This is a genomic window from Arthrobacter sp. TJ-178 (assembly GCF_058269275.1).
Map to the genome: position 1 here is coordinate 169,718 of NZ_JBZCNK010000002.1, position 56,311 is coordinate 226,028.

At 67.1% G+C, this 56,311-nt stretch carries 51 protein-coding genes and 1 riboswitch (1 of these 52 only partly in view); of the genes, 12 read left to right on the forward strand and 39 right to left on the reverse strand.

Annotation, left to right across the window (positions count from 1 at the left end; translation table 11 throughout):
• The 3 genes from AC4D2Q_RS07145 to AC4D2Q_RS07155 form a co-directional block, all read right to left on the reverse strand.
• Positions 1 to 266, reverse strand: the 5' portion of a protein-coding gene (locus AC4D2Q_RS07145) for an SRPBCC family protein (RefSeq protein ID WP_490945823.1). The gene continues 169 nt to the left of window position 1, outside the view; only the first 266 of its 435 coding nucleotides appear in the window; the start codon lies at positions 264 to 266; its stop codon lies beyond the left edge, outside the window.
• A gap of 95 nt (positions 267 to 361) precedes the next feature.
• Positions 362 to 1,474 (reverse strand): homoserine O-acetyltransferase MetX, encoded by a 1,113-nt coding sequence (metX, locus tag AC4D2Q_RS07150; RefSeq protein WP_490945824.1) that lies wholly within the window; start codon positions 1,472 to 1,474, stop codon positions 362 to 364.
• Between the two features lie 92 nt (positions 1,475 to 1,566).
• A complete protein-coding gene (locus AC4D2Q_RS07155) occupies positions 1,567 to 2,883 on the reverse strand; it encodes a bifunctional o-acetylhomoserine/o-acetylserine sulfhydrylase (RefSeq protein ID WP_490945825.1) in 1,317 nt (438 codons plus the stop codon).
• Between the two features lie 70 nt (positions 2,884 to 2,953).
• Positions 2,954 to 3,069: riboswitch (SAM riboswitch) on the reverse strand.
• A 205-nt stretch (positions 3,070 to 3,274) separates the two neighbouring features.
• Here AC4D2Q_RS07155 and AC4D2Q_RS07160 point away from each other — a divergent pair.
• Together AC4D2Q_RS07160 and AC4D2Q_RS07165 are read left to right on the forward strand one after the other, a co-directional pair.
• Positions 3,275 to 3,925, forward strand: a complete 651-nt coding sequence (locus AC4D2Q_RS07160) for a VOC family protein (protein WP_490945826.1) — start codon at positions 3,275 to 3,277, stop codon at positions 3,923 to 3,925.
• A gap of 170 nt (positions 3,926 to 4,095) precedes the next feature.
• The gene (locus tag AC4D2Q_RS07165; RefSeq protein ID WP_490945827.1) at positions 4,096 to 5,040 is read left to right on the forward strand and encodes a hypothetical protein; all 945 of its coding nucleotides are present in this window, start codon (positions 4,096 to 4,098) and stop codon (positions 5,038 to 5,040) included.
• 89 nt (positions 5,041 to 5,129) lie between these two features.
• Here the strand turns inward: AC4D2Q_RS07165 and AC4D2Q_RS07170 are convergent, their stop codons facing one another.
• The 8 genes from AC4D2Q_RS07170 to AC4D2Q_RS07205 all read right to left on the reverse strand — a co-directional run bounded on the left by AC4D2Q_RS07170 (position 5,130) and on the right by AC4D2Q_RS07205 (position 15,864).
• Positions 5,130 to 6,953, reverse strand: a complete 1,824-nt coding sequence (locus AC4D2Q_RS07170) for a glycoside hydrolase family 2 protein (RefSeq protein ID WP_490945828.1) — start codon at positions 6,951 to 6,953, stop codon at positions 5,130 to 5,132.
• A 34-nt stretch (positions 6,954 to 6,987) separates the two neighbouring features.
• Positions 6,988 to 7,776 carry a CPBP family intramembrane glutamic endopeptidase gene (locus tag AC4D2Q_RS07175; RefSeq protein WP_490945829.1) on the reverse strand — a complete coding sequence of 263 codons (789 nt, stop codon included), beginning with the start codon at positions 7,774 to 7,776 and terminating at the stop codon, positions 6,988 to 6,990.
• 90 nt (positions 7,777 to 7,866) lie between these two features.
• Positions 7,867 to 9,162 carry an amidohydrolase family protein gene (locus tag AC4D2Q_RS07180; protein ID WP_490945830.1) on the reverse strand — a complete coding sequence of 432 codons (1,296 nt, stop codon included), beginning with the start codon at positions 9,160 to 9,162 and terminating at the stop codon, positions 7,867 to 7,869.
• Complete coding sequence (locus AC4D2Q_RS07185; RefSeq protein ID WP_490945831.1) at positions 9,159 to 10,553, reverse strand: formimidoylglutamate deiminase; 1,395 nt, start codon at positions 10,551 to 10,553, stop codon at positions 9,159 to 9,161. The genes AC4D2Q_RS07180 and AC4D2Q_RS07185 overlap by 4 nt, the downstream gene beginning before the upstream one ends.
• Positions 10,550 to 11,851 (reverse strand): allantoate amidohydrolase, encoded by a 1,302-nt coding sequence (locus AC4D2Q_RS07190; protein ID WP_490945832.1) that lies wholly within the window; start codon positions 11,849 to 11,851, stop codon positions 10,550 to 10,552. The genes AC4D2Q_RS07185 and AC4D2Q_RS07190 overlap by 4 nt, the downstream gene beginning before the upstream one ends.
• Before the next feature lie 2 nt (positions 11,852 to 11,853).
• Positions 11,854 to 13,218: a YjiH family protein gene (locus AC4D2Q_RS07195; RefSeq protein WP_490946212.1), complete on the reverse strand. Its 1,365-nt coding sequence runs from the start codon at positions 13,216 to 13,218 to the stop codon at positions 11,854 to 11,856.
• A 4-nt stretch (positions 13,219 to 13,222) separates the two neighbouring features.
• Complete coding sequence (gene hutU, locus AC4D2Q_RS07200; RefSeq protein WP_490945833.1) at positions 13,223 to 14,908, reverse strand: urocanate hydratase; 1,686 nt, start codon at positions 14,906 to 14,908, stop codon at positions 13,223 to 13,225.
• A 131-nt stretch (positions 14,909 to 15,039) separates the two neighbouring features.
• Positions 15,040 to 15,864: an IclR family transcriptional regulator gene (locus tag AC4D2Q_RS07205; RefSeq protein ID WP_490945834.1), complete on the reverse strand. Its 825-nt coding sequence runs from the start codon at positions 15,862 to 15,864 to the stop codon at positions 15,040 to 15,042.
• A 99-nt stretch (positions 15,865 to 15,963) separates the two neighbouring features.
• On the opposite strand from AC4D2Q_RS07205, the gene hutH reads away from it, so the two are divergent.
• Entirely contained in the window at positions 15,964 to 17,538 is a 1,575-nt protein-coding gene (gene hutH / locus AC4D2Q_RS07210; protein WP_490927248.1) for a histidine ammonia-lyase, read from the forward strand.
• Positions 17,539 to 17,543: 5 nt separating this feature from the next.
• A complete protein-coding gene (locus tag AC4D2Q_RS07215; protein ID WP_490945835.1) occupies positions 17,544 to 17,840 on the forward strand; it encodes an acylphosphatase in 297 nt (98 codons plus the stop codon).
• Here the strand turns inward: AC4D2Q_RS07215 and AC4D2Q_RS07220 are convergent.
• From AC4D2Q_RS07220 to AC4D2Q_RS07305, 18 genes are all read right to left on the reverse strand, one after another.
• On the reverse strand, positions 17,741 to 18,742 hold the full coding sequence (locus tag AC4D2Q_RS07220) for a MurR/RpiR family transcriptional regulator (RefSeq protein WP_490945836.1): 1,002 nt from the start codon (positions 18,740 to 18,742) through the stop codon (positions 17,741 to 17,743). The genes AC4D2Q_RS07215 and AC4D2Q_RS07220 overlap by 100 nt on opposite strands.
• Positions 18,742 to 19,689: an N-acetylmuramic acid 6-phosphate etherase gene (murQ, locus tag AC4D2Q_RS07225; protein ID WP_490945837.1), complete on the reverse strand. Its 948-nt coding sequence runs from the start codon at positions 19,687 to 19,689 to the stop codon at positions 18,742 to 18,744. The genes AC4D2Q_RS07220 and murQ overlap by 1 nt, the downstream gene beginning before the upstream one ends.
• Positions 19,682 to 20,593, reverse strand: coding sequence for an N-acetylglucosamine kinase (locus AC4D2Q_RS07230; protein ID WP_490945838.1), 912 nt, complete (start codon positions 20,591 to 20,593; stop codon positions 19,682 to 19,684). Before AC4D2Q_RS07230 ends, murQ begins: the two co-directional genes overlap by 8 nt.
• Positions 20,587 to 21,786 (reverse strand): anhydro-N-acetylmuramic acid kinase, encoded by a 1,200-nt coding sequence (locus AC4D2Q_RS07235; RefSeq protein WP_490945839.1) that lies wholly within the window; start codon positions 21,784 to 21,786, stop codon positions 20,587 to 20,589. The genes AC4D2Q_RS07230 and AC4D2Q_RS07235 overlap by 7 nt, the downstream gene beginning before the upstream one ends.
• Positions 21,783 to 23,324, reverse strand: coding sequence for a glycoside hydrolase family 3 N-terminal domain-containing protein (locus tag AC4D2Q_RS07240; protein WP_490945840.1), 1,542 nt, complete (start codon positions 23,322 to 23,324; stop codon positions 21,783 to 21,785). The genes AC4D2Q_RS07235 and AC4D2Q_RS07240 overlap by 4 nt, the downstream gene beginning before the upstream one ends.
• A gap of 360 nt (positions 23,325 to 23,684) precedes the next feature.
• Positions 23,685 to 24,320, reverse strand: a complete 636-nt coding sequence (locus AC4D2Q_RS07245; RefSeq protein ID WP_490945841.1) for a hypothetical protein — start codon at positions 24,318 to 24,320, stop codon at positions 23,685 to 23,687.
• 220 nt (positions 24,321 to 24,540) lie between these two features.
• Entirely contained in the window at positions 24,541 to 25,614 is a 1,074-nt protein-coding gene (locus tag AC4D2Q_RS07250; RefSeq protein WP_490945842.1) for an NAD(P)/FAD-dependent oxidoreductase, read from the reverse strand.
• Between the two features lie 35 nt (positions 25,615 to 25,649).
• On the reverse strand, positions 25,650 to 26,555 hold the full coding sequence (locus AC4D2Q_RS07255; protein WP_490945843.1) for an aminoglycoside phosphotransferase family protein: 906 nt from the start codon (positions 26,553 to 26,555) through the stop codon (positions 25,650 to 25,652).
• A gap of 119 nt (positions 26,556 to 26,674) precedes the next feature.
• Entirely contained in the window at positions 26,675 to 28,192 is a 1,518-nt protein-coding gene (gene gatB / locus AC4D2Q_RS07260; RefSeq protein WP_490945844.1) for an Asp-tRNA(Asn)/Glu-tRNA(Gln) amidotransferase subunit GatB, read from the reverse strand.
• A complete protein-coding gene (gene gatA, locus AC4D2Q_RS07265; protein ID WP_490927237.1) occupies positions 28,192 to 29,694 on the reverse strand; it encodes an Asp-tRNA(Asn)/Glu-tRNA(Gln) amidotransferase subunit GatA in 1,503 nt (500 codons plus the stop codon). The genes gatB and gatA overlap by 1 nt, the downstream gene beginning before the upstream one ends.
• An 8-nt stretch (positions 29,695 to 29,702) precedes the next feature.
• Positions 29,703 to 29,999, reverse strand: a complete 297-nt coding sequence (gatC, locus tag AC4D2Q_RS07270; RefSeq protein ID WP_210230431.1) for an Asp-tRNA(Asn)/Glu-tRNA(Gln) amidotransferase subunit GatC — start codon at positions 29,997 to 29,999, stop codon at positions 29,703 to 29,705.
• Positions 30,000 to 30,219: 220 nt separating this feature from the next.
• Positions 30,220 to 30,714 carry a GNAT family N-acetyltransferase gene (locus AC4D2Q_RS07275; protein ID WP_490945845.1) on the reverse strand — a complete coding sequence of 165 codons (495 nt, stop codon included), beginning with the start codon at positions 30,712 to 30,714 and terminating at the stop codon, positions 30,220 to 30,222.
• A 135-nt stretch (positions 30,715 to 30,849) separates the two neighbouring features.
• On the reverse strand, positions 30,850 to 31,296 hold the full coding sequence (locus AC4D2Q_RS07280; protein WP_490945846.1) for a TraR/DksA family transcriptional regulator: 447 nt from the start codon (positions 31,294 to 31,296) through the stop codon (positions 30,850 to 30,852).
• A gap of 190 nt (positions 31,297 to 31,486) precedes the next feature.
• Complete coding sequence (locus tag AC4D2Q_RS07285; protein ID WP_490945847.1) at positions 31,487 to 32,125, reverse strand: ABC transporter ATP-binding protein; 639 nt, start codon at positions 32,123 to 32,125, stop codon at positions 31,487 to 31,489.
• Positions 32,115 to 32,951, reverse strand: a complete 837-nt coding sequence (locus AC4D2Q_RS07290) for an ATP-binding cassette domain-containing protein (RefSeq protein ID WP_490945848.1) — start codon at positions 32,949 to 32,951, stop codon at positions 32,115 to 32,117. Before AC4D2Q_RS07290 ends, AC4D2Q_RS07285 begins: the two co-directional genes overlap by 11 nt.
• A gap of 68 nt (positions 32,952 to 33,019) precedes the next feature.
• Positions 33,020 to 33,901: an ABC transporter permease gene (locus AC4D2Q_RS07295; RefSeq protein WP_490945849.1), complete on the reverse strand. Its 882-nt coding sequence runs from the start codon at positions 33,899 to 33,901 to the stop codon at positions 33,020 to 33,022.
• Positions 33,894 to 34,910, reverse strand: coding sequence for an ABC transporter permease (locus AC4D2Q_RS07300; RefSeq protein WP_490945850.1), 1,017 nt, complete (start codon positions 34,908 to 34,910; stop codon positions 33,894 to 33,896). The genes AC4D2Q_RS07295 and AC4D2Q_RS07300 overlap by 8 nt, the downstream gene beginning before the upstream one ends.
• 3 nt (positions 34,911 to 34,913) lie before the next feature.
• Positions 34,914 to 36,527 carry an ABC transporter substrate-binding protein gene (locus AC4D2Q_RS07305; protein ID WP_490945851.1) on the reverse strand — a complete coding sequence of 538 codons (1,614 nt, stop codon included), beginning with the start codon at positions 36,525 to 36,527 and terminating at the stop codon, positions 34,914 to 34,916.
• A 163-nt stretch (positions 36,528 to 36,690) separates the two neighbouring features.
• On the opposite strand from AC4D2Q_RS07305, the gene AC4D2Q_RS07310 reads away from it, so the two are divergent.
• Positions 36,691 to 37,023 (forward strand): ArsR/SmtB family transcription factor, encoded by a 333-nt coding sequence (locus AC4D2Q_RS07310; protein WP_490927229.1) that lies wholly within the window; start codon positions 36,691 to 36,693, stop codon positions 37,021 to 37,023.
• A 69-nt stretch (positions 37,024 to 37,092) separates the two neighbouring features.
• On the forward strand, positions 37,093 to 37,857 hold the full coding sequence (locus tag AC4D2Q_RS07315; RefSeq protein WP_490945852.1) for a class I SAM-dependent methyltransferase: 765 nt from the start codon (positions 37,093 to 37,095) through the stop codon (positions 37,855 to 37,857).
• A gap of 39 nt (positions 37,858 to 37,896) precedes the next feature.
• Here the strand turns inward: AC4D2Q_RS07315 and AC4D2Q_RS07320 are convergent, their stop codons facing one another.
• The 4 genes from AC4D2Q_RS07320 to AC4D2Q_RS07335 form a co-directional block, all read right to left on the reverse strand.
• Positions 37,897 to 38,691, reverse strand: a complete 795-nt coding sequence (locus tag AC4D2Q_RS07320) for an inositol monophosphatase family protein (protein ID WP_490945853.1) — start codon at positions 38,689 to 38,691, stop codon at positions 37,897 to 37,899.
• Entirely contained in the window at positions 38,688 to 40,925 is a 2,238-nt protein-coding gene (ligA, locus tag AC4D2Q_RS07325; RefSeq protein ID WP_490945854.1) for an NAD-dependent DNA ligase LigA, read from the reverse strand. Before ligA ends, AC4D2Q_RS07320 begins: the two co-directional genes overlap by 4 nt.
• 130 nt (positions 40,926 to 41,055) lie before the next feature.
• On the reverse strand, positions 41,056 to 41,361 hold the full coding sequence (locus AC4D2Q_RS07330) for a pore-forming ESAT-6 family protein (RefSeq protein ID WP_490945855.1): 306 nt from the start codon (positions 41,359 to 41,361) through the stop codon (positions 41,056 to 41,058).
• A 50-nt stretch (positions 41,362 to 41,411) separates the two neighbouring features.
• Positions 41,412 to 41,747, reverse strand: coding sequence for a hypothetical protein (locus tag AC4D2Q_RS07335; RefSeq protein ID WP_490945856.1), 336 nt, complete (start codon positions 41,745 to 41,747; stop codon positions 41,412 to 41,414).
• Positions 41,748 to 42,107: 360 nt separating this feature from the next.
• Between AC4D2Q_RS07335 and AC4D2Q_RS07340 the strand changes: the two genes are divergently transcribed.
• A complete protein-coding gene (locus AC4D2Q_RS07340) occupies positions 42,108 to 44,450 on the forward strand; it encodes an FdhF/YdeP family oxidoreductase (RefSeq protein ID WP_490945857.1) in 2,343 nt (780 codons plus the stop codon).
• Between the two features lie 67 nt (positions 44,451 to 44,517).
• On the opposite strand, the gene AC4D2Q_RS07345 is transcribed toward AC4D2Q_RS07340, so the two are convergent.
• Positions 44,518 to 44,835, reverse strand: coding sequence for a DUF6457 domain-containing protein (locus tag AC4D2Q_RS07345; protein ID WP_490945858.1), 318 nt, complete (start codon positions 44,833 to 44,835; stop codon positions 44,518 to 44,520).
• 141 nt (positions 44,836 to 44,976) lie between these two features.
• Between AC4D2Q_RS07345 and AC4D2Q_RS07350 the strand changes: the two genes are divergently transcribed.
• From AC4D2Q_RS07350 to eccCb, 5 genes are read left to right on the forward strand one after another with little or no spacing between them, the layout of a single operon-like run.
• Complete coding sequence (locus AC4D2Q_RS07350; RefSeq protein WP_490945859.1) at positions 44,977 to 45,219, forward strand: hypothetical protein; 243 nt, start codon at positions 44,977 to 44,979, stop codon at positions 45,217 to 45,219.
• A gap of 5 nt (positions 45,220 to 45,224) precedes the next feature.
• Positions 45,225 to 46,565, forward strand: a complete 1,341-nt coding sequence (locus tag AC4D2Q_RS07355) for an EsaB/YukD family protein (protein WP_490945860.1) — start codon at positions 45,225 to 45,227, stop codon at positions 46,563 to 46,565.
• Positions 46,562 to 47,623 carry a hypothetical protein gene (locus tag AC4D2Q_RS07360; protein ID WP_490945861.1) on the forward strand — a complete coding sequence of 354 codons (1,062 nt, stop codon included), beginning with the start codon at positions 46,562 to 46,564 and terminating at the stop codon, positions 47,621 to 47,623. The genes AC4D2Q_RS07355 and AC4D2Q_RS07360 overlap by 4 nt, the downstream gene beginning before the upstream one ends.
• A complete protein-coding gene (eccCa, locus tag AC4D2Q_RS07365; protein ID WP_490945862.1) occupies positions 47,620 to 50,061 on the forward strand; it encodes a type VII secretion protein EccCa in 2,442 nt (813 codons plus the stop codon). Before AC4D2Q_RS07360 ends, eccCa begins: the two co-directional genes overlap by 4 nt.
• Positions 49,992 to 51,695, forward strand: coding sequence for a type VII secretion protein EccCb (gene eccCb, locus AC4D2Q_RS07370; RefSeq protein WP_490945863.1), 1,704 nt, complete (start codon positions 49,992 to 49,994; stop codon positions 51,693 to 51,695). Before eccCa ends, eccCb begins: the two co-directional genes overlap by 70 nt.
• Positions 51,696 to 51,724: 29 nt before the next feature.
• On the opposite strand, the gene AC4D2Q_RS07375 is transcribed toward eccCb, so the two are convergent.
• The 5 genes from AC4D2Q_RS07375 to AC4D2Q_RS07395 all read right to left on the reverse strand — a co-directional run bounded on the left by AC4D2Q_RS07375 (position 51,725) and on the right by AC4D2Q_RS07395 (position 56,256).
• Positions 51,725 to 52,528, reverse strand: a complete 804-nt coding sequence (locus AC4D2Q_RS07375; protein ID WP_490945864.1) for a PP2C family protein-serine/threonine phosphatase — start codon at positions 52,526 to 52,528, stop codon at positions 51,725 to 51,727.
• Positions 52,529 to 52,659: 131 nt separating this feature from the next.
• Positions 52,660 to 53,847 carry an adenylate/guanylate cyclase domain-containing protein gene (locus AC4D2Q_RS07380; protein WP_490945865.1) on the reverse strand — a complete coding sequence of 396 codons (1,188 nt, stop codon included), beginning with the start codon at positions 53,845 to 53,847 and terminating at the stop codon, positions 52,660 to 52,662.
• Positions 53,840 to 54,415, reverse strand: coding sequence for a PH domain-containing protein (locus AC4D2Q_RS07385; RefSeq protein WP_490945866.1), 576 nt, complete (start codon positions 54,413 to 54,415; stop codon positions 53,840 to 53,842). Before AC4D2Q_RS07385 ends, AC4D2Q_RS07380 begins: the two co-directional genes overlap by 8 nt.
• Entirely contained in the window at positions 54,412 to 55,296 is an 885-nt protein-coding gene (locus AC4D2Q_RS07390) for a biotin--[acetyl-CoA-carboxylase] ligase (RefSeq protein ID WP_490945867.1), read from the reverse strand. The genes AC4D2Q_RS07385 and AC4D2Q_RS07390 overlap by 4 nt, the downstream gene beginning before the upstream one ends.
• Positions 55,297 to 55,407: 111 nt before the next feature.
• The gene (locus AC4D2Q_RS07395; RefSeq protein WP_490945868.1) at positions 55,408 to 56,256 is read right to left on the reverse strand and encodes an SDR family oxidoreductase; all 849 of its coding nucleotides are present in this window, start codon (positions 56,254 to 56,256) and stop codon (positions 55,408 to 55,410) included.
• Between the last annotated feature and the right edge of the window lie 55 nt (positions 56,257 to 56,311).

Genomic DNA, 56,311 nt, shown 5'->3' on the forward strand with positions numbered 1-56,311 from the left:
GCGAGCTGGAAGCTCACCACGGTGTGCGCATTCCAGTCGGGCATGGTCCAGCGGAAGGACAGCAGCCGGTCCCGTGCCACCGCCAGGACAGTGCCGCTGGCACGCTGCCCGCCGCCGTCGTCGGCCGTCCGTACTGCGAGCGGTGACCCGGGGCTGGGGGTGAAATCCATGGCCGGCCACCACGCGGCCCGGTTGTTCACGAGCGCATGCCAGATCTGCTCCGGAGAACACTGTGCCTGCGCCGCCACGCGAATGGAATCACCCATGCGAATGTTCTTCCATGTTCGTCCCGTCTTGGCAAGGGAAACGGCGCCGGCGGCCCTGTCTCCGGGGCCAACCGATGTTCGGACGAAGCCGGAAACTAGGGCGAGCCGAAGAACCGTTCCCGCAGCGGCGCCCCAATCTGCTCCACATCGGTGAGGAACCCGTCGTGGCCGATCGGCGCGGAAATCATCCGGACCTCGGTTTTTTGGGGAAGTGCCGCTGCCAGTTCGAAGGACTGCCGGGGAAGGTAGAGCCGGTCCGAATCAACCGCGGCAATGAAGAACTCGCTGTCCGTTCCGGCCAGCGCCTGGCGCAGCGTTCCGCGGCCGCGGGCAACGTCGTGGCTCATCAGCGCCTCGGTCAGCAGCAGGTAGCTGTTGGCATCGAACCGGCCGGAGAGTTTTTTGCCCTGATGATCCAAATAGCTCTCCACCGCATAGCGTCCGCGGAACGCCGGCAGGGGTGATCCGAACGGGTCCTCCTGCGCCTGCGGAACATTACCGAACCGGTGCTCCAGCTCGGCCTCGGACCGGTAGGTAATATGCGCAATCCGGCGGGCCAGGCCCAGTCCCGCCGTCGGGGGCCTGCCGTTGTAATAGTCCCCGCCGTTGAAATCCGGATCCAGCCGGATAGCTTCCAGCTGGGCGCGGCCAAAGGCGATCTGCTCCGCCGAGCTGGCGGCGGTGCAGGCGATCACTGCGCAGCGCCGCACCCGGCCGGGTTCGGTTACCGCCCATTCCAGGGCCCGGGCGCCGCCCAGCGATCCGCCGAGCACGGTGTGCCAGGAGCCGATCCCCAGCAAATCCGCCAGCCGGGCCTCCGCGCGGACCGAATCCCTGATGGTGACAAACGGAAAGCGCGAACCCCAGGCCAGCCCCTGCGGATCAGCGGACGAAGGGCCGGTGGACCCGTAACAGCCGCCGAGCATGTTGATCGAGACGACAAAGAACCGGTCGGTGTCCACCGTTTTTCCCGGGCCCACCAGGGCATCCCACCAGCCGTCCTCGCCGCTGTCCCCGCGGGCCACATGGGTGCTGCCGGTCAGGGCGTGGGCCACCAGCACGGCATTGGAGGCATCCGGGTTGAGGGTCCCCCATGTCTCGTAGGCCAGGGAAACGGAGGGCAGATACCCGCCGGTTTCCAGGAACAGCTCCCCGATCCGGGCGTGCCGCAGCACCCCGTCCCGGGCCGGGGCGGGGTGCTGCGGCACGGCTGGCCCGGCCGGCCCACCTGGCCCGGACACGGAGCCCGGCACGGAGCCGGTTGCAGCGGTATTGGCAGAAGGGCGCGCCACGCTAACCGTTACGCTCCCTTGGCGGCCCGGAACCCGGCGTCGAGGTCCGCAATAATGTCGTCGATGTGCTCGATGCCCACGGACAGCCGGACCAGTCCGGGGCTGACGCCGGCTGCCAGCTGCGCCTCGGCACCGAGCTGGCTGTGGGTGGTCGACGCCGGATGGATGACCAGGGAGCGCACGTCGCCCACGTTCGCCACATGGGAGTGCAGGTCAAGGGCGTCGACGAAACGCTTGCCGGCGTCGATGCCTCCGGCGATTTCGAAGGAGACAATGGCACCGGTTCCCCGCGGCCCGTACTTGCGCCCGCGCTCAAACCACGGGCTGGATTCCAGCCCCGCATAGGCAACGGAGACGACGTCGTCATGCCCTTCCAGCCAGTTGGCCACCGCGACGGCGTTGCTCACGTGCCGCTCCACGCGCAGGCTCAGGGTTTCCAGGCCCTGGGCAATCAGGAACGCGTTGAAGGGTGACACGGCGGAACCGAGGTCTCGCAGCAGCTGCACCCGGGCCTTAAGGATGTACGCCAGGTTGGCGCCCAGGGCACCGTTGACGCCCAGGTCCCGGGCGTAGACCAGGCCGTTGTAGCTCTCGTCGGGGGTGTTGAAGCCGGGGAACTTCTCCGGGTCGGCACCGAAGTCAAAGTTGCCCGAATCCACGATGACCCCGGCTATGGAAGTGCCGTGACCGCCGAGGTACTTGGTGGCCGAGTGCACCACAATGTCCGCGCCCCATTCAAAGGGGCGGATGAGGTACGGCGTGGAAAGGGTGCTGTCCACGATCAGGGGGATGCCGGCGTCGTGGGCGATGGTGCTGATGCCCTCAAGGTCCAGCACGTCCTGGCGGGGATTGGAGACCACCTCGCCGAAGAATGCCTTGGTGTTGGGCCGCACGGCTGCCCGCCACTGCTCCAGGTCATCCGGGTCGGACACGAAGGTGGTCTCGATACCGAACTTCTTCAGCGTGTGCTTGAGCAGGTTGTACGTGCCGCCGTAGAGGCTGGGGCTGGCCACAATGTGGTCCCCCGCTTCCGCAACGTTCAGGAGGGCGAAGGTTTCAGCGGCCTGGCCGGAGGCGAGCAGCAGCGCCCCGACGCCACCCTCCAGCGAGGCGATCCGGTTCTCCACCGCTTCCTGGGTGGGGTTGCCGATCCGGGTGTAGATGGGCTCCAGCTCAGCCAGGGCAAACCGGTTGGCTGCCGCCTCGGCACTCGGGAAGACGAAGGATGAGGTCTGGTAGATGGGCAGGGCGCGCGCGCCGGTGGCGGCGTCGGGCTCCTGTCCTGCATGGATCTGGCGGGTTTCGAAAGACCAGTTTCCTGACATTGTTTGCTCCCTAGAACCAGGGGCCGCCCCGAGACTTCCGGCCGGAAAAAGGTAACCGGCAGCCACGTGGGACCCGCGCTTGCCCTGAATCCGTTGACGCAGGGCCAGGTCTTCACCCGGGGCACCCCACCGCGGTTGGAGGGTTGCCGGCCAGCAAGCCGGGGCTATCTGCTGGCACTCATGACCTATGCCTCCTATGAAAACGGATTAGCAGCAAGCCCGCAAGGTCTGTGACGGCTCATGTCCTGCCGTGTCGGGGCCCGGAAAAGGGTGGCGTCCCGAGCGGCACGCATGGTCAGTATGCTGTTGATTTCCGCGGAAAGCAGGTGTTCCGAGTAAATTAGGCTCCCCTAAGTCGAGAGGTGAGTCACAACGTGCCATTATGGGCCGCATGCGCTTGGACCATGTATCTTATGCCTGTGAATCCGACGGTCTTCTGGCCACGACTGAGAGGATCGCTGCCGCTCTGGGAGCAGATTTCGTCAAGGGCGGTGTGCATCCCCGTTTCGGAACCCGGAACATGATTCTGCCTCTGGCCAACCATCAGTACGTTGAAGTGGTCGAGGCCCTGAACCACCCGGCGTCGGACAAGGCACCGTTCGGCCAGGCCGTGCGCCAGCGCTCCGAGTGCGGCGGCGGCTGGATGGGCTGGTGTGTTGCCGTGGATGACCTCTCCCCCTTCGAAGAGCGCCTGGGCCGCAATGCCGTACCGGGCAACCGGAAGTTTCCGGACGGCCAGGAGCTGACCTGGCAGCAGATCGGCATCAACGGTCTGATCGCCGACCCGCAGGTGCCGTACATGCTGCGCTGGGATGACGGCACCGAAGCGCTGCACCCGTCCGCCGCGCTGCCCGGAATGCCCGGCGCCGTGAAGCTGGCCTCGCTGACGATCGCCGGTTCCGCAGACCGGGTCGCCCAGTGGCTGGGCACGCCCGTCGAAGAACCGCTGGAAAACGTGGGCGTCACGTGGATTTCACCCAAGGGAACCCCCGGCATCATGTCCGTGTCCTTTAATACGGCCGCGGGTCTCGTCGAGATCTAGTTCTCCGGCCGTTTCGGGAATTCCCGGACGGTATGGGAATTCCCGGACGGTCCGCTGCGTCCGGATTTTCCCAATGTGACCACGTTTTCCCATGGTGTCCGGTTATTGAATTATCCACAGACGTGCCTGCGTCCCTCGCGGACACAATTACCGCGATCCAGTCTTGAGGGATGGATCCCGAACTCTTTTACACCGCCGACGCCGAAACGTACGGCGAAGGGAGGCGTTCCCTGGCTCTGCGGTGCCGTGCCGGTGAACTGACCCGGGTGCGCGACGGCGTGTATATCCGAACCGAAGCTTGGCAGCAGTTGCCGGTGTGGGACCGAGAGCGCATCCGTATCCGAGCGGTGGCGGAAGGGGGACAGGTCAGGCGCGTTCTGGTTCAAGAGTCTGCAGCGGTCATCTGGGGATTGCCTGTTGTCCTCCGCTCCCCCGGCGTTTTGCTGCTGGCGACGGAGTCCTCGCGCGGCCATCGTCGCGGGGATCTCCATTGGGTCGAGCGCCGCCTGCTGGAGCCGCTAACAGTCCGGGAGGGCGTTGCAGTCACGTCCAGAGCCCAGACAGTCCTGGACATGGCTGCGTATCTGGCCTTCGACCGAGCTCTCCCGCCAATGGACCATGTGCTGCGTCGCGACTCAGCCCTCAATCTGGCTGCGCTGGATAAGGAGTCGTTGCGGGACCTTGCTCGGAAGCTTCCCACCGAGTCAAAGCGCCAGCGCGCTCTGCGCGTCATCGAGTGCGCCAATCCACTCGCCGAGTCGGCCGGCGAGTCTTATTCGCGAGCGGTGCTTCTTCGCTACGGGTTCCCATCTCCGCAACTGCAGCACCAGTTCATCACGCCGTCAGGCCGTTTCCGGACAGATTTCTACTGGAAGGACCAGGACCTGGCAGGCGAGTTCGATGGTGCCGTGAAGTATGGACGCGGCGAGAATTCCCTGGCTCCTTCTTGGAAGACGCTTACGGCGGAGAAGGAGCGTGAAGATGCCATCCGAGCAACTGGAACCACGTTTGTCCGGTGGTCCTGGGCCAACATCGCCCTGCCTCCCCATGATCCCCGCAGCCTGGTGCAGCGACTGGCCTACGCCGGGCTCCCGCGGTCACGACCCCGCGGTTAATGTGCCGGCCGTTGTGGGATTTCCCGGTCGCTTAGGGAAAACCCGACCGTTCCGCAGCATCCGGATTATCCCAAAGTGACCGGGTTCCCCTAAATGGAGCTGCAGGCGGCCCGGATCAGCCGGGCGTTGGTCTCGCGCACCGTGGCGGGGTCGATCTTCACCACCCGCCGGTCATAGGTGAGCAGCCCGTTGACTTCGTCCTCCACATCGGTGAGCTGCGTGTAGACGGTTGCAGCCAAACCCCGTGCCACCGCCGGCTCGATCTGGTGCCGGTGCAGCTTGATCCACGCCCGCCGCAGGGCTTCCCGGGTCTTGAAGCGCCGGTAACCGAATTCCTTCTCGTTGAACGTGTGACCCTCCAGCCGCAGGCTATAACCGCCGTATTCGGACAATGCAACGGCACGCCCGTCCCGCAGCCACCCGTTCCGGAGCACAAAGGGAACGAAATAGACGTGCACGCTCTTGAGGTCTCCGCCGCCCTGGTCATGCCATCCGCTGGCATGGTCAATGCTGCGCGTAGGATCCAGCGAGCGAAGCATCTCAGCGGCAGCGTTGGCGTCGAATTGGCCCCACCCCTCATTGAACGGAACCCACACGGCCAGCGAGGTGCAGTTGCGCAGCAGATCCACCGTTTCCCGCAGCTCCTCCAGGAACTCCGCCCGGCCTTCTTCATCGGCGCGGCCAAAGGCAACGTAATCGCTGTCATCGCGGTGCGGCACTCCCACGGCAGGGGCCGTGACCACGGAGTGCCGGTAGCTCCGGCCGCCGTTGACCAGGTCCTGCCACACCAGCATGCCGAGCCGGTCGCAGTGGTAATACCAGCGCAGCGGCTCCACCTTGATGTGCTTGCGCAGCATGGTGAAGCCCAGCTCCTTGGCCGTCTGGATGTCATAGGCCAGAGCCTCATCCGACGGCGCCGTATACAACCCGTCCGGCCAGTACCCCTGGTCCAGCAGCCCGGCATGGAAGTACGGCACACCGTTGAGCAGCAGCCGCGTCCGGCCGGCCGCATCCGGTCCCGTGCCGAAGGTCCGCAGTCCGGTATAGCTGCGGACACTGTCGATGTCCCGGCCGCCGGAAACCAGCCGCACGTCCACGTCATACAGAAACGGATCCTCCGGCGTCCACAGGCGCGGTTCCGGCACCGGAATGCGGGTCGCCTGTCCGGGTACGACGACGGCGTCCGCCACAGTGCGTCCGTCCGCGGACACGGTAATCACCGCGGACAGGTCGCCGCCGCCGTCGGCAGCTCCCCGCACGCGCCCGCCGTCGCCAGCTTCATCCAGCAGCACCGTCACCGACACGGAGTCCAGATCCGGCACCAGGACCAGCTGCGAGATGCTCGTCCGCGGCACCGACTCCAGCCACACCGTCTGCCAGATGCCCGACTGCGCCGTGTACCAAATGCCGCCGCGGTCCAGGGTTTGCTTGCCGCGGCTGTGATAACCGGTGTCGCTGATGTCGCGTACCCGGACCACGAGGTCCTGCTCGGCGCCGGGAACCAGCGCATTGGTGACGTCCAGGGAGAAGGGCAGGTAGCCGCCGTCGTGCCCGCCTACCTCCGTGCCGTTGAGGGTGACCGTGCAGCTCTGGTCCACCGCGCCGAAGTGCAGCAGCACCCGCTCGCCGGCAAACCCCGCCGGCAGCACGACCGTGCGCCGGTACCACAGGACCTGCTGGGGCTGGAGCTGGCGGCCGACGCCGGACAGAGGCGCTTCGGGCGAGAACGGCACCAGGATCTGCCCGTCCCAGTCATCGTCGGCGGGGATTGCGGACTGCCGGGTGGAGGTGATGGCGTACTGCCAGTATCCGTTCAGGTTCAGGTAACTGTCCCGGACCAGCTGGGGACGGGGATATTCCTGCAGCACGGAGGTCGGATCCAGTTCCGCTCCCCACGGGGTTGAAAGTGTCACGGGCAGCATTCTCCTTGAGTGGTGCGGACGGACATCAGTTGCCGATGCCGATGGCGGAACCGAACAGGGCAAAACCGACAAACCCGGCGATGTCCACCAGGGCATGGGCAATGACCAGCGGCATGACCCGGCGCGTTTTGACGTACGCGTAGCCGAACAGCAGTCCCATCAGGAAGTTGCCGATCCCCGGACCGATCCCCTGGTAGAGGTGGTAGCTGGCCCGGATCAGGGCGCTGGTGAGGATGATCGCCGGTGTTCCCCAGCCCAGCTGCCGCAGCCGCAGGAACAGGTACCCCACCACAATGACTTCCTCCAGCACCGCGTGCCGCACGGCGGAGAGGATCAGCACCGGCAGCGTCCACCAGTAGGTGTCCAGCGCCGTGGGTACCAGCGCGGTGGTGATGCCCAGCGCCCGCCCGGCGGCATACACGCCCAGGGTTCCGACGCCGATCACCGCTGCCAGTGCCACGCCCAGCCCAAAGTCGCGCAGCGGTTTCTCAAATGTGAAGCCGATCCGCCGGAACGCGCTCTTCCCCGGCTCGGTCAGCAGGAACAGCACCAGCGCCACCGGCAGCAGGGAGAAGAAGATTCCGAGCAGCTGATAGGTCAGGTCAAACCACGGGCTCTCGTCCAGCACCGGGTTCAGCGTGGTGGTCTGGTCCCCCAGCGGTGCCTGGGTCGCTTTCTCGATGAGTTCGACGACGGCGTAGACGCCGGATTTGCCCAGGGACAGTCCCAGCACAATCAGGATTTCAAAAACCAGCATCTTCCGCGCCCGGGGATCAAGGGACTCGGCGGGAACGGAGGGGTAGGCAGCACGCATGCCTACCATTGTGCAGGATATGGCGGGCACCACACGTTTGGCGGAGGCTGATGGGGCACCGGAGTCAGATGGGGCACGGGCGGCGGCCCGCTACCGGGCAGCCAGGCCCAGCTGCTGTCCGGCCCGCCACACGGCCCCGGTCAGCGGCATCCCCGGCCGGTAGGCCAGGTGTGCGGCCGAGGGCGCGTTGAGCAGCTGCAGGTCCGCACGGTGCCCGACGGCGAGCGAGCCCACCGCCCGGTGCCCGTTCCGGTCCTCCCCGGTGTGCACGCGCAGCGCGAGTGCACCGCCGAAGGTCGCGGCCCGGATGGCCTCCTGAACCGTCAGTTCCATCTGCAGCACCGCGGTGGCCACACAGAAACTCATGGAACTGGTGAAGGATGTTCCGGGATTGCAGTTGGAGGCGAGCGCCACCTGCACTCCGGCGTCCAGCAGCTTCCGCGCCGGAGCCAGCGGCGCCCGGGTGGACAGGTCGCAGGCCGGCAGGCACGTGGCGACCGTTCCGGGAACACCGGTTCCCGGAATGTCAGCACCGTCAGCACCGGCAGCACCGGTCGTGTCCGGCTTCCACCCGGCCCACGTGCCCGCGAGGGCATCGACGTCGTCGTCGGTCAGAAAATTCACATGGTCCACGCTGGCCGCTGCGAACTCCACGGCCAGGCGCACCCCGGCCCCGTGGCCCAGCTGGTTGCCGTGCACCCGCAGCCCGAGGCCCGCATCCCGGCATGCCTGCAGCACCCGGCGCGACTGTTCCTCGGAGAAGGCACCCCGCTCGCAGAAGACATCCGCCCACTGCACGTACGGCAGCACGGCTTCGAGCATCTCGCTGGACACCAGATCCGTGTACTCGTCGGCATCAGCGCCGGCCGGGACCAGATGGGCGCCCAGGAATGTCACCTGGTTGGCCACGGTGGAGGCGATGCGCGCGTGCCTCCGCTCTTCCTCCACCGTTAGCCCGTACCCGGTTTTGGTCTCCAGATAGGTGGTGCCGCCGGCTGCCGCCTCGGCGGCGCGTGCCAGCAGCAGCCGGGTCAGATCGTAATCCGAGGCGGCCCGGGTGGCTTCGGTGGTGACCGCGATGCCGCCGGCGGTGTAGGACTCCCCCGCCATCCGAGCTTCGAATTCCGCGCTGCGGTCCCCGGCGAAGACCAGATGGGTGTGTGAATCCACCCAGCCGGGCAATCCCGCCCGGCCGCCGGCGTCGACCATTCGATCGGCGGCCGGCGCCTCGGACGCCGCGCCGATCCAGCTGATCCGCTCGCCCTCGAACACCACGGCGGCGTCCCGCAGCACGGAGCCCACCGGCCCCCGGGACGCGTCCTGGGTGGAGAGTTCGCCGATGTTGGTGATCAGTGTTGATGCCGGGAGTGCAGCCGGTGTGCTCATGGAACTTCCGTTGGAGTGGCGGGCGTTGGGTTGCGGGAGGAGTCAACGGCGCCAATGGCCGCCGACAGCAGTGCGGCCGGATCCCCGAGCAGCGTGTGCTGTCCGTTCCGGGCGAGGATGCGTCCGCCGACGACGACGGTGTGCACATCCGCGGCGGTGGCGGCAAAGGCCAACTGGGCGGGGCGTGCACCGGCGGTGCGGAGGCTGGCGGGGTTGACCGACATGAGGTCACAGACGTTCCCGACCGTCAGCCCCGAGTCCGGCCGTCCCTGAGCGGCTGCCCCGGCAGCTGAGACGGCGGCGTGCAGATCCGCGGGGGCAAACCGGCCGCGTTCCCCCGAGCGCAGGCGTTCGCCGTGTTCCAGCGCCCGCATCTCCAGCCAGGGATCGACGACGGCGTGCTGGTCGGTGCCCAGCGCCAGCCGTGCACCGGCAGCGCGCAGCTCTGCTGCGGGGCCGATGCCGTCGGCCAGGTCCGCCTCCGTGGTGGGGCACAGAACCACGGTTGCCCCGGCTTCTCCGAGGACCTCGATGTCTTCAGGGCTCAGATGGGTGGCGTGGACTGCGGAGAGCCGCCGGGTGACCAGGCCGTGCCTGGCCAGCAGCTGGGCCGGGGTAAGTCCGGTGGCGTCCAGGCAGGCTTCGTTTTCGGCGGGCTGCTCGGAGAGATGGATGTGCAGCGGCAGGTCCGCGGGGAGGTTCGCGGCAATCAGCGCCAGAGCGGCTTCGGGAACACCGCGCACCGAGTGCAGGGCCGCTCCCACGCTGACCTGCGCCGGATCGAACTCCTCGGCCAGCGCCGTGCGGAGGGAGGCCAGCCGCTGCAGCCAGGCGGCGGCGTCGCGGTCTCCGAAGCGCAGCTGGCCGGCAGTGAGCGGCGCGTCGAACCCGCCGGCCAGGTAGCAGGTGTCCAGCAGGGTCAGCCGGATGCCGGCCGCGACGGCGGCCCGCGCCAGCGCCCGTTCCATGGCATGTTCCTGCACGTAAGCGCTGCCGTCGGACTGATGGTGGACATAGTGGAACTCGGCAACGGACGTCCAGCCGGTGACCACCATTTCCGCGAACACCGCAGTGGCGAGCTGCTCGTACAGGTCCGGGGTCAGGGCGGCGGCGGCCCCGTACATCTGCTCGCGCCAGGTCCAGAAGCTGCCGGGGCCGGCGTCGTGCGTGCGGCCGCGCAGCATCCGGTGGAAGGCATGGGAGTGGGCGTTCGACGCCGCAGGAAACGTAACCCCGGAAAGCTGCGTGTCACCCGGCTGCGGCGCGGTGCCGGGCGTTGCCGAGAGGACGGTTCCGGCGTCGTCGACCTCCAGCCGGATCCCGTCCTTCACGGCTCCGTTCAGCCAGCCCTGCTCGCACCAGAGAGCCTGGACCGGTTGAGGCGCCGTCACAGCAGGTCCTCCAGCACGTCCGCGAGCGCGGCGGCCCCGGCCTCGGCGTCGGCGTCCTCCACGTATTCTTCGGGCGAGTGGCTGATCCCGGTGGGGTTGCGGACAAAGAGCATGCCGGTGGGCACCCGGGCGGCCAGCACCCCGGCGTCGTGCCCTGCACCGGTTGCCAGCACGGGAGCCCCGGGCACGGTCCGGGCGACCGACTGCTCGAGTGAACGCTGCAGGGCAGCATCGAAGGAGACGGTGCCGGAATAGGATTCCTCGGTCATGTGCACCGTGCAGCCTTCAAATGCAGCGATCTTTTGAGCCTGCCCGTGGATCTTCTCCACCAGGGCGGCCGTGACGGCGTCCTCGGGGTGGCGGACATCCAGCCACAGGTCCACCCGGGAGGCGATGACATTGGTGCCGCCGGGAACCGGTTCCAGCCGGCCCACGGTGGCGCGGGCACCGGACTGGGCTGCGGCTGCCTGACGGACCGCGACGATCAGCTGCGCGGCCGCGACCATGGGATCGGCGCGGTCCGCCATCAGGGTGGTTCCGGCGTGGTTGCCCTGCCCCGTGATGGAAAAGCGCCACCGGCCGTGGCCCAGCACGGACCCGCCCACCGCCACGACCGGACCCCGGCCGGCGGCATCTGTGTAGTCCTCGGTGTTCAGGCCGCGGCCCTGCTCCACATGCAGTTCCACAAAGTCGCCGATGCGGCCCAGGGCCGCGTCATCACGTCCCATCAGGTCAGGGTTCAGTCCGTTGGCGCGGGCGACGTCGGCAAAGGTGTTGCCGTCAGCGTCGCGCAGGGACAGTGCCTTGGCCGGATCGATGGTGCCGGCCAGCAGCCGCGAGCCGAGGCAGGCGACGCCGAAACGCGAGCCTTCCTCTTCCGGGAACACGGCGACGGCGAGGGCCCGGTTGCGGACGAGGCTGCCTTCCTTTTCGCGCGCCTGCAGGAGATCCACCGCCGCCAGGGCACTGGCCACTCCGAGCGGTCCGTCGAAGGCACCGCCGCCGGGCACGGAATCCAGGTGGGATCCGGTGACCAGCGCGCCGCGGCGCTCCGGTTGGCCGGACGTCCCGTCGATGCCCGCTGCAGAATCCGCGGGCAGGTCCCACCAGGCCCAGAGGATGCCGTTGGCGTCCGTTTCCACGGCAAGCCCACGTCGACCCGCTTCGGCGGTGAACCACTCGCGCAGGTCCAGTTCTGCCGTCGAATAGACCGGACGGGAGTAACCGCCGCGGCGGCTGTCGCGGCCGGTGCCGGTGATGGCGGACATGAGGCTGGTGACGGTTGTTGTGTTCACCATGTCTATGTTCCCACCAGCAGGAATGCCACCGGCGTCGTGATGATCAGGCTCAGCGCCACGCGCTCGGCCCAGATGACCACCAGGTGCCACACCTTGATCGGAATCCGGGTGGCCAGGATGCACGGCACCAGCGCTGAGAAGAAGATGATCGCCGAAACACAGACGACGGCGATGACCAGCCGCAGGACCTCGGACTCATGCCCGGCCACCACGGTGGCGGGCAGGAACATCTCGGCGATGCCGACGGCAGAGGCCTTGGCGGCCAGCATCGGATCCGGCAGCTGGAGCACCAGGGTGAGCGGATAAAAGAGGTAGCCGAGCCAGTCGAAGACGGGGGTGAAGCGGGCCAGCAGCAGTCCGATCAGACCCACGGACATGATGGAGGGCAGGATGGCCATGGACATGAGCACGCCGTCGCGGATGTTGTCCAGGATGTTCCGACCCAGCCGCGGGGCAGTCTGCAGGGCGGATACGGCCTCGTTCCATGCCGTTGCTGCCCGGTTGCCGGCAACCTGCGTTTCAGGCTGGGGCGTCGAACCCGGAAAGTAGTCATCCGGGATGCGGCTGAGCGGCGGGATCCGCACCGTAATGGCCGTGACCAGAAAGGTGACGGCAAAGGTGAGGAAGAAGTACGGCAGCCACAGGTGCATGATGTCCAGGGTTTTCGCGACGATCAGCATGAAGGTCACTGACACCGTGGAAAAACCCGTGGCGATGATGGACGCCTCGCGGGCCGTATACCGCCCGCTCTGGTACACCCGGTCCGTGATCAGCAGGCCCAGCGAATAGCTGCCCACGAAGGAGGCGACAGCGTCGACCGCCGAACGCCCCGGCGTCCGCCACACGGGACGCATCACCCGCTGAACCATCACACCGGTGAACTCCATCAGGCCGTAGCCCACCAGCAGGGCCAGGAAGATGGCGCCGATGGGGACAATAAAGCCCACCGGAATGACCAGCTTGTCGTACAGGAACGGTCCCAGGTCCGGATCAAAGAACCACTGCGGCCCGACGCCGAAGACCAGCATGGTCCCGGCGATGAGTCCAAGGATGTTCAGCAGCGCGAAGGACCGCTTCAGCGGGGATTCCCGCCACCGTCCGCTGGCGAACGGATACACGGTTCCGGCAAGGATCAGCGCGAGGGCGACGTACCGGGTCAGCCCGCCCAGCCCGGTGGTGATCCAGGTGACCAGGTGGTCCAGCGGGATAGTGTTTTTACCCCCGAGGGTGATCGGAATGAAGAACATGAAGATGCCGATGCCGCTGTAGACAAAGAACCGCCACACGCCGGCCCGCGTGCCTGATGCGTCAGCCGGTGCTGGGGCTGCTGCGCTGCCGGAGCTGTGATTGGAGGCTTCCACGGGGATCCCCTTACTCTTTCATCGGAATGCGGACGCCGCGCTCGGCGGCGACGTCGGTGGCCCGCTGATAACCGGCGTCGGCGTGGCGGATCACGCCGGTGCCCGGGTCATTGGTCAGGAGCCGCTCCAGCTTCCGGGCAGCCAGCTCGGTTCCGTCGGCCACCGATACCTGGCCGGCGTGGATGGAGCGGCCGATGCCGACGCCGCCGCCGTGGTGGATCGAGACCCAGGTGGCCCCGGAGGCGGTATTCAGCATCGCGTTGAGCAGCGGCCAGTCTGCGACCGCGTCGGAGCCGTCGGCCATGGCTTCGGTTTCCCGGTAGGGCGAGGCCACGGAACCGGAATCGAGGTGGTCGCGACCGATCACGATCGGTGCGCTGACCTTGCCCTCGGCCACTAGCCGGTTGAACAGCAGCCCTGCCTTGGCCCGGTCGCCGTAGCCCAGCCAGCAGATCCGGGCCGGCAGCCCCTCAAACTCCACGTGTTCCGCCGCGGCGTCGAGCCAGCGGTGCAGGCGCGTGTTCTCCGGGAAGAGCTCCTTGATGGCCGCGTCAGTGACGGCGATGTCCTGCGGATCGCCGGAGAGGGCAACCCAGCGGAACGGACCCATGCCTTCGCAGAAGAGCGGGCGGATGTAAGCCGGGACAAAGCCGGGGAACTCGAAGGCGCGGTCATAGCCGCCCTGGCGGGCTTCGTCGCGGATGGAGTTGCCGTAGTCGAACACCTCCGCACCGGCATCCTGGAAGCCCACCATGGCCGCAACCTGGCGGGCCATGGAGTCGCGGGACTTCTTAGTGAATCCTTCTGGATCGGCGGCGGCTTCCGCCTTCCAGTCCTGAACAGGGATACCTGCCGGCAGGTAGCTCAGCGGATCATGGGCCGAAGTCTGGTCGGTGACGATATCCACGGTGATGTCCCCGGCCAGCTGCCGGCGCAGCAGTTCTTCGAAGACCTCGGCGGCATTGCCCACCAGGCCCACTGAGAGCGCACGCTTCTCCGCCTTCGCGGCCATGACCTTGGCGACGGCGGTGTCCAGGTCGGTTTCGACCTCATGCAGGTAGCGCTTGCCGGCGCGGCGCCGCAGCCGGGTTTCGTCAACGTCCACAATCAGCACCGCTCCCCCGTTGAGGGTCACGGCCAGCGGCTGCGCGCCGCCCATGCCGCCGCAGCCGCCGGTCAGGGTCAGGGTGCCGGCCAGGGTGGCGTTCTCGTCGCTGAACAGCTTCCGAGCGACGGCGCCGAAGGTCTCGTAGGTGCCCTGCAGGATGCCCTGCGTGCCGATATAGATCCAGGAGCCGGCGGTCATCTGCCCGTACATCATCAGACCCTCGGCCTCCAGCCGGCGGAACTCCGGCCAGGTGGCCCAGTCCCCCACCAGGTTGGAGTTCGCAAGCAGCACCCGCGGCGCCCACTCGTTCGTGCGGAACACGCCCACAGGTTTGCCGGACTGCACCAGCAGTGTTTCGTCATCCTCCAGGGTGGCCAGCGTACGGGTGATCGCGTCATAGGCCTCCCAGCTGCGGGCTGCCCGGCCGGTGCCGCCGTAGACCACCAGGTCCTCGGGGCGTTCAGCAACCTCCGGGTCCAGGTTGTTCATGAGCATGCGCAGCGGCGCTTCGGTCTGCCAGCTCTTGGCGGTCAGGGAGGTGCCGCGGGCGGCGCGGATGCTGCGGGAGGGATCGGAGATAGTAGCCATGTTCCGACCGTAACTGCGCCGTGTTTCCCGAACGTGAACACGGTCACAGTGTCTGGTATCCCAGACGAGGACTGTCCGATCATCCATGAGGCGGGGTACCGCCCGGGCAATCCGCGCCCTCGTAGAACGCTCTATGACACTTTGGTTAAGTGTCCTGTCCCGGACTGCACGCCCAGCCGGCGGGAGATTTCCGCGGCACACCTGGCCAGCTCGGGCAGCCACCGGCCTGCAAACTCACCAATCTTTCGTCCTCCCGGTCCCGCCGGGAAACCGGACACGAGGTCATTCGGCGCCGTCAGCGTCACGCTGGCGATGGTTCGTCCGGACCGGTCCAGGACGGGCACTGAAAGAGAGGAGAAGCCGTCGGTTACTTCGTTTTCCTCCCACGCATAACCAAGCTCCCGCACCTGATCCAGCAGGGTGGCCAAAGCCGGTCCGGCGCGGCCGGACCTCATCGACGCCGGATCCGGATAAAGCGCGTGCAGCTGCGCGTCGGTCATTGTCGCCAGCAGGGCGCGCCCGCTGGCAGTGCGGTGCGCCGGAAGCCGGATGCCGGCGTCGGTCACCAGCGGCAGCTGGCGGGGGGCGCGTTCCTCAATCACGTAAATCACGTCGGTGCCCTGCAGCACGGCCAGATGCGCGGTCAGCCTCGTACGTTCCACCAGATTCCGCAGCGGATAGCGTCCGATGCGCTGCAGCGGTGCCTGCCGGGCATACCCGGTGCCGAGCTCGTGTGCCGTTGCACCCAGTGCGTATTTGCGCTCCTCCGGCAAATGTACGGCAAAGCCGTCCGAGACGAGGGCGGCAAGCAGGTGATAAGTCGTGGAACGCGGCAGTGCCAGGTCCCGCGCAATGGCAGTGGCACTGACCGGTCCGGCCTGCTTCCCCAGGTAACGCAGGATGGACAGGACCTGCGCGGCGGCAGGAACCTGCACCTTGGAATAGCTCTCTGGCATATGCAGATCCTAGTGCAGTCTGGAGTGCAGTCTGGGATCCCAGAAACGGAATCGGCCACCGGCTAGGGCACGCCGCCGTTGCCGTGCTCAGATAGGACGATGGAAACCCTGCAGACTCCCCGCACCGCCGTCGAGCTTGGAACCGGCGCCCTGGCGCCGGAGGATATTGTCGCCGTCGCCCGGCACGGCGCTTCCGTCGCGCTCGCATCCGAGGCAATCTCCGCGATGCGCACCTCGCGCGCCGTGATCGAAGAGCTCGCCGCCGATGAGAAGCCGCACTACGGCGTGTCCACCGGTTTCGGGGCGCTGGCTGTCAAGCAAATCATTCCCGAACAGCGCCGGCAGCTGCAGCGCTCGCTGATCCGCAGCCACGCGGCGTCGTCGGGCGCGGAAGTGGACACGGAGGTGGTGCGGGCCCTGATGCTCAACCGGCTCTCCACCCTCGCCACCGGACGCACCGGTGTGCGCCCTGAAGTGGCCAAGGCCTATGCCGGGCTGCTCAACGCGGGCATCACCCCGGTGGTGGGCGAATACGGGTCGCTGGGCTGCTCCGGTGACCTTGCTCCCCTGTCCCACTGTGCGCTGGCCCTGATGGGTGAAGGCGAAGTCCGCACGGCCGACGGCGAACGGGTGCCGGCCGCTGCAGCGCTCGCAGCTGCCGGGCTGGAACCGGTGGAACTGCAGGAAAAGGAGGGCCTGGCCCTGATCAACGGCACCGACGGAATGCTGGGCATGCTCACGCTGGCGATTGCTGACCTGCATCTGCTGCTCTCCACTGCCGACCTCGCCGCGGCCATGAGCGTGGAGGGCCTGCTGGGCAGCGACGCGGTGTTTGCGGCGGATCTGCAGGCGCTGCGGCCCCAGCCCGGACAGGCCGAATCTGCCGCCAACGTCCGGGCTGTGCTGGCCGGATCAGCGCTGATTGAGGAGCACAAAACGGGCGGATTCACCCGGGTGCAGGACGCCTATTCACTGCGCTGCGTTCCCTCCGTCCACGGCGCCGCCCGGTCCACGCTGCTCCATGCCGAGAACGTGGCCGCCTGCGAGCGGGCGTCGGCGATCGACAACCCGGTGGTCACCCTGGACGGCCGGCTGGAATCCAACGGAAATTTCCACGGCGCCCCGGTGGGCTACGTGCTGGACTTCCTGGCCATCGCCGTCGCCGACGTCGCCTCCATGAGCGAACGCCGCACGGACCGTTTCCTGGACCGTTCCCGCAGCCACGGCCTCAACGCGTTCCTGGCCTTTGACCCGGGAGTCGATTCCGGGCACATGATCGCCCAGTACACGCAGGCCGGGATCGTCTCCGAGCTCAAGCGGCTGGCCGTTCCGGCGTCCGTGGATTCCATCCCGTCCTCGGCAATGCAGGAAGACCACGTATCGATGGGCTGGGCCGCCGGACTGAAGCTGCGCCGCGCGATTGACGGCCTGACGCGGGTCCTGGCCATCGAGGTGCTGACCGCCGCCCGGGCACTGGACATGCGCGACGGCGGTGTCTCCACCTCCCGCAGTGCCCCGGCAGTCACCGCGGTGCGGGCGGCCCTGCGTGAAGTGGTGCCGGGACCGGGTCCGGACCGGTACCTGGCACCGGAGATTGAGGCCTGCAGAGTGGCCGTGGCGGACGGTTCCCTGCTCGCTGCTGCTGACTCGGCGCTGGACGGGCCGCTACTCTAGGGCCCATGACGCCTACGGATTCCAGCTCCCCCGCCCGCCGCCTGACGGCCCGGATCACCGGCGAAGTGCAGGCGGTGGGCTTCCGCTACCGCACCCTGCAGCAGGCCACCCGCCTCGGCCTCACCGGGGTGGTTTCCAACCGGAACGACGGCTCGGTGCAGGTGGTGGCGGAGGGCTCCCCGGCGGATCTGGACAGCCTGCTTCAGTGGCTGGAGTCCCCGGCCGCTCCGGGCAGCGTCGCCGGCGTTGAGGCGTCCTCGTCCGATGCCACCGGGGAGTTCCCGGATTTCCGCACGGACTGAACGGAGCTCTGGCTGCCGGTCCGGTCGCGGCGGGGGAACTCCGGGTTCGAACGCTGCCGGATCACCGCTTCCCGCGTGCGGCTGAGGGCGTCGTTCACGGTGTCGAACAGGCTCTGCGCCAGCCGCACAAAAAGCACGTCGACCACGGCAAGCTGAGCGGTCCGGCTCGCCGTCGCTCCGGAACGGAACGCATGCTCGCGTGCCTGCGTGGTCAGCAGGATGTCGCACATCTCCGCCAGCGGAGATCCGGAGTCGTTGGTGATGCCCACGGTTGTGGCACCGGTGCGCCGGGCCTCGCGCAGCAGGCCGAGGACTTCCGGGGTGACGCCGGAGTGGGACACGGCAATGAACACGCCGCCCGGGCGCAGCAGGGCAGTTGAAGACAGGGCAAGGTGCACGTCCGCGTGATGGGAGCTGCGCCGGCCAATGCGTTGCAGTTTCATGTTGAGGTCATGCGCCGTCAGGCCGGAGGAACCAAACCCGGCAATAACCACATCCGGCGCCTGCACCAGTGCGTCCCGGGCCCGGTCAACGGCCTCAAGGTCCAGCTCCCGGAGGGTGTGCTCAATGGCCTGGGTCTCCTGGAAGAGTACTTTTGCGGCGACGTCGGCCACGGTGTCCGCCGGATCAATGTCCCCGGTGGACACGTTGGAGCGGTCAAGATCCGCCTGGTCCCGGCTGGTGGTTCCCACCAGGTCGAACCGGAATTCGCGGTACCCGGAGTAGCCCAGGCTCTGGCAGAACCGGGCCACCGTGGCCGCCGAGGTGCCGCAGAGTTCGGCCACCCGGTTGATGGGGTTGTCGACGACGATGTGCGGATCGGCCAGAATCGCACTGGCCACCTTGGCCTCGGCGGTGCTGAACCGGTCCAGTGAACCCTGGATCCGAGTGAGTGCGCGCATCAGCGTGCGGTCGCTTCGGAGATTGCGGTGCGCAGGAAGCCGCCGTTGGCCTGGAGCGCAGCAACGGCGTCGGCGGCGGGAATGCCGGCCTCGATCGCCAGGATGGCTGCCTTGACCCAGCCTCCGCTGGCCTCAAGCGCAGCAGCGGCGTCGCAGGGCTCGGCCCCGGTGGCGAGGATAACGGTGCGCTCGCTGCGGGCGCGCAGCTTTTCATTCGTAGCCCGGAGGTCAACCATAAAGTTACGGTAAACCTTGCCGGCCCGAACCATGGCACCGGTGCTGATGGTGTTGAGCACAAGCTTCTGCGCGGAACCTGCTTTGAGCCGGGTTGAGCCGGTGAGAAGCTCGGGGCCAACCTCTGTTTCAATGGCCACATGCGCCGCAGCCCCGATTGCTGAATTCGGGTTGCAGGAGTGCGCCACGGTGAAGGCGCCGCGCTCCCGGGCCCGGTGCAGTGCACCGATCACGTACGGAGTCCGCCCCGAGGCGGAGATGCCCACCAGGGTGTCATCGGGTCCCAGCTCCAGTGCATCTACGTCACCGGCTCCGGAACCGGCGTCGTCCTCGGCATTTTCGACGGCGATGCGGATGGCCCCGGCACCGCCGGCGATCCGGCCGATAATGACGTCGTCGCTGATCCCAAAGGTGGGCGGGGCCTCGCTCGCGTCCAGGATTCCCATGCGTCCGGCGGTACCGGCGCCCATGTAGATGAGTCGGCCGCCGCGGGCCATGCCCGCGACAATCCCGTTGAGCGCTGCCGTAATCGGGGCAGCCTGGGCGGCGACGGCGTCGGCCACCGCACGTTCGCTGTCAATCATGGCGTGCACAAATTCGTCATCGGTGAGCAGATCGAGGTCCGGATAACGCTCGCCCGCCGTTTCGGTCGGCAGGGTGCCGAGGAAATCGCGCAGGTGCGCACGGTCCTCGGTTCGGTTCGCGTTATCCACGGATGATCCTTTCTTCGTAGCCCAGATCGGTGCGGGTGATGATGAGCGCTGCTCCGTCCAGGGCGTCCCCGCGCGACGGGATGATGGTGATGCCCGCTGCGGCGAACGTCGCCGTCAGCTCCGCGGAGAAATACGGATGCCCGGCGACGCCGCCCCACACCGCCAGCTCCGGGGATCCGGCAGCGCGGGCCGTGGCGGCAAGGGCGGCGCACGCCCGGCTCACGATGTCCCGGGCGACGGGATCGCCGCCGGCGGCGGTGTCCAGTACGTCAGGGGCGAAGCGGCCCAGCCGGCGGGCAGGGTTCCTTTCGGCTCCCACCCACGCCGGCATGGCCGCCAGGTCACCGACCAGGTCGGCGGCGCGAAGGGTCAGGGCTGTGGGCGCCCCGCGGCCGTCGAAATGACGCAGCGCCGCCAGCAGGCCTTCCTGTCCGATCCAGCGGCCGCTTCCCTCGTCCCCCAGCCACGGCCCCCAGCCGTCAATCTGGCGGGTTTTGCCGTCTTCCGCCACGGCGTAGGCGATGGCCCCGGTTCCGATGATGAGGATGACTCCCGCGCCGCCGTCGAAGGCGCCGGCGTGCGCGGCCAGGGCGTCGTTGATCAGGGCCACCGGTGCTCCGGTGAAGGCGCGCACCCGGGCCACAAAGTCCTGAGCCGCGGTACGGGCTGCCTCGACGCCTGCCGCGCCAATGCCTACGCCCTCGATCTCCGCGCGGTTCTCCGGGGAGAAGCGGTTCAGTACGGTGCGGATGGCGTGGGCGGACTTGGCCGCGCCGTCAAAGTCGGCCAGGCCGGGAGCACCCGGCCCGCTCTCTTCCGCGATGATCCCGCCGGCATCGAAGAGCCGAATGCGGCAGGAGGTTTTTCCCAGGTCTACCGCCAGGCGGCGGGGTTGTGTCAGCACTGTGCTCTCCGGGTTGATGGCGGAATCATGGTCAGCCGGCCGATGCCGTTCAACGGTGCCGGCAGGGTGAGTCCGAGCGGCCCCGGGCTGATGGTACCGGCGATCCGGGCGGTTCCCCGGTTCAGGCTTACCGGTACACGGTGCCATGAGCAGAAGCCCAGGAAGGCGAACAGCAGGGACTCCTTGAAATCGGGGTTGATGCCCAACTCGTCGCTGGTCCGCAGGCTCACGCCGTCGACGGCCAGGGCGGCTGAGAGCTCGCGCAGCAGGCTGGGGTTCCGCACGCCGCCGCCGGAGGCGACCACCGAACGGACCTCGGGACCATGGTTCCGCAGGGCAGCAGCGACTGTGGCTGCCGTAAACCGGGTCAGGGTTGCCAGCCGGTCGGGAAGGTCCAGCCGCACTCCGGCGGTTTCCTCGGCGGCGAGCACGCCGGCCAGGGTGAAGGTTTCGCGGCCGGTGCTCTTGGGCGCCGGCCGCTGCAGAAACGGGTGTTCCAGCAGCGCCGCCAGTACGCCGTCGTGCACTGTACCGGCAGCCGCAAGTGTTCCGTCACGGTCAAAGCCCAGGGCGCCGCCCGTCTGCTGCGCCACGGCCGCGTCCAGGAGGACGTTGGCCGGGCCGGTGTCGAAGGCGAGCGCAGAACCGTCGCCGCGCAGAATCTGCAGGTTCGCGATGCCGCCGAGGTTCAGGGTGGCGGTCCGGTCGGCGGGATCAAAGAATGCTGCGTCGAACAGTCCCATGAGCGGAGCCCCCTGGCCGCCGGCAGCAATGTCCGCGGCCCGCAGGTTGGACAGGACCGGGCAGCCGGCCGCCTCAGCGATCCACGCGGGCTCGCCCAGCTGGAGCGTTCCGCGCGCCCGGCCTTCCTCGACCCAGTGGAACACCGTCTGTCCGTGCGAGACCACCAGGTCCGGCACAGCACCGCAGTCGGTGATCGCCGCGGCCGCTGCCGCAGCGAAGCCCTGCCCGAGGGCGGTCGTGAGGGCGGTGTGCGCTCCCGCGTCCAGGGCCGCGCCGTCGGCGTAGGCCAGGATCCGGGCCTGCAGTTCAGGCGCCCAGTCCACCGTGCGGGTCAACAGCGGAGCCAGGGCGACATCCGGAGCCAGCGGATCACCGCTCGTAGCCGCTTCCACCACAGCCACGTCGATGCCGTCCGCGCTCGTGCCCGACTGCAGCGACACGATGATCATGCGGTGCCCTCCGCGCAGATGAGCCCGGCCGCAATGCCGGCGCTCAGCGCGGAACTGGCCAAAGCATCAATGCGGTCCAGCCGGCAACGGTATCCGGTGCCCGGGGCCACGCCCACATTGACGACGACGGCGTCCGGGCGGATCGCCTCGATCTGCTCCAGTGCCTCCCGCTGGCTTCCCGGAACCCCGATGCGGTCCACCAGGACAACGACGTCGGTATCTGCGCCTGCCTGCCCCAGGCCCTCCGGAAGAGCAGCCGCAGACAGGGCCGGGTCCAGCTCCCGGCGGGCCGCGAAGGCCCGCCGGAAGGCATCGGACTCCGAAGCCACGGCGATGGTTGCCCGGGCCCGCAGATCAAGCAGGGAAATGCGCGAACCGTGCCGTGCCGGGCTGCCCTGTATTTCCATTCCGGGAGCCACTTCGGCTGCCCAGTCCGGTTCAGGCTCCGTGGTCAGCCCCGAACCTGCGCCCGGACCAGAGGTCTGCGGCTTGGACAGGGTCCGGGCCGCTTCCAGACCGTCCGCCAGCGATCGGACGCGGGCGGCTGCGCGCTGCAGCAGGTCCAGGTCGAGCTCGCCCGAAGCGACGGACGCGAGCAGCGCATTCCGCACCTCCTGGTAGTCGGAGTAATCGGCGTCGGGCTCCCCCGTGGTGCCGGGGTTGGTCCGGGGATTGCCGACGCACAGCAGATCCGCGCCGGCCCGGATTGCCGCGACGGCACCTGGTCCGGCGCCCACGCTTTCGCGGACGGCCGCCATGTCCAGCGCATCCGTGATGATGACGCCCTCAAACCCCAGGGCGCGGAGCTTGCCCAGGATCAGCGGATTAAGGGTCGCCGGCGCCTGGCCCCACGCCGGAACCCGGATATGCGCCGTCATGATGGTCCGGACACCGGCACCGATCGCCGCGCGGAACGGCTCAAAGTGGAGGTCTTCAATTTCGGCGGCTCCCATGTCCAGCTCCGGCAGGTCAAGGTGGGAGTCGGAGTGGGTGTCCCCGTGCCCGGGGAAGTGCTTGGCGCAGGCGGCGATATCCCCGGATGCCTGGATCCCGCGAACCGTTGCCGCAGTATGGACGGCGACGGCGGGAGCCTCGGCTCCGAAGGACCGCACCCCAATGACCGGGTTGGCGGGGTTCGTGTTCACGTCGGCAACCGGCCCAAGGACGAGGTTGACGCCGGCGGCACGGGCGCGGGCGGCAATCGCCGCACCTGCAGCGGTGCTGAGTCCGACGTCGTTCACCCGGCCCAGCTGTGCCGGGCCGGGGATGGTGGAACCATGGACCGCTTCCAGGCGGGTCACAGTACCGCCCTCCTCATCGATGGCGATGAGTGCGTTGGGACGGTGGGAACGGACGGAGGCCGAGAGCGCCGCGGTGTCTTCGGAGATGTTCTGGCCGAAGTAGACAACACCCGCAAGGCCTTCGTCCAGGGCGGCGGCGAGCCACCGGGGCAGCTCGGTGCCGAAGAAGCCGGGGACGATGACTCCGTTGACTGCTTCAAGCACCGCCGGGTCCGGGGCCAGCGCCGGGATGCTCATCCCTTCACCGCGGTGAGCGGGAACATGCTGCAGCAGGGCATCCGTCAGTCTTCTTCATTGAAGTCTCCCCTGTGAGATCAGATGCCCGAGATGGTCTGCAAATAGTATTCACACCCGGTCTTCATGGCGCAAGTAACTTTCAAAGGGGTCCTGATTTTGGGCAAAAGAAAAGCGCCGGCAGACTGTGTGGGGAAGTTGGGGGAACATCCCTAGTCTGCCGGCGCCGGATAGGTCACTACTCTATCCATTCATCACTCGCACCCTTATGAGGTATCTCCAACAGTAGTCACACCGGCTGGGCGGGAACTGTAGGAAAGCTGGCAACTTCCTGAGTGCCTATCCTGCGGGTAAACACGCAGGTCAAGAAGCTTTTTGGCAGCCGGGTGCCTGACGCACTTTTTGGACATCCTGCGGGACGCTGCTGGACGCCAGGACCAGCCTGGGGCGCTTGGCCGCAGACGCCTTCGGTTCGGAAGCGGCCGTGCCGCTGGTCTTCTGTTCGCGGCTCTTCTGCTGAGGTTTCTTCGGTTCAGGGTTCTTCTGCTGAACTTTGTTCGGTTCAGGGTTTTCCTGAAGGGGCGGGCGCACTGCCGCCGCCTGGGCGGCAGCAACAGCCTGGGCCACGGACTCTGCCACGGCGGCCCTGCGTGCCGCTGCCACAGCGTCGGTCATCGGCACTCCCGGACCGACATTGCGGACCGCGGGGGCATACCGTCCGGTTGCCGCCGGGGGCCGCAGGGCCGCCCGGAATTCCTGGGTGGCGGAACGGGCCGTATCAACAAGTGCCACCGCCGCTGTGTGCTCCTGGGTTCGCTCAGCCCGCTGCAGCAGGAATTTCTGGACGTACCGGTAGGTTGCCGCAAGCACCACGATCAGCGCGATGCCGGTGCCGTAAAGAAGGGTCAGGGAAAAGGCCAGGGATGTGGTTCCGCCGGAAAAGAATCCGATCCCCGTTATTGCCATCAGCAGCCACAGGCAGGAAATAACAGTGAGCACGGTTCGGGCTTTTATGTAGAGGGAACGCTGCTGCACGCCAACCAGCTGTGGCGGCAATATATCTGGCACTGGGACAGACCTTTCAAAGCAAAAGGCGGATCAAAAAAGAGGAGAACGACCGCCTGGGTTTATTCTCCAACTCTAGGCACCCGGGCCCGAAAAAAAGACCATTCCCACCAGCCCGGAGCGATTCGTTATACAACCGTGAGTGTGATATTAGTCATAACGTGAGCCGGGCCGGGCTGAGCGCTTCAGCAGCCGGTAAATCCTGCCCCTGGCCGAGCACGAGCACAGCACCAAGTTCGGCAATTCCGGATGAAGTTTGGAACCCGTAACCGCCCTGTCCCGCAAGCCAGAAGAAGCCCGGGACGACGTCGTCGTACCCCACCACCGGCAGGCCGTCAGCGGCCTGGGTCCGCAGCCCGGTCCAGGATTTTGCCATCCCGGTAATGCCCAGCGTCGTGACTGAATTGACCAGCTCCACCAGGGCGGCCACGTCATCGGGCAGCGGCTTGGCATCCATCGGATCACTGGGAACACTCTCCGACGGCGAAATCAGGACCCGGCTTCCTTCGGGACGGTAATAGAAGGACTCGTCGGCAGCGGCCACCATGGGAGCGCCGTCGGCCGGCGGATTCTCGGCGTCGACGACGGCGACGGTGCGGCGGTAGGGCTGCAGTCCGCGCGGCCGGGCACCGTAGAGGGTTGCCAGCTCGTCGGCCCAGGCCCCGGCGGCGTTGACGACTGTCCTGGACCGGATGCTCGCCTGTCCCGCCTCAGTCCTCCACCTACCGTCCTCGAACACAGCACGGTGAACCGGTGAACCGGTCCGGATGCTGCCGCCGCGGTCCAGGATGCGCTCCCGGTGGTACTCCATGAGCGCATCGGTGTTGCAGGCAACGGAGGAGGTATCCAGGCCGGCGGCGGGAAAGCGGTCCTGCTTCAGCTCCGGGGCCAGCGCCTGCAGCTGCGCAGGCGTGATGGGGTGCATGTGGCCGCTGGCCCGGTCCCGTACGGTTTCTTCGCTGCCCACCAGGACAAAACTGCGCGGGGTGAGGACCGGCTCCGGCAAATGGACTTCCAGTGCCCGGATCAGCGCCAGGGTCCGGATGGTCAGGTCCTGGATGACCGGCGGGCCGTAACTGGGAATGAGCTGGCGCGCAGAACGGGACGAGGTGTGGAATCCCAGCGTCTCCTCCGCCTCCACCACCAGGACGCCGGTCCGGCCGGCCAGTGCCGAGGCCAGCGACAGCCCGGCGATTCCTCCGCCGACCACCAAAACATCACACTCCACCGCATTCTCCTTTTTATCCAGACCGGATATCCCTGTCACAGCCAGTCCGGCACGTCGGTGAGAATCTCCATCAGGGTTTCCGAGCCCAGCAGGTACATGCCCGGATGGTCGTCGGAGTTGGACAGCAGAGCTGAGGCCATGCAGACAGCCCAGGCCTGCGCGCGGGCCCAGACGTACGGATCGCCGTCGTACTGGCTTCCCAGGGATGCCCGGAAGGCACTGCGCCCGTTTTGATCAAAGACCAGCCACGCCGCTGCGAGGTCGGTGGCCGGGTCTCCGGCGGTCAGGTCGCCGAAATCGATGACGGCCTGCAGGGTGCTGCCGTCTGCGGTGCCCACGAGGTTTGCCGGATGCAGGTCACCGTGGAGCCACAGTGCCGGGCCTGGCCAGGCCGGGAGCTTGAGGCCGGCCTCCCAGAGTTCACGGACCCGGGCCGCATGCGGCACCATGCCGCTGGCCAGCCGGTCCCTCACCGCGTCATTGCGTTCCTCCAGGGGTACGCCCCGCACCGCGTTGTAGGGGAAGCCCGGCGGGGCAGGCTGATGGAAAGCGTTCAGGAACCCTGCCAGCTGATGGGCCAGCGCCGTGTTTCGATCCCTCGGCTGCAGGGAAACCTCCACCCCGTCGAACCAGCGGGTGATGTTCCAGGGCCAGGGAAATGCTTCGGAGGGCCGGCCGGCCAGGACGGGCGCTGAGGTCGCCACCGGGAGGTTGCCGGTCAGTCCCGGGAGCCACTGCTGCTCGTTGGCCGCCAGCTGCGCTGCCGAGAGCCGCCGGGGAAGCCGAACGGCGTGGTCGGTTCCGAGCCGGAAAATGTAGTTGTCCCAGCCGTTGGCGACCGGGAACAGCGGCTCGTCAGCCAGGGAGGGATGCTGTTCGCGCAGCAGCCGCTGCACCAGATCAACATCCACAAAGATTTCTGCCGCGGGATGGTTGGCCATGCCAGAACCCTACAGTCCGTCCAAGTCCGGCGTCTGCTCCCAAGCGGCGTCCGGTTAAAGCACTGCCGGCCCCGGGAATCCCGGAGCCGGCAATGTTATAGCGGTTAGCGCTGCGGTGATTAGCCCTGCACGCCGAGGCGTTCCAGGATCAGCTCGCGGACGCGGCCTGCGTCGGCCTGCCCGCGGGTGGCCTTCATGACGCCGCCAACAATGGCGCCGACAGCCTGGACCTTGCCGCCGCGGATCTTGTCCGCGACGTCGGGCTGGGCTGCCAGGGCGGCATCGATGGCTTCGAGCAGGGGGCCGTCGTCGGACACCACGGCCAGGCCGCGGGCGTCGATGACTTCCTCCGGGGTGCCTTCTCCGGCGAGGACGCCGTCGAGGACCTGGCGGGCCAGCTTGTCGTTGATCTTGCCGGCCTGGATCAGGCGGTCAAGCTCCACGATCAGTTCGGGCGTCACGCCCACCTCGGTGGGATCCACTTCGGCTTCCTTGGCGCGGCGGGACACTTCACCCATCCACCACTTGCGGGCCACCTGTGCGGAGGCGCCGGCGGCGACGGTTTCCTCGATGGAGTCCATGACGCCGGCGTTGACGACGTCGCGGAACTCGGCATCCGAGTAGCCCCAGTCCGCCTGCAGGCGCTTGCGGCGCTCTGCGGGCGGCTCGGGGAGGCGGGAGCGCAGCTCCTCGATCCATTCCGGCGTGGTGACAACGGGAACCAGATCGGGCTCCGGGAAGTAGCGGTAGTCATCGGCGTCGGACTTGGGCCGGCCTGACGTCGTCGAGCGGGTGTCCTCGTGCCAGTGCCGGGTCTCCTGGACAATCTTGTTGCCGGAGTCCAGAACGGCAGCATGGCGCTGGATCTCGAAGCGGACGGCGCGTTCGACGGCGCGCAGCGAGTTCACGTTCTTGGTTTCCGAGCGCGTGCCGAACTTTTCCTGGCCGTACGGCCGCAGCGACACGTTGGCATCGCAGCGGACGTTGCCTCGTTCCATCTTGGCGTCGGAAACGCCCAGGTTCTTCACGATCTCGCGGATTGCCGCCACGTAGGCCTTGGCCAGTTCGGGTGCACGGGAACCGGCACCTTCAATGGGCTTGGTGACAATTTCCACCAGCGGAACGCCGGAGCGGTTGTAATCCACCAGAGAGAAGTCGGCGCCCTGGATGCGGCCGGCCGCGCCGCCCATGTGGGTGAGCTTGCCGGCGTCTTCCTCCATGTGCGCGCGCTCGATCTCGACGCGGAACACGGTCCCGTCTTCCAGCTCGATATCCAGGTAGCCGTCGTACGCAATCGGATCTTCGTACTGCGAGGTCTGGAAGTTCTTGGGCGTGTCCGGGTAGAAGTACTGCTTCCGGGCGAAGGTGCAGGATTCGGCGATCTTGCAGTTCAGCGCCAGGCCGATCAGGATCGAGTATTCCACGGCGGTCTTGTTCACCACGGGCAGGACGCCGGGCATGCCCAGGCACACCGGCGTGACGTTGGTGTTGGGCTCGTCGCCGAAGACGTTGGGCGCATCGGAGAACATCTTGGTGTTGGTGCTGAGCTCCACATGGACCTCAAAACCGAGCACCGGATCATACTTCTCCATGGCCTCTTCGAAGGACAGGGTGTCGTCCTGGATGTGCACAGACATTACTTGACTCCTCCGAGTACGGGTGCAGAGGCCAGCAGCGGGCCGCCCCACTTCTTTTCCAGCAGGGCCTCGAGAGCGGCACCGGCGCGGTACAGGCGGGCATCTTCCCGGACCGGAGCCAGGAACTGGATACCCACGGGCAGTCCGTCAGCCAGGCCGCCGGGAATGGAGATGCCCGGAACGCCGGCCATGTTGGCCGGGATGGTGGCAACGTCATTCAGGTACATGGCCAGCGGATCGTCCAGCTTCTCCCCCAGCTTGAACGCAGTGTTGGGCGAGGTCGGGGAGATCAGCACGTCAGCCTTGGCGAACGCGGCGTTGAAGTCGCGCTGGATCAGGGTGCGCACCTTCTGGGCCGAGCCGTAGTAGGCGTCGTAGTAACCGGCGGACAGGGCGTAGGTGCCCAGGATGATGCGGCGCTTGACCTCGTCGCCGAAACCGGCGGCGCGGGTGGCGGCCATGACCCGTTCGATGGTCATGGGGCCGTCAGCGGGCAGGGCACGCATGCCGTACCGGACGCCGTCGTACTTGGCCAGGTTCGAGGAAGCCTCGGACGGCATGATCAGGTAGTAGGCGCCCAGCGCGTACTTGAAGTTGGGGCAGGAAACCTCAACGATTTCCGCGCCGGCATCCTTGAGCAGTTCCAGGGATTCGGAGAAACGGGCCAGGACGCCTGCTTCGTAGCCTTCGCCCTGCAGTTCCTTGACGATGCCGATGCGCATCCCGGCGACGCTGCCGTTGCGGGCAGCTTCCACGAGGTTGCCCACGGGATCCGGCAGCGACGTGGAGTCGCGGGGGTCGTGTCCGCCGATGACTTCCTGCAGCAGTGCAGCGTCCAGAACGGTGCGCGATACCGGGCCGATCTGGTCCAGCGAGGAGGCCATGGCAATGGCGCCGTAGCGGGAAACCCCGCCGTAGGTGGGCTTGACGCCCACGGAACCGGTGACGGCGGCCGGCTGGCGGATGGATCCGCCGGTGTCGGTGCCCAGCGCCAGCGGAGCCTCGAAGGCGGCGACGGCGGCTGCGGAACCGCCGCCGGAACCGCCGGGGATGCGGTCCAGGTCCCACGGGTTGCGGGTGGGGCCGTAGGCGGAGTGCTCGGTGGAGGAACCCATGGCGAATTCGTCCAGGTTGGTCTTGCCGAGCATCGGCATGCGGGCGGCACGGATCCGGGTGATCACCGTGGCGTCGTACGGGCTCATCCAGCCCTCAAGCATCTTGGAGCCGGCCGTGGTGGGCTGGCCCTTGGTGACAATGAGGTCCTTGATGGCGATCGGCACGCCGGCCAAGGTGTGCAGCGATTCGCCGGCGGCGCGCGCCTTGTCGACGTCGGCCGCAACCTGCAGCGCTTCGTCGGTGTTCACGTGGAGGAAGGCGTTGACGGCGCCGTCCACCTCGGAGATGCGGTCCAGGTGGGCCTGCGTGACCTCGACGGCGGATACCTCGCCGGCGGCGAGCTTGTCTGCCAGGACGGCAGCGCTCGATGTAATCAGTTCATTCATGGAAGTCTTTACTCCTCATCCAGGATGGCAGGGACCTTGAAGCGGCCGGCCGCATTGTCGGGAGCACCGGAGAGCGCTTCTTCATTGGTCAGGGTCTGCCCTACAACATCCTCGCGGAACACATTGACCAGCGGGATGGGGTGGGAAGTGGCGGGGATGTCCTCACCGGCAACTTCGCTAACGGATTTGATCGAATCAACAATGACATCGAGTTCGCCGGCCATTTTGGCCAGTTCATCCTCGGTCATCTCAATGTGGGCCAGATGCGCCAGGTGCGCCACAGCCTCACGATTGATCTCAGACATGAGTCTCCCATGCGTCTTTTTTCGGATAAAAAGGTATCCGTTCCAGTCTACGGCGTTTGGTGGTGCCGTTTTTCGGAGCGCGCGGGAGGGGAAGCGCCGTCGTCGCGCCCCTCCGACCATTCCTTCGGGCACCCCGGAGCAGGCCACAAGAAAACCCCACCCGCAGAAAGCACGGATGGGGGTCTCCCAACTGTCTTGCCCGAAGGCACCGAGATGCGGGTCAGAGCTCCAAAACGAAAACCCAGAGGAGGATGTCCTCATCCGGCACAACCCAGTCGCGTTCCGGAACGCGCTTGAAGCCCATGGACCTGTAAAGCGCGTGGGCACCGGTCATGGGCGTCATGCTGGTCAGGCTGACGGCATGGATGCCGTCAAGGCTGCGGGCGTAGTCAATGATGGCTGCGACCAGGGCCCGGCCGACGCCGCCGCGCTGCAGTGCGGGGTCCACGGCAAGCATGCGGAACTCCAGCTCGCCCTCGATCGCAATGTCGGTGTAGGGCTGGCCGGCAAAAGTAATGGCTGCCGAAGCTGCCACTTTGCCGTCCAGTTCAGCAACCCAGACCAGCGCGTTGGCGGCGCGGTCCTCTACGTTTTCCAGATCCTTCACGTAGGGGTTGTCCGCCTCGATGAAGTTGGCACTGAGGTACGCGTCACGGGTGATCCGGCGGATGTCGTCGAAGTCTGCCTCGGTAGCCTGCCGGATTGTGATGCTCATGCGTGGTACGAATCCTTGCGTCGGTCTTGATTTCCAACGATGATTCTAGCCGCCGAAATCAGCTCCTTAATGCCGGTCGTGCCGCCGGACACCGCCGGGGCGAACGGGCACGCATGCAGCCCCGGCAGCAGCCGGCTACCGGCGACGTGCGGCCGCCGCGCAGGCAACGCAGAAACGGGCCTCGGGCCGGATTTCCAGGCGTTCCGCCGGAATGGGATTGCCGCACATCTCACAGACTCCATAGGTGCCTTCGTCCAGCCGGACCCGCGCATCAAGGAGTTCAATGAGCGAGGCTTCAGCTGCCGCGAGCAGGGCCATTTCATTGTTGCGTTCCACGGAGACGGTGGATCCTTCGGGATCGTGCTCGTCGTCGGCGGGAGTGTCCTTGGCGGCGAGGGTTACCTCGCGGATGTCCGCCACAACACGGCTGATCTTTTCCCGGGCGGAGTCGATGCGTTCGTCCAGAAGCTGCTCAAAATGGGCCTTGTCCAAATCAGCGGGGGTGGCACGATTGGGAGCCGGAACGGTTGCGGCCGCAGCTGTTGAGGTCTTGCGCGGAGCGGCAGGTGCTTTACGTGTCATGGGGGTTCCTCCTGGTCCCTGAATGCCAAGCAGTGTCATAGATTATCCGCTCCCTCCCGTCCGAACACCCGGCCGCAGAACGCCGCTTTCCTCAGGGCTTAAAGCGGCTCCGATCGGGCGGATCCGGCTATGGACCCTTCCCAGAAGCGCCGGCCTGCTGCAGCACTGACCTCCCTGCGCGCAGAACCGGCTACGGCAGGTGCGTGACGGTCCCGCACCAGGCATCCAGCAGCCGGCTGTCATGGCTCAGCGCCAGGACTCCAAGACCGCGGGCAGCGACTTCATCGCCGATGGTCCGGACCACGGCCGCAGTTGTGGCGGCATCAAGCATGGCAGTCGCCTCGTCACAGATGAGGTAGTGGGGTTTGGCGGCCAAGGCGCGGGCCAGGCAGGCCCGCTGGAGCTGGCCGTCGGAAACCTCGTGGGGATACCGGTCCAACAGGTCAGCGGTCAGCTGCACCCTGCCCGCGAGCTGCGCCACGCCCGCATGCACCTCCCTGCGCCGCGCGGAACGGCGGACACCGGAAAAGCCCTCCGCGATAACGGCGCGCAGCGTCATCCGGGGACTGCAGGACCGGCGCGGGGACTGAAACAGCATGGCGATGCCGCCGTCGCCCGCCCCACGAACAATCGCACCGTTGCAGGCGACGTGCCCCGCCGACGGCGGCAGCACTCCGGCCAGTACCCGGGCCAAGGTTGTCTTACCGCTGCCCGAAGGCCCTGTCAGCCCCACCTGGCTGCCTGCGGGGATCCTCAGGCTCACGTTCTGCAGCACCGTCCTGCCGCCGTAGGAGAACCCCACTTTTACGGCGCTGAGTTCACCGGGCATGGTCTGCCTCCAATTCTTCCGCCGCCTGCAGCCGGTCCGCGTAGGTGTAGTCCGGCGGAAGATTTGTCAGCTCCGGCGGCAGGCCCCGCATTGGATGCAGCCCGTTGGCCGGAAGGGCGGCGAGCAAGTCAACGGTGTACGGCTCCGCTGGCGCCGTCAGGATCCGGGCGGCAGGGCCGGTCTCAATGATCCGCCCTGCGTACATCACGGAGACCTCGTCCGCGGTGCCTTCAGCGGCGAGCGCCTGCAGGTCATGCGTGATCAGGACGACGGCGGTCCCGGAGTCCGCTGTGCTGCGCAGCAGTCCCAGGGTGAGCTGCGCCAGGCCGGGGTCCAGGCCGGAGATCGGTTCATCCGCCACCAATACGTCAGGGTCCCCGGCGAGGGCGAAGGCAAGGGCGGCGCGTTGCAGCATGCCGCCGCTCAGTTCGTGCGGAAACGCCTCCAGAGCACCCGCATCCAGGTGGACCCGGTCCAGCAGCTCCTCCGCAGCGGCTTTTCCCCGAAGTTCGCCGACCGTCTCCCGCAACTGCGCGCCAACCCGCCGAACCGGCGTGAGATAGGTGGCTGCGGACTGCGGAACGTAGCCGATTTTCCGGCCCCGAAGCGCGGCCGTCCGGGCAGCCGCGGCACGCCCCGCACCGGTCAGGGCAGTCGCCGTTCCGTCACGGTCAACGTATTCCAGCCGGCCGCCGGCCCGCGTACCCGCCGGCAGCATGCCCAGGACGGCAGCGGCCAGAGTTGTCTTTCCGCAGCCTGATTCCCCTACAACCGCATGTATCCTGCCGCGGCAGGCAGTGAAAGCAACATCAGTTGCAGCATGCACCCACGCTGCCCTTCCCCGAACAGTGACCGGTATTCGAACAGTGTGCCCTTCGGCCCGAATGGCGACGCTCACGACCGGCCTCCCGTTCCGGACACCAGTCCGGACCCGCAGGCGGCAATTGCCAGGGTCGTAGCCACGAGGAGCAGCGCGGGGAACACCAGGGCCCACCATCCGCCCAGCATCACCTCGGCCTGGGCTTCCTGCAGCAGTGTGCCCAGGGACGCCCGGTCCGGGGAGAGCCCAAGTCCCAGGAAGGAGAGGGTGGACTCATGCCAGATGGCATGCGGCAGGAGCATCACCGTGGCCACCGTTCCCTGCCCCAGCGCCGCAGGCAGGAAGTGCTGCCGAAGGACCTGGGCACGCGTCCTGCCCAGAAGATAGGACGCTTCCACATACTCAAGGCCGCGCACGGACAGGACCTCCGCCCGGACGATCCTTGCAACCTGGGTCCAGTGCGTCAGAGCGATGGAGGCAATGATGGCGATGACCGACCCCCGGAACATTGCCACGATGACCACACCCAGCAGCAGATGCGGAACAGCGTTGACTGCGTCGATACACCGCATGATGATTCGGTCTGCCCGGCCGCCGAGCGCCGCGGAGACGGAGCCCGCGAGCATTCCCAGGCCCATCGCGAGCACGGCGCAGACTGCAGCAATGAGGAGCGAGATCCGCAGCCCTGAGGCCAGCCGGACAAACAGGTCACGGCCGGCGTGGTCTGTTCCGAACAGGTGGGAGGACGACGGCGGCAGGCGGCCGGAGCTGAAATCGGTCAGCTTTTGGTCCGTGCCGGCCAGCAGGGGAACCAACACTGCATAGGCAGCAATGCACACCAGCGCGGCCGCGCCGATGAGTGCACCCGTGCGCTTGCCGGCACGGCTGCGCTCCGGGGAAACCACCTGGCGCAGGACCGGTCCGAGGTGGTGGCTGGAAACTTTGGAACTAGACATCGGCGGTCACCCTCGGATCGATCAGCACGTACAGGAGGTCCGCGAGCAGGGCTGCTGCCAGCACGGCAACGGTGGTCATCACCGTGAGGGCCGCCAGCAGGGCAAAGTCCAGTGCCTGCGCCGAAGACACCACTGCCGCGGCCAGTCCCGGCCAGGAAAACACCGTCTCCACCAGCACAGCCCCAACGATCACTTCGGGAAGCCGCGATCCGAGCACAGCGATGAAAGGCGCCAGCGCCGCCGGCAGCACATGGTTGCGGATCACCGTCCTCTCGCGCAATCCGCGCAGGCGGGCACCGCGCACCGCATCGGAGCCCAGGATCCCGGTCACGGAAACGCGCAGGGACAGCAGCAGCCAGGGCAGCTGCGACAACGCTGTGGCCAGCACGGGCAGCACCATGTGCCGGGCCAGCTGTCCGGCACTGAGCTCGGCGCCGGGATCCGTCAGCCCGCCGCCGGGCAGCCATCCGGCGGCCACGGCGAAGACTCCCAGCAGACCCAGTGAAATGACAAATGGAGGCAGCCCCTGGAGGACGGCGGCCGCAGCACCCACGCCCCGGTCCAGGAGTCCGCCCGGACGGCGGGCGCACTGCATGGCCATCAGGAGCGAGCTGACCACCGCGAGGAACAATCCTGTTCCGGCAACCAGCAGCGTCCAGGGCAGCCGCTCGGACACGACCGCTGTCACCGGCTGCCGGAAGACTCTTGACTGTCCAAGGTCACCGGTGAGAGCCGAACCTATCCACTGCCACCAGGCGGAGTACCAGGGGGTTTCCAGGCTGAGGGCTGCCGAGAGCTCTGCTCTCTGTTCCACCGTGGCCTGGACATAGCGGTCCCCCAAGTAGGCGGCAAGCGGATCGAAGGGCGAGATTCCGGCCAGCAGGAAAACCAGCAGGCTCACACCCAGAACAATCGGCAGCCCGAGGGCGCAGCGCCGGAAAATGATGGTTCCGAGCTCCGCGCGCCGCCGGCGTGACCGCCGTGCGGGCAGCTGAGCTTCCGCAGGCACGCGCTAGTCCCGGGTCCAGTCGCGCAGGCTCCACCAGAAGCCCCACCCGACGTCGTGGGCATGCGGTTCCAGGACGGTCTGGACGTTCTGCCAGCCCATCTCCCGCTGGATGTAGTTATGGTCAATGAAGGCCAGCATGACGTAGCCGGGCTGTTGCATGTACAGGTCCTGGACCGCCAGATAGTGGGCGGTGCGTTCGGCGGGATCCGGGCTCTTCCGGGCCGCCTCCAGATGGGTATCCATCGCGGTGCTGCCGGTATTGCCCGGGTTGGCAAACGGTGAGCCGGAGCCAGGCAGCGCCGTATGCAGGGTCTCGAACAGCTGCGAATCCAAATCATAGGGTTTGTCGCCGCCGCCCAGCAGGATTGCGACGTCGTTGCGCCGTTCCTCGATGACACTCCAGTCCGTGCCCAGAAGCGTGACATCCACCCCGAGTTTGGACATGTCCGAGGCAAACGCCAGAGACAGGTCCCGGCGGAGGGTGTCACTCGCGTTGTAGGCCAGTTCAAAGGCTGCCCGGACACCGTCCCTGGCCCGCACTCCGTCCTCGCCCGTGACCCAGCCTGCCTCATCGAGGAGCGCCGCGGCCGCCTCCGGGTCGGAGGCAAACTCGGCCTGCGGATCGTACGCTTCTCCGTAAACCGCTGCCACCGGTGTGTGCGCGGGAGTGCCGCGGCCATCCAGCACATGCTCCACAATGCCCGCCCGGTCAACAGCCAGATTCATGGCCATGACGGCCTGGGGGTCACTGGCGAAGGCGTTGCCGGACGGCAGGGACAGCCCACGCCAATCAGCGGTGCCCACGGCCTCGTGCAAGTACCCCGGTTTGTCTTCGTAGTCGGCGGCGAGCCGCGGCGGCAGGACGGTTCCGTCGATCTCCCCCGACTGAAGCCGCTGGGCCCGCGAGTTGTCGTCGGGGACATGGATGATCGTTACCGTCTTGACCTCCGGCGCACCGTTCCAGTAGTCCTCATTCGCGCTCAGGACCATCTCATCCGCGCGCAGCGACGTGACGGTATAGGGGCCTGTTCCCACCGGGTCGGAGTTCAGGGGTGATTCCGCCGCGAGGCCCGGCGTCAGCCGCTCCGAGGGCGCGATGCCCAGCAGCAGCCGGCTGGCAAACCCCGCATACGGATACTTCAGGGTGAAGGTGACGGTTCCGTCCGGGCCGGCGGTGACCTCCTGAAGCATGGCGTAGGAAGGGGCCAGCTCGGACGCCGAGCCCGGGTCGATGACCGCCTGATAGGTGGCAGCAACATCATCGGCATCCAGGGCGGTGCCGTCGCTGAACTTCACTCCGTCGCGGACCCGGACGGTCCACTGGGTGCCGTCGGCGTTGCTCTGCGGCATGTCGGTGGCCAGCCACGGAACCAGGCCGGGCAGGGAGGAGGATCCGTCCGTGGGCGCCAGCCGCAGGAGTCCGTCATAGATTTGCGACTGTCCGCTGTCCCCGTGGCCGCCCACCGGGTTGAACTGGCCGAGTTCGTTTGCATCCGCAAGGACCAGGGCGGCACTGTCCGTGGAGTTCTCCGGGGCCGTCACGCAACCGGCCGACGCCGCCAGCAGCAGGGCTGTGGCTGCCGTTAGGGACAGTTTCCGGAACCTGGTTTCTACCATGAGGGCTTCCCGTCGACGTATGCATGCCTGTGCAGACAATGATGAATCAGCGTCTGGGCGGGCACCATCCTTTCCGCCCGTCCACGGCACCAATTCACCAATTGCGTTCCTTGCCCCGGAACCGGTTGTGCGCCGTGCCGGGGCTCTGCGAGGATTCCGAGGTATGGAACCCTTGCCGGCCGGAGCTGCCGTGGACGCCGTGGAGGACGTGCCCGGAGCCGTTGATGTGCAGGGGTGGGCCGCCCGTTTTGATCTGGTGTCCGATCCCACCCGGCTCAAGCTGTTGCTGTGCCTGCACTTCAGCCCGGAGATCTCGGTGACCCGGCTGGCCGCCGCGGCCGGGGTGTCACAGACGGTGGTCAGCCAATCGCTGCGCCCGCTGCGGGACCGGGAATGGGCGGTGGTGGAGAAAGTGGGCCGTGAGCACCGCTACCGGCTGGTGGACGAATCGCTGCACACCCTGCTGCACACCATCGGGGCGCCGCATTCCGGCTAGCATTGCGGAACACCAACAGTCGCAGCCTGCCCTCAGGAGCGGTGCGCCGAACAGGACCGGGGACACGCAATGGTTGATGCGCATTACAACGAGCCCCGTCTGGTGGCGCTCTACGACGAGGACAATGCCGGCCGCTGGGATATCGACTTTTATGCCGGCATGCTCGGCGCGCTCAGTGAAGAGCGCGGGCCGCTGCGGATTGCCGACGTCGGCTGCGGCACCGGCAGCTTTGCCGTGGAACTGGCCCGGGCCGGGCATGCGGTGACCGGCATTGATCCGGCATCGGGGATGCTGGATGCCGCGCGGTCACGCGACGGCGGGGAACTGGTGACGTGGCTGCACGGAACCGCCGAGGACCTGCCGGCGGGTCCCTTTGATGCAGCGCTGATGACCGGGCATGCATTTCAGTGCCTGCTCACCGAAGCCGGGATCCTCGCCTCGCTCCGGGCGGTGCATGCCCGGCTGGCCCCCGGGGGAACCTTTTATTTTGAAACCCGCAACCCGGCTGCGAAGGCGTGGCTTCAGTGGGACAGCGCCAGCACGGGACCGGAACTGCAGGAATCCTCCGCGGGAACGCTGGAAGTGGAATGGGAACTGATTTCCGTCACGGAGGAGCCCGACGGCGTCCTGGTCACCTTCGAGGACCGCACCCGTTTCCTGGCCGACGGCGAGCGCTTCGCCAGCCGCAGCACCCTGAAGTTCACACCGGCCGACGTCCTCGCGCGGCTGCTGCAGGAGGCGGGCTTCGGGCCGGTGGACTGGTACGGCGACTGGAACGGCGGGCCGTTGGACCCGGAGTCCAGCCGCGAGATCATTGTCGCTGCCCGCGCTTGAAATCCACTCCCCTAAGGCATCACGGCTCAGAAATTACGGCTAAGAAACTACGGCAGCTCCGGCTGCCGTCACAGCCTGCAGGCGCTCCGCATCGCTGCCCGGTGTATCCGGGCGCCGGACCGGAACTCCGGCCTCCTCGGCAATCAGTGCCCCGGCGGCGTAGTCGTATTCGTTGAGGCCGCGCTCCACATAGGCGTCCAGCGTGCCGTCAGCCACCAGGCACAGATCCAGGGCTGCGGACCCGAGCCGGCGCACATCGGCGAATCCGGCCGCCAGCTCCCCCAGCGCGGAATACTGTTCGGCACGCACGCCGGCGTCGTAGGAAAATCCGGTGCCCAGCAGTTTGCCGGTCCGTTCCGGGTCCGGTCCGGTCAGTTTCCGGACCGTGCCGTGTTCGGTTAGCCAGGCCCCGTGTCCCCGGGCGGCCGAATATACGCGCACCAGCGCCGGTGCGTGGACGACGCCGGCCAGCCAGACGCCGTCGTCGGTCACCGCGGCCACGGAGGTGGCGTAATAGACGATGTTGCGGATGAAGTTGGTGGTGCCGTCCAGCGGATCGATGGACCAGCGGATGCCCGAGGCGTGCGCCGGAACGCTGGCCTCCAGCTCTTCACCCGTGACGGTGTCCTGCGGGCGCAGCCGGGCCAGGACCTCCCGGACCGCCCGCTCGGCGGCCGTGTCGAATTCGGTGACCCAGTCGCCGTCGGCACTCTTGTTGACCGCGTTCAGTCCCTCCGCGGTCCGCCTGGCCAGGACAGCCGCGCCTGCCGCGGCCGCCTCCCGTGCCACATCGAGCAGCTCCAGCGGATCAGCGGGATCGGGCAGCGGGCTCATTCGGTGCCTTCCTCCGGGACGGGGCCGTCAGCTGCAGTGTCCAGCGGCACCGCACCTTCGGCCAGCAGGATGCGGAAGCCGTCTTCGTCGATCACCCGGACACCCAGGGATTCGGCCTTGTCCAGCTTGGTTCCGGCGTTCTCCCCGGCCACCACATAGTCGGTCTTCTTCGAGACCGAGCCGGAGGCCTTGCCGCCGCGGGTCAGGATGGCTTCCTTCGCCTCATCTCTGCTGAAGTTGGGCAGGGTGCCGGTGACGACGACGGTCAGGCCCTCCAAGGTGCGCGGCATGGACTCGTCGCGCTCGTCCGCCATCCGCACTCCGGCGGCGGCCCAGGCATCCACGATGTCGCGGTGCCAGTCCTCGGCGAACCATTCCGTCAGGGCGGCGGCGATGGTGGGGCCCACGCCGTCGACGTGCGCCAGCTGCTCCTCGGACGCAGCCCGGATAGCCTCCATGGAACCGAAGGCGCCGGCCAGGGCGCGTGCCGCAGTCGGGCCCACGTGCCGGATGGACAGGGCCACCAGGACCCGCCAGAGCGGCTGGGTTTTGGCCTTTTCCAGTTCGGTGAAGAGCTTGCGCGTGGTGGCGCTGGGCTCGGACGGCTTCTTGGCCGTGCCCTTGGTGTAGAAGTACGGGACCAGCTCGGTGCCGTCCACCACGCCCTTGATGCGCTTGGGCCGTTCGATCCGGACGTCCGCCAAATCCTCGATTTTCAGGTCGAACAGGCCGGCCTCGCTGGTCAGCGGCGGGATTTCCGGTTCGGTGGGCGAGGTGAGCGCGATGGCCGCTTCCCAGCCGAGGGCCTCAATATCGAAGGCGCCGCGCCCGGCCAGATGGAACACGCGTTCGCGCAGCTGGGAGGGGCAGGATTTGGCGTTGGGGCAGCGGATGTCCACGTCCCCTTCCTTGGCCGGCTTCAGTTCGGTGCCGCAGGAGGGGCAGTGGGTGGGCATCACGAAGTCGCGGACGGGCGGATCCTGGGCATCACGGAGTGCCATCACCGGGCCGACAATCTCGGGGATCACATCGCCGGCCTTGCGCAGCACCACGATGTCGCCGATCTTCACGCCCTTGGCCTTGACCACGTCCTGGTTGTGCAGGGTGGCCATTTCCACGGTGGAGCCGGAGACCAGCACCGGCTCCATGATGCCGTACGGCGTGACGCGGCCGGTGCGGCCCACGTTCACCCGGATGTCCAGAAGTTTGGTGTTCACTTCCTCCGGCGGATACTTGTAGGCCACGGACCAGCGCGGCACCCGGGAGGTGTTGCCCAGGGCGCGCTGCAGGGCGAAGTCATCCACCTTGACCACAATGCCGTCGATCTCGTGGGACAGATCGTGCCGGTGCTCGCCGTTGGTGGCGATGAAGTCGAGCACCTCGTCGTAGGTGTCCAGCACCTTGTAATAGGGCGACGTCGGCAGGCCCCACTGCTTGAGCAGCTCGTAGGTTTCGGACTGGCTGCCCGCAGCCAGTCCCTCGCGTGCCCCGATGCCGTGCACGTACATGCTCAGCGGCCGCCGTGCGGTGACCTCGGGGTCTTTCTGCCGCAGCGAGCCGGCGGCGGCATTGCGCGGGTTGGCGAACGGCGCCTTCCCGGCTTCCACCATGGACTCGTTCAGGCGGGTGAACTCCCGGGAGGGAATGAATACCTCGCCGCGTATTTCCATCTCGGCCGGAAGATCCTCTCCGGTGAGTTTCCGCGGGATGGAGGCAATGGTGAGCACGTTGTGAGTGATGTCCTCACCGGTGGTTCCGTCGCCGCGGGTGGCTGCCCGGACCAGTTCGCCGTTCCGGTAGAGCAGGTTCACGGCCAGGCCGTCGATCTTGAGCTCGGTCAGCCATTTGATCTTTTCGCCGGGGGCGATGTTCGCAACGGATGCCTCGGTCTTGCGGACCCAGGCATCCAGCTCGTCCAGCGAGAAAACGTCCTCCAGGCTGTACATGCGTGCCAGATGTTCCACCGGGGCAAACGCGGCGGAAACCTCCCCGCCCACTTCCTGGGTGGGTGAATCGTTGCTGACCAGTTCGGGATGCAGCGCCTCAAGTTCTTCGAGCCTGCGGTACAGCCCATCAAACTCGGCATCCGAGACCAGCGGGGCGTCGTCGTTGTAATACGCAAAGCGGTACTTGCGCACCTGGTCGGCGAGGCTCTGGTATTCCTCGCGCAGGGCGTCAGCGGGAGGGGTATCAGTGCTCACGGAATCGACGGCGGCGGCAGAGGACGATTTCACGGGGCCGGATTCTTCCGGGGATGTCTTGGCTATGCTCACCTAACCAATCTTGCCGCATTCCGCCCCCTCCGTGGCAGCCCTGACACTCCGGCCTGGTCCCCTCGCCCCGCCGCACAGCTGACGGCGGCCCTCAGCCGATGTTCTGCACCGCACTCCTAGCCCGGGACCCGGCACCGGACGCGCTCTGGTCGTTCAGGTTCAGGGTCTGTTTCACCAGCACGATGATGTGCCGGGTTTCGGTGGCAGCGTTGCGGAAACGGTTCTCCACCGACTGGTACTCCTCTGAGACGCCGTCGGCGGAGAAATCGGACATGGCGGAATTGACCGCTTTCTCCCGCTCGCCGATGAGCGATTCGAGGCGGCCCGCAAGGGATTGGATTTCCCCCTGTACGGCGGAGGACGTGTCGGTGTCATAGCTCAAACGGTCCGGGGACATGGCAAAGCCTTTCACGATCAGAAACAAAGGGGTGCAGGGAAGTTAGGCCGTCAGCGGGAGGAGCCGAAGCGCGCAGAATCGAAGCTGGCAGATCCCTCCTGCTGCACGGCATTGTCCGCAGCTTCCTGATCCCCGAGCCGGAAGGAACGGTCCATTTCCGACTGTCCCGCCAGGATGGCCGCCAGCGATCCGTTGAGCTCCTTCGCCACCTCGTCGGTGCGGGCCTTGAACTCGTCAAACTTCACCCGGCCCGAACCGTTGAATTTGCCTTCCAAAGGGGCTGCCGCCTCCACCAGCGCGCGAACCAGCTGACCCAGGTCTTCGCTCGAAGAACCCGTCTGCCGGGCAAGTGTCCCCAGCGTTTGCGAACCCATGTCGAATTTCATTACTGCTCACTTTCAGCGCCTGCGCGCCCTCATCCGGTTGATCCGGCGCGGGACCCCGCTTCCCTCCCGGGGCTGTCGGGTCCGTCCGCCGATGGCACCATCCAATGCGCAGGCTCCGCACAACACCACGAGGCTCCGCGCGGCTGTGGATAAACCTGCCGCCGCCTCGCCGGCCCTTTGCCCCGGCAGGATGAAAGGCGTCTGCAAGCCCCTTCCGGCTGGCCTCACATCGGGGGTGCGACGGCACAAACCTTGCTATGGGATGCATCACCTGCTAGGCCTATTCCTACGGATGGGGCGGTTTGCCCGGAGAAAAAGGTTCCGGACTGCCGACGGCGGACGGTGAAGGGAAGTGCATAAGTGGTACGGAAAGAACCGCGGGTGGAAAACGTGGACGAGAAGGATATTCAGGTCAAACCCCCGAGGGAGTGGGCCGCGGGAACGCCGGCGGTCTATCACTCGCTCAGGCCTGCCATTGAGCACATGGGCGTCAAGCGGACACTGGACGCCACCTTCAAGATGAACCAGAAGGACGGCTTCGACTGCCCCAGCTGCGCCTGGCCGGATCCCAATCACCGCAGCAAGTTCGAATACTGCGAAGAAGGGGTCAAGGCAGTTACCTGGGAGGCGACGCCCGTCGTCATCTCTTCGGAGTTCTGGGCCGAGCACAGCATCAGCGAACTCCTCGGGCGCACCGAATACTGGCTGGGCATGCAGGGCAGGCTGACCGAACCCGTGTACAAGCCGGCCGGTGCCGACCACTACCACCCCGTCAGCTGGGACGAAGCGTTCCGGATCGTGGCCGACAAGCTCAACAGCCTCGACTCTCCGCACGAGGCTGCGTTCTACACCAGCGGACGCACCTCCAACGAGGCAGCGTTCCTCTACCAGCTGATGGTGCGCGGTTTCGGTACCAACAACCTGCCGGACTGCTCCAACATGTGCCATGAGTCCTCCGGGTGGGGCATGGGCCAGACCATCGGCGTCGGCAAGGCCACCGTGACCTATGACGATTTCGGCAAGGCCGATCTAATTATCCTGATGGGCCAGAACCCGGGAACAAACCATCCGCGCATGCTGACCGCTCTGGAGGAGTGCAAGCGCAACGGAGGCAGCATTGCCGCGGTGAATCCGTTGCCCGAGGCGGGCCTGCGCCGGTACAAGAATCCGCAGAAAGTGCGCGGGATTGCCGGCAAGGGAACGGAACTGGCGGATCAGTTCCTGCAAATCCGCCTTGGCGGGGACATGGCACTGCTGCAGGCCATCTCCAAGCGCGTCTTCGAGGCCGAGGAACGCAATCCCGGCAGCGTCCTGGACCACGACTTCCTCGACATGCACTGCGAAGGACTGGCGGACCTCAAGGAGCATCTGCTCCAGCTTGATGATGCGACCGTGGTGGAGGCCACCGGCCTGCCGATCGAACAGATCAACGAGCTCGCCGACCGCTACTTGAAGGCGGACAAGGTCATCATCACCTGGGCCATGGGCATCACGCAGCAGAAGAAGGGCGTGCCCACGATCAAGGAAATCATCAACCTGCTGCTGCTGCGCGGGAACATCGGAAAGCCCGGAGCCGGCGCCGCTCCCATCCGCGGACACAGCAACGTCCAGGGTGACCGCACCATGGGGATCTGGGAACAGATGCCCCCGGCCTTCCTGGACGCGCTGGGCAAGGAATTCAACTTTGATCCGCCCCGGGACCACGGTGTTGACGCCGTCGACACCTTCTACCGGATGCAGGAGGGACGGATCAAGTTCTTCCTGGCACTCGGCGGAAACCTGATCTCGGCCATTTCCGACACCCAGTTCGCCGAAGCGGCGATGCAAAAGACCGACATGAGCGTGCAGATTTCCATCAAGCTGAACCGCTCGCACCTGATTACCGGCAAGGAAGCGCTGATCCTGCCCACCAAGGGGCGCACCGAACAGGACATCCAGGAAAGCGGTCCGCAGTTCGTCTCGGTGGAGGACACCGTATGCAACGTGCACGCCTCGCGCGGCAACCTCAAGCCGGTCTCGGACAACCTGCTCTCGGAACCGGCCATCGTATCCCGGCTGGGGGCGCTCGTCGTCGGCGACAGGATCGACGCCGACTGGGCCGGATATGAGAAGAATTATGACCTGATCCGCGACCACATTGCCCGCGTGGTGGAGGGATGCGACAACTACAACGAGAGGGTCCGGCACGAAGGCGGCTTTGTCCTGCCCAACGGTCCCCGCGATTCGCGCACCTTCCACACCCCCACGGGCAAGGCGGTGCTGACGGTCAACGACCTGGAGGCCGTGGAACGCCCCGAGGGAACGCTTATTCTGCAGTCGCTGCGCTCCCACGACCAGTGGAACACCACCATCTACGGGCACAACGACCGTTACCGGGGTATCCGCGGCGGCCGCCACGTGCTGTTCATGAACCCTGAAGACATCATGGAACTGGGGCTGCAGGACGGCCGGTTCGTGGACATCCACGGGGTGCATCACGACGGCGTTGAACGGGTTCTGCGGAAGTTCCGTGTGGTCTCGTATCCCACGCCCCGCGGCTGTGTTGCCGCCTACTATCCCGAGGCCAACGTCCTGGTCCCCATGGACCACGTGGCAGAGGGAAGTAATACGCCGGTGTCCAAAACCGTGCTGGTGCGGGTGGAGCGCAACCTCGATCCCGAGCACGAGCAGGTTGAGGACTTCAAGACCCGCACGCCGGCCTAAAGCCGGCCATCAACCCCCGGAGGGAGCTTCGGCCACTGGCTGAAGCTCCCTCCGGCGTTCTTCCCGGCTACTGTGCCGAGTTCTTCCAGCCTGACTCGCCAGGACCTTCCAGCCCGGTTTCTGCGAGTGTGGAGACCGTCTCAGCGGCTGTCTGAACCGCTTCATCCGCTGCCTTGCGTCCGCTGGTCTTGGACAGCCCTGCTGCATATCCCACCAAAAAAGTACTGATCGGGCCGGCGTTGTTACCCACGGTCCTGGATGACTTGTCCGCCAGCTCCACCAGCATCTTGTGGTCCACTTCCAGGTCCAGGATCTGCAGCGCCTGAGTCAGGCGGCGGCTCCATTCGCTCAGATTGCGCTCTTCGGCGTCGGGATTAGTACTCATAACATCTCCTTAGGTGCGGGCTGGTGCAACAAGCATTAGCACCGGCCACAGTTTTGCACAACGCCCCGTCCCGCCGCACCGCAAACAAGGTTGTCCACAGCTGCACCTTCCCTGCCCCGATTGCCTGCCTGCGGTGTAAGGATGAAGCCCAACGTGTCCAAGGGCGAGGGGACCTTCATGGCCAGCGACTACGACAATCAGCTCATTGAGTCGGTCACCGTGCGCCGGCACCGGCTGCTGACCGCCTTTCTCTTCGGGGAGAACCCCCATGAACGGCGCTGGCTGGACAGCAACAGGCTGTTTTTCCTCAGTATTGCTGCCGCCGCCGTGATTGCCGCCCTCTGCGTGGGCTACTCCTTCGTCAGCAACCTGCTGGAAGCGTGACCGCCATGGCACACTCCTTCACCCGCGTCACGCTGGTGGGACCGCGCAAACACGCCGACCTGCTGCTGCCGTCGGACCAGCCGGTCGGACTGCTCCTGCCGCAGGTGCTGAACCTTCTGGAGGATACGCCGGCGGAGCAGGTAGCGGCCAAGGTCCTGGTGGCCGGTGACGGCACCGAACTTCACGCCGAACAGTCGCTGGATCAGGCCCGGGTGCTGGACGGCTCGTCCCTTCTCCTCTGCAACGCGGCCGATGCCCCGCCCGCCGCCGTGGTTTATGACGTCACGGACCTGGTGTCGGATGAGGGCAGCGCCGTGGCGGGCAGATGGTCCCGCCGGTTCAGTGACCTGACGGCAGGAGCCTTCACCGCTGCGGGGTTCTGGGCCGCTGCGGAGATTCTGCTGGAAATCCTCGCGCCGGGATCGGTCCCGTGGCTGCTGCCGGTGCTCTCGGTGCTGCTGCTGGCTGCCGGAGCGGCCGCGGGGCGTCCGCCGCGGCGGGCCGCCCTCGCCTTCACCGTGGTTTGCGCCGGCTGGCTCACCGGCCTCGGCGCCGCGCTCCATGCCTACGGCGGCGCCCCGCACCGGCTTCCGGCTGCTGCCCTGCTGCTGGCCGGGCTGTCCGCGCTCGCCCTGCTGGCGCTGGCCGCCGGTTCCGCCCGTCCGCGCGCCCTGGTCAGCGGAGCGGGAACCTTGGTTCTGGCGGCCCTGCTGTGGTCCGGAGCTGCCGCTGTTGCCCGGGATCCGGTGCAGGCCGGTGCGCTGGCGGCCCTGGCGGGGACCGTGCTCCTGGGCGTACTGCCTCGGCTGGCACTGGCCTCCTCCGGCCTGGCCGCCCTGGATGACCAGCGGGCCAAGGGCGGCACGGTTCCGCGGACCGATGCACGGAACGCCGTGGCCGCCGCGCACGAGGGGCTGACGCTGGGAACCGTAATTGCGGGCCTGTGCCTCGCGCCGGGGCTGTGGCTGCTCGGTACGGACACGGAGCGTTCACACTGGACGCTTCCGCTGCTGCTGGCGCTGACCCTGGCAGTGTTCCTGCGTACGAGGTCCTTTCCGTTGGCCGCGCAGCGGTTTGCGCTTTACTTTGCCGCCGCCGTCGGGCTGGTGTCCGCGGTGCTGGCGGGACTTCGGCTCCCGGACATCCCGTCCTGGACCGTAGGCGCGGCGGTTCTGGGCCTTGCTGCCGCCGCCTGCGTTTTCCTAACAGGTTCGTTCCCGGACCATGCCCGGGCCCGTTTCCGGCTGTTGGCCAAACGGATGGAAACTGCGGCCATCCTGGCATCCGTCCCGCTGGCAGCGGGCATGCTCGGCATCTTCAGCCAGCTGTCCGTGAGCTTTTCATGACCGTCCTGCGGCCCGCCGGGTCCTCCCTGCTGCGTGTTCTGGCAGGGTCGGCCGGTCTCTTCCGCGCGGATGACTATCCCCAGCGGCTGGCGGAAGCAGCAGCGGGAACCCAGCTTCCGGTCACCACCGGCCGCCGCATCGCCGTGGTGGGCTCCAGGGGCGGAGCAGGCAAAACCACTGCGGCAGCCCTGCTGGCCCGCGTCTACGCCGCCCTGCGCGCTGACGCCGTGGCCGCCGTCGACAATGCCCCGGAGAGCGGCACCCTCGGGTTCCGGATGGGCGTTCCGGGGGCTCCGTCCCTGGACGCAGTTGCTGCCCGCTGTGGGCCTGCCGCTCCGGATTCACTGCGCGAGCTCGCCGCCCTGCTGACGGTGGCAGGGCCGGCCAACCTGCTGGTTACCGGCCGCCGTCGTCCCCGGTCCTGGACGGTGGCCGGATCGGGAGCCGGGCCGGCCCGGGTTCGGCCGGTGCCGGCGGCCTGGCTTCCGCCCGGCCCCGCTGCCGGCGGCCCGCGCAGCCGGCCGGACGGTGGCGCGAAAACGGACAACGGGGAGAAAACGGACAACGGGCCCGACGACGCCGCCGCCTCGCTGCTGCGGATCATTTCCCGCTATTGTTCCGTCACTCTTTTCGACTGCGGTCCCGGCCTCGGTGATCCGGACGCTCGGCGGGTCCTGGCTCAGGCCCATCTGGCTCTCTTCGTGACGCCGGCGAGCGCTTCCGGCCTGGCCGATGCTGCCGAATACGCCTCCGGTTGGGAGCTGGACCCCCTTCTGGGCGGTGTACCCCTGCTGGTCCTGGTGGTTCAGTCGGACAGGGACAGCGACTTTAATGCGGCCCGGGAAGCGGGCAAGCTGCGCCGCTCCGGAATCGACGCCGCTTCGCTGGGCTATGACCGGCATCTGGCGGCGGGGCTGGAAGTGGACCCGGCCCGGTGTTCCCGCCGCACCCGGCTGGAGGCGGCATCGCTGGCCTCGCGCGTCTTGTCCGCCGCCGTCGCCGCACCCGCTGCTGCACCAGCCGCCGCAGACCGGCCGCCCCGGAGAGCTTCCGCATGAGTACCAAGATCCTGCACCGGCCGTCCCGGACCACGGCACCGGCACGCACCATGGACGCGTTCACCCTTGACGCTCCGCCGCCGATTGAAGGCGGCAAAACCGGCATGAACATGATGTCGCTGGTTCCCCTGCTGGGGGCCGGCGTGTCCATGACGGTCATGATGCTGTTCCGCGGATCTTCGCTGGCAGCAGTGGGGGCGCTCACGATGATCGCGACGATTATTGCCTCGGTGCTGATGATGCTCAGCCAGCGAGGCCGGCAGGGAAAGCAGCGCCGGGAGCAGCGCGAAAACTATCTGGAGTATCTGGAACGTTCCCGGGCCTCCCTTCGCGCAGATGAGCAGACCGCTTTGGCTGTGGCCCGGAAGGTCAGCCCGCCTCCGGATGCGCTGTTCGACATCGTCAGGGATCCCCGGCGCATCTGGGAACGCCGCCGCCGTCACGAGGACTTCCTGCAGGTGAGGATCGGTTGCGGTTCCCGGCACGCCCGGGACATCATCATCCAGAATGCCGGATCCGCGCTGGCCCAGACCGACGCCTTCATGACGGCGGAAGTGGAAATCCTCAAACGCCGTTACGAGTCCGGTCCGGAGCTGCCGCTGACCCTTCCGCTGGACTGTGCCGGAAACGTCTCGGTGGTGGGATCCCGGACCTTCGTGACGCAGGTGGCTCGCCTCCTGCTCCTTGAAGCCGCGGCGTTCCACTCTCCCGAGGACCTTCATCTTGCATTCATCCTGCCGCCTGACCGCCGCGATGAGTGGAACTGGGCCACCTGGCTTCCGCATTTGGCGGACCAGCGGTCAGCGCATCCCACCGGGCCGGTCCGCCGGCTGGCGCCCTCAGCGGATGCCCTGGGCGACGTCCTCGCCGAAGACCTGAACCACCGCTCAACTCTCGCAGCGCAATCGCGCAAGAACTTCCTCCGCGGCAGCGTGGGCGCAGCCCTGCCCCGGCTGCTGGTGCTCAGTGATTCGTATGGCCGGCTCCCGGCGGAACTTCAGACGGCGGATCAGCAGGCAACACCCGGGTCCCTGGGGATCACCACCATCTTCCTGGCGTCCGAGCGTTCCCAGGAACCGGGCGAGGTTTCACTGCGCATCAGCGAGGACCCGGCCAATCCCGGGATGTTCAGTGTGGAGAACTACCGCGGGGATCCGCTGCTTCCCGCCGTCGAGCACGGCACGCTGGATGCCCTTCCGCTGTCTGTGGCCGAGGCCCTCGCCCGGGAACTGGCGCCGCTGCGCCTGTCCCCGGATTCGCTGGAGCACGACGCCGAAGACACCGGCCAGGGGTTTCTGGAGATGCTGGGGCTCTCCCCCAACCTGGATGCCGCGGATATCCGGCGGTTATGGAAACCCCGGAGTGACGTGGACTTCCTGCGGGTTCCGCTGGGACCCGATGACCGGGGCAGGCCCGCCCTGCTGGATTTGAAGGAGTCCGCCCAGTCCGGGCACGGACCGCACGGACTCTGTGTGGGTGCCACCGGATCGGGCAAATCCGAGATGCTGCGCAGCATGGTGGCGGGGCTGCTGGCCACCCACTCCCCCGACGTCCTCGCCATGGTGCTGGTGGATTACAAGGGAGGAGCCACCTTTGCTCCGTTTGCCGAGGCACCCCAGGTGGCAGGGGTGATCACCAACCTGTCCGACGACGTCAGCCTGATCGAGCGCGTGTATGCCAGTCTGTCCGGCGAAATCCAGCGGCGTCAGGAAGTCCTCAAAAGCGCAGGGAACCTCCCCAACATCACCGACTACCGGCTGTACCGGCAGGAGCTGAAAGCGCAGGGCCGGGAGGCCGCTCCCCTGCCGCATCTGGTGGTCATCATTGACGAGTTCGGAGAACTGCTGACAGCGCGCCCGGATTTCATTGAACTGTTTCTGTCCATTGGCCGGATCGGCCGCTCCATTGGCGTGCATCTGCTGCTCTCCAGCCAGCGGATCGAATCCGGGAAGCTGCGCGGTTTGGACACGTACCTCTCCTACCGGATCGGGCTGCGGACGCTGTCCGAAGCGGAGTCCCGAACCGTGCTGGACACCCCCGATGCCTTCCATCTGCCTCCGGTGCCGGGATTCGGATATTTGAAGGTGGACACCACCACCTACACGCGGTTCAAGGCAGGCTACGTGTCGGGGCCGCTGGAGGCCGACCGGCAGGAGAACGAATCCGACGGGTCGGGCATCCTGGGCAGGCCGGAGGGGCGGACGCCGAGGAACCCGCGCCGCAGGTCCTGGCGGTCCCCCGCTATGCTGCCTCGCTGGAGGCCGCAGATCCCTCCCCGGCCGGCCAAAGCACCGGCCCGGCTTCGGCGTCGACGGCAACGTCGACGGCGCCCAAACGCACCACCGGGCCCACTGTCCTGTCGGCGCTCATGGATACGTTGGCGGCGTTCCCGCGTGCCGTCGCGCCCATCTGGCTGCCGCCGCTGCCCAAGGGGATAGCCCTCGACCGGGCTGCGGGCGGCCTCTCCACCGGGCCGGGCCTGCGACTGTGTCAGGGCGGTTCCCTGCGGATACCCGTGGGATTGCTTGATGACCCGGCCAAACAGTGGCAGGGCATCTGGGAACTGGACCTGGCTGCCAACGGCGGAAACGTCGCCATTGTGGGCGGTCCCCAAACAGGCAAGAGCACAGCCCTGCGCACCATCGTCGCGGCGCTGTCCCTGACCCACAGCCCGGCGGAAGTGGGGATCTACGGCATTGATCTGCTCGGCAGTGCGCTGATGCCGCTCGAGGGCATCCCGCACGTGGGCGGGATAGCGGTCCGCACCAACCGGGAGGTCATCAGGCGCACCGTCGACGAGCTCCTGGCCATGCTGGCCGTGCGTGAGCAGGTGTTCGAGAAATACGGGGTGGATTCCTTGCCGACGCTGCGGCGGATGTCGGCTGAGGGCTTGATCCCTGAGCTGTCCAGCGCGGACGTCATCCTGGTGCTGGACGGTTACGGACAGCTCGGCGACGAGTTTGAGGACATTGAAAAACCCGTCCACGCCCTAATCAGCCGCGGCGCGGGCTACGGAATCCATGTGATTGCGGCCTGCTCAAGGATGAATGAAATCCGTATTTCGCAGCAGAGCTTCTTCGGAAACCGGATTGAGCTGCGGCTGGCCGATCCCGGGGAATCCGTCCACGGACGCAAGCTCGCCGAAGCAGTCAGCCCGGGCAGCCCCGGCCGGGCACTGACCGACCGCAGGCTGCAGGGACATTTCGCTTTGCCGCGGGTGGATTCGGATCCGGAAGACACGACCGCTGCCCGGGGTCTGCGCGGCCTGGTGGCGGCCGTTGCCGCTTCCACCGGGGAACGCGCCATGCAGGTCCGGGTCCTGCCCGGCCTGGTGTCCGCGGCAACGGTGACCACCCCGGAGGCAGCGGCGTCGGTCCCCCTGGGTCTGCGTGAATCCGACCTGGGCACCGAAATCCTGGACCTGCATAGCAGGGAACGGCATCTGGTGATTATGGGCGATGACGGAACAGGTAAGACCAATGCCCTGCTGTCGGTCATCCGCCGCCTCAGTCAGCAGCACCGGGCAGAGGACATTGTCTTTGCGGTGTTCGATCCCCGCCACTCGCTCGCCGGAGAGGTGCCCGCGGCATCGGTTGGCGGATATGCCACCAGCGCCGTCCTGGCAGAGCAGCTAGCCGCGGCCGTAGCCGGCGAACTCGAAAAGCGGATCTCGGCCGCTCCCGCGGAACTGGCCGGCCTGCCCCGCGTTGTGCTGATCATCGACGACTATGACGTCCTGACTGCCGGCGGCTCTTCGCCGCTGGCGCGCTTGACGCCTTTCCTGCCCCTGGCAGCGGAAATCGGTCTCCATGCCGTCCTCACGCGCCGGGTCCGGGGAGCCAGCCGGGGCATGTACGAGCCGTTCTTCACCTCTTTGCGGGACTCGGGCAGCAGCGCGCTGATCCTCTCGGGGGACCGCGCGGAGGGCACACTGATCAACGGCGTCCGTGCCCGGACGCTTCCCCCGGGGCGGGCCCAGCTGGTCCAGGCCGGCAAACCCGTCCGGGTACTCCAGCTGTTCCACAACGAGCAGGCGCAAGCGGCCGCCGACTCGGCGGCGGCCGCGTCCTAAGGCAGCTGTTTCCCCAAAAGGACCAGCAGCTACGCCCCTGCGGATCCTGCCGCGGGCTGATGCTCCGCTGCGCCGGGCAGGGTCGCGGAGGACGCGCCGCTGCGTTCCCCGGCGCCTTCAACGTCAACTACGAGGACGGTGATGTTGTCCCGGCCTCCGGACCGCAGCGCCGCGTCCACCATGGAGGCGCAGGCGTCCTGCGGGTTGTCCACGGAGCGCAGGATCTGCTCCAGCTGTCCGTCACTGACTTCCCCGGTCAGTCCGTCCGAGCAGACCAGCAGCCGGTCTCCGGGTTCGGCCGGGATCAGCCAGTAGTCGGCCTCCGTGTCGCTGCCGGTTCCCAGCGCTCTGGTCACCACGTGGCGGCGCGGATGGATCAGGGCTTCATCGGGCGTAATTTGGCCCATGTCCACCAGTTCCTGAACCTCGCTGTGGTCCACCGTGATCTGTTCCAGCACGCCGCCGGTCAGGCGGTAGGTCCGGGAGTCGCCTACGTTGAAGACCAGCCATGACGGAACGCCTGCTTCGCGGACCAGGACCGCGCCGGTGAGCGTGGTCCCTGCACGGCCGCCGGTGGCCTCACGGATCCCGGCGTCGGCGTCGCGCAGCAGCACGCGCAAATCATCAGCCCCGATCTCCGGGAGATGCTGGCCGACAAAGGGGGCGTCGCCCAGGGTGCGGACGCAGATGCTGCTGGCCACTTCCCCGGCTTCGTGTCCGCCCATGCCGTCGGCCACGGCAAATACAGGGTCCGCAGCGATCAGCGAATCTTCATTCTGTTCCCGCCGCAGGCCGCGGTCCGAGGCATAGCCAAAGACTGCTCGGAGTTCCATGCCCGGGGATGTCGTATCGTCGGAGTTCAATTCACGCCCTATCCGGAAGCTGCCCGCTGTGTGGACCACAGCAGTGACACATATTACGCCTTGTGGTGATCACCCTAGCGGAATCCGGGGCAGTCCCCGTACTAGTCAAGAATCAGCCCCTGCCCCGTACCGCGGGCAAGAGTCACCGGATGGATTTCCCCAAAACCGCGAACGTTGCGCGGCTGGTGCGGGATCAAAACAAAATTCTCGTTGTTGCGCAGCGCCGCCGCGGTGGAGGCGTCGGTCAGCACGGTGCCTGGCTCCGCGAGGGAAGTGAGCCGGGAGGCAAGGTTCACGGTGGGGCCGTAAATGTCACCGAGCCGTGAAAGCACCCGTCCCCAGACCAGGGACACGCGCGCGGCCGGCAGGAGGTCATCCTCGGTGAAAGCCTTGGCCAGCGCCAGCGAGATTTCCGCTCCGGCCTCGGGGGTTTCGGCGTTGAAGAGCACTTCATCGCCGATGGTCTTCACCAGCCGGCCCCCGCCCACGGAGATGATTTCGGCACATTTGTGCTCAAACCGCTGGACCATGTGGGCCAGGGTTTTCTCGTTCATCTGCCGGGACAAGGAGGTGTAGGACACCAGATCGGCAAACCCGACGGCGCGGGCCAGCGGCAGCGGATTGTCGTCCGACGCTGAGCCGTCGTGGCTGGCCAGTCCGGCCTCGGCGCGCAGGGCAAGCCGCTGCACGGCGGAGTTCATCTGGCGTTTCCAAGCATAGACAAGGGTTTTTTCCAGCGGTTCGATCAGGGCCGGCAGCGCCGCCACCAAAGCCTTGCGTGCCTCGGCATCGGGAATGCCGCGCTGGACCACCATTTCCTCCACCAGGGCTTCGATCTGCCAGACCACCATGCGGTCCGTCATCTGGCCGATGGAGCGCATGATCGAGATCGCCGCCTCTTCGGTCAGCTGCTCATCCCGGACAAGTTCAATCACGGTCGTCAGGGCCTCGCGGTCCTGTTCGGTGAAGAACACGGCGTCGTCGTCGAGGTTGGGGAAGCCCATCGCCCGCCACAGTTTGCGTGCGGACAGCAGCGACACGCCTGCTTCGGCGGCAGCTTCGCGCCGCTTGAGTGTCCGCGGGCCGCCGATCAGCTGCGCTTCCAGCTTCCGGACATCCTCGCGGTCAATGACGGCGGAATCCGATCCATCGTCAGCAGCCGCAGAGTCTGCGTTGCCCGCAGTGCCGGGGGCGCCGTCGTCGTCGTGCTGAATCCGGGGGCGGATAGTGGGCATGGACAGGGTCATGGGTTCGGGATCCGCGGCAGTGTCGCGGCCTTCCTCACTCATCTCCCCTCCCTTCGTAGTCGTATTCCCCATCTCCTTCAATATCTACACCATCGAACATGGCGGTCAGTGGGAGCTGGTCGATCGCCCCCACCACAATGGCCTTGAATTTGTGCACCTCCGGAACGTGTTCGTAGTGCACCATCCGGTTGTATCCCACGTCTACGGCCAGCGTTCCGGAACGCTGAATGCGGTCGGCGAAGGTCTGCCACGCCTCAAGCTGGACAACCGAGGCCAGCCCCAGTTCCCGTTCGCGCCGGCGGAGCACTCCCTGCCGGTGGATCAGTCTCCGGTTGGTCACGATGTAGGAGGCAAAAGCCCAGCGCAGCACCGGAGGAACGCAGAACCGCGCCAGCAACGCCGCCGCTCCGAGCACGACGGCGGCCTGCAGGTACCCGCTCCAGCTGACCAGACCGGTGGGCAGTCCGTCACGGCTGAGGTAGCCGCAGCCAAAACCGGCGACGGCGCACACCACGACGGCGAGCACCACCGGCCAGACCAGCTGGCGGGCATGCGGCCTGCTGGCCACGATGATCCGTTCGCCGGGAGCGAGTTTCAGCCGGATGCTCACGCCTGGACGGCGCGCAGGTGCACCACGTCACCGGCCACGACGGCGTGCCGCTCGCCGGCTCCGTCCACGAGAATCAATGAGCCGTGCGGGTCCAGGGCAACCGCCCGGCCCGTCAGGGAGACCCCACCCGGAAGATCCGCCCGGACCTCCCGGCCGAGGGTATTCATGCGGGCGCTGATTTTCTCCAGCAGCGACGTCCCGTCCGCCCACGGCCGGGAAGCGTCGCCGTCGACCGCCCGGAATTGTTCGTACCTCCGGGCCAGCTGCCGCAAATAGTCCTCCAGCAGAATGTTGCGGTCCGTGGTGGAGGCATATTCCATCAGCAGCGACGTTGCCGTGGGAACCGGCAGGTCCTCGTCCGTGAGGGAAACGTTCATGCCCGCGCCCACGACGACGGCGGGCGGAGCGCCGGACGAATCCGGCACCAGCTGGGCCAGGACTCCGGCGAGTTTCCGTCCGTCGACCATGACGTCGTTGGGCCATTTGAGCCGGGCTTCGACGCCGGTGCGCGCGGCAACGGACTCGGCCAGGGCCAGGGCGGCCAGCAGGGACAGCCAGCCGTAGGACTGGGTGGGCAGCGGGCGGCCGTCGGCGTTCACAGGGCGCAGCAGCACGCTCACAAAGAGCGAGGAGCGCGGCGGCGCGATCCAGGCCCGGCCCAGCCGGCCCTTGCCGGCGGTCTGCATGTCGGCCGTCAGCACGGACAGGTCGGGGACCTCGGCCGGGTTCAGGCGCGCCCGCTCCGCGAGATCCGTATTCGTGGAGCCCGTTTCCGCCACCACGTCCAGTTGGGACAGAGGCCCGTGGGGTGCCGTGAGAGCAGCGCGAAGGCGCTCCTGGTCAAGCCCTGGTCTTTCCATGCTGGAGTAACGCAAATGCATGCTTCCGATCTTACGCGCCGGGCCGGCTTTCCCCGGCGGCGGCAGCCGGGCGGGGGTGTTCCTGTCCCCGGCCCGGCCGCTGCGGGCTGCACGTTAGGCGAGCTGCACTCTTTAGAGGAAGAAGTCCTGCATGAGCTGGTCCTCGGGCGCGCCGAGCGAATAGGGACGGAAGTCGGTGACCCCCTCTTCACGCAGCACCTGCTCATCGGTGTAGAAGTTGCCCGTGGCGTCGCGGCTGGGCCGGGTCAGGACGGCATGCGCTGCGTCGGCCATGATGTCGGAGCTGCGCGAGGCCGCTGCCATGGTCTCGCCGCCGAGGTTGCGGATGGCTGCAGTGTCGATCGAGGTGACCGGCCAGAGTGAGTTGACCGCAACGCCGTCGTTGCGGAGTTCTTCAGCCAGGCCGAGCGTGGTCAGCGACATGCCGTACTTGGCCATGGTGTAGGCGAGGTAGGAACCGGCCCACTTGGGATCCAGGTTCAGCGGCGGGGAGAGCGTGAGGATGTGGGGGTTTTCCGAGCGGCGCAGGGCGTCCAGGGAGAACTTGGAGAGCATGAAGGTGCCGCGGGCGTTGATGTCGGCCATGAGGTCGTAGCTCTTCATGGTCACGTCATCGGTGCCGCGCAGGTCGATCGCAGAGGCATTGTTGACGACGATGTCGATGCCCCCGAATGCCTCCACCGTTTCGGCCACGGCGCGGGTGACGTCGTCGTCATTCCGCACGTCGCCGATGATCGGCAGGGCCTTGCCGCCGGCGGCCTGCAGCTGCTCGGCGGCGGTGTAGACAGTGCCCTGCAGCTTGGCGTGCGGCTCGGCAGTTTTAGCCATGATGGCGATGTTGGCGCCGTCGGCCGCTGCGCGCAGGGCGATGGCCAGGCCGATGCCGCGGCTGCCGCCGGACATCAGGATGGTGCGCCCGGACAGCGAGCGCGTGTTCACGAAAGGTGTATTCGAGGTCATACGGACAGGGTAATGCACCCGGCGGGAATATGTTACTCGTCAGTAACATCGCCTC

Excerpts from the sequence above, each read along its gene's own strand:
- AC4D2Q_RS07155 (WP_490945825.1), bottom strand. The coding sequence starts at position 2,883 with ATGTCAGGAAACTGGTCTTTCGAAACCCGCCAGATCCATGCAGGACAG.
- AC4D2Q_RS07160 (WP_490945826.1), top strand. The coding sequence starts at position 3,275 with ATGCGCTTGGACCATGTATCTTATGCCTGTGAATCCGACGGTCTTCTG.
- AC4D2Q_RS07165 (WP_490945827.1), top strand. The coding sequence starts at position 4,096 with ATGGATCCCGAACTCTTTTACACCGCCGACGCCGAAACGTACGGCGAA.
- AC4D2Q_RS07175 (WP_490945829.1), bottom strand. The coding sequence starts at position 7,776 with ATGCGTGCTGCCTACCCCTCCGTTCCCGCCGAGTCCCTTGATCCCCGG.
- AC4D2Q_RS07180 (WP_490945830.1), bottom strand. The coding sequence starts at position 9,162 with ATGAGCACACCGGCTGCACTCCCGGCATCAACACTGATCACCAACATC.
- AC4D2Q_RS07190 (WP_490945832.1), bottom strand. The coding sequence starts at position 11,851 with ATGGTGAACACAACAACCGTCACCAGCCTCATGTCCGCCATCACCGGC.
- hutU (WP_490945833.1), bottom strand. The coding sequence starts at position 14,908 with ATGGCTACTATCTCCGATCCCTCCCGCAGCATCCGCGCCGCCCGCGGC.
- AC4D2Q_RS07205 (WP_490945834.1), bottom strand. The coding sequence starts at position 15,864 with ATGCCAGAGAGCTATTCCAAGGTGCAGGTTCCTGCCGCCGCGCAGGTC.
- hutH (WP_490927248.1), top strand. The coding sequence starts at position 15,964 with ATGGAAACCCTGCAGACTCCCCGCACCGCCGTCGAGCTTGGAACCGGC.
- AC4D2Q_RS07215 (WP_490945835.1), top strand. The coding sequence starts at position 17,544 with ATGACGCCTACGGATTCCAGCTCCCCCGCCCGCCGCCTGACGGCCCGG.
- AC4D2Q_RS07220 (WP_490945836.1), bottom strand. The coding sequence starts at position 18,742 with ATGCGCGCACTCACTCGGATCCAGGGTTCACTGGACCGGTTCAGCACC.
- AC4D2Q_RS07235 (WP_490945839.1), bottom strand. The coding sequence starts at position 21,786 with ATGATCATCGTGTCGCTGCAGTCGGGCACGAGCGCGGACGGCATCGAC.
- AC4D2Q_RS07240 (WP_490945840.1), bottom strand. The coding sequence starts at position 23,324 with ATGAGCATCCCGGCGCTGGCCCCGGACCCGGCGGTGCTTGAAGCAGTC.
- AC4D2Q_RS07255 (WP_490945843.1), bottom strand. The coding sequence starts at position 26,555 with ATGGCCAACCATCCCGCGGCAGAAATCTTTGTGGATGTTGATCTGGTG.
- gatB (WP_490945844.1), bottom strand. The coding sequence starts at position 28,192 with ATGTCTGTGCACATCCAGGACGACACCCTGTCCTTCGAAGAGGCCATG.
- gatA (WP_490927237.1), bottom strand. The coding sequence starts at position 29,694 with ATGAATGAACTGATTACATCGAGCGCTGCCGTCCTGGCAGACAAGCTC.
- gatC (WP_210230431.1), bottom strand. The coding sequence starts at position 29,999 with ATGTCTGAGATCAATCGTGAGGCTGTGGCGCACCTGGCGCATCTGGCC.
- AC4D2Q_RS07275 (WP_490945845.1), bottom strand. The coding sequence starts at position 30,714 with ATGAGCATCACAATCCGGCAGGCTACCGAGGCAGACTTCGACGACATC.
- AC4D2Q_RS07280 (WP_490945846.1), bottom strand. The coding sequence starts at position 31,296 with ATGACACGTAAAGCACCTGCCGCTCCGCGCAAGACCTCAACAGCTGCG.
- AC4D2Q_RS07285 (WP_490945847.1), bottom strand. The coding sequence starts at position 32,125 with ATGCCCGGTGAACTCAGCGCCGTAAAAGTGGGGTTCTCCTACGGCGGC.
- AC4D2Q_RS07295 (WP_490945849.1), bottom strand. The coding sequence starts at position 33,901 with ATGTCTAGTTCCAAAGTTTCCAGCCACCACCTCGGACCGGTCCTGCGC.
- AC4D2Q_RS07305 (WP_490945851.1), bottom strand. The coding sequence starts at position 36,527 with ATGGTAGAAACCAGGTTCCGGAAACTGTCCCTAACGGCAGCCACAGCC.
- AC4D2Q_RS07310 (WP_490927229.1), top strand. The coding sequence starts at position 36,691 with ATGGAACCCTTGCCGGCCGGAGCTGCCGTGGACGCCGTGGAGGACGTG.
- AC4D2Q_RS07315 (WP_490945852.1), top strand. The coding sequence starts at position 37,093 with ATGGTTGATGCGCATTACAACGAGCCCCGTCTGGTGGCGCTCTACGAC.
- AC4D2Q_RS07320 (WP_490945853.1), bottom strand. The coding sequence starts at position 38,691 with ATGAGCCCGCTGCCCGATCCCGCTGATCCGCTGGAGCTGCTCGATGTG.
- AC4D2Q_RS07330 (WP_490945855.1), bottom strand. The coding sequence starts at position 41,361 with ATGTCCCCGGACCGTTTGAGCTATGACACCGACACGTCCTCCGCCGTA.
- AC4D2Q_RS07335 (WP_490945856.1), bottom strand. The coding sequence starts at position 41,747 with ATGAAATTCGACATGGGTTCGCAAACGCTGGGGACACTTGCCCGGCAG.
- AC4D2Q_RS07345 (WP_490945858.1), bottom strand. The coding sequence starts at position 44,835 with ATGAGTACTAATCCCGACGCCGAAGAGCGCAATCTGAGCGAATGGAGC.
- AC4D2Q_RS07350 (WP_490945859.1), top strand. The coding sequence starts at position 44,977 with ATGAAGCCCAACGTGTCCAAGGGCGAGGGGACCTTCATGGCCAGCGAC.
- AC4D2Q_RS07355 (WP_490945860.1), top strand. The coding sequence starts at position 45,225 with ATGGCACACTCCTTCACCCGCGTCACGCTGGTGGGACCGCGCAAACAC.
- AC4D2Q_RS07360 (WP_490945861.1), top strand. The coding sequence starts at position 46,562 with ATGACCGTCCTGCGGCCCGCCGGGTCCTCCCTGCTGCGTGTTCTGGCA.
- eccCa (WP_490945862.1), top strand. The coding sequence starts at position 47,620 with ATGAGTACCAAGATCCTGCACCGGCCGTCCCGGACCACGGCACCGGCA.
- eccCb (WP_490945863.1), top strand. The coding sequence starts at position 49,992 with ATGGATACGTTGGCGGCGTTCCCGCGTGCCGTCGCGCCCATCTGGCTG.
- AC4D2Q_RS07375 (WP_490945864.1), bottom strand. The coding sequence starts at position 52,528 with ATGGAACTCCGAGCAGTCTTTGGCTATGCCTCGGACCGCGGCCTGCGG.
- AC4D2Q_RS07380 (WP_490945865.1), bottom strand. The coding sequence starts at position 53,847 with ATGAGTGAGGAAGGCCGCGACACTGCCGCGGATCCCGAACCCATGACC.
- AC4D2Q_RS07390 (WP_490945867.1), bottom strand. The coding sequence starts at position 55,296 with ATGCATTTGCGTTACTCCAGCATGGAAAGACCAGGGCTTGACCAGGAG.
- AC4D2Q_RS07395 (WP_490945868.1), bottom strand. The coding sequence starts at position 56,256 with ATGACCTCGAATACACCTTTCGTGAACACGCGCTCGCTGTCCGGGCGC.